Source organism: Serratia sp. OS31 (assembly GCF_014164835.1).
Taxonomy (GTDB): domain Bacteria; phylum Pseudomonadota; class Gammaproteobacteria; order Enterobacterales; family Enterobacteriaceae; genus Serratia; species Serratia liquefaciens_A.
On record NZ_JACJFQ010000037.1, the window covers coordinates 1 to 44,480 of the forward strand.

General features: G+C 57.5%; 44 protein-coding genes and 1 riboswitch. Of the genes, 19 read left to right on the plus strand and 25 right to left on the minus strand.

All coding sequences use genetic code 11. From position 1 onward, the window contains the following. Positions 1–146: 146 nt before the first annotated feature. Positions 147–1,508 carry an ATP-dependent RNA helicase RhlE gene (rhlE, locus tag H5P17_RS22695; RefSeq protein WP_020825734.1) on the minus strand — a complete coding sequence of 454 codons (1,362 nt, stop codon included), beginning with the start codon at positions 1,506–1,508 and terminating at the stop codon, positions 147–149. A gap of 302 nt (positions 1,509–1,810) precedes the next feature. Between rhlE and cecR the strand changes: the two genes are divergently transcribed. From cecR to H5P17_RS22720, 5 genes are read left to right on the plus strand one after another with little or no spacing between them, the layout of a single operon-like run. Continuing rightward, positions 1,811–2,500 (plus strand): transcriptional regulator CecR, encoded by a 690-nt coding sequence (gene cecR / locus H5P17_RS22700; RefSeq protein WP_182825357.1) that lies wholly within the window; start codon positions 1,811–1,813, stop codon positions 2,498–2,500. A gap of 18 nt (positions 2,501–2,518) precedes the next feature. Continuing rightward, a complete protein-coding gene (hlyD, locus tag H5P17_RS22705) occupies positions 2,519–3,505 on the plus strand; it encodes a secretion protein HlyD (RefSeq protein WP_044548984.1) in 987 nt (328 codons plus the stop codon). A gap of 10 nt (positions 3,506–3,515) precedes the next feature. Further along, positions 3,516–5,246 carry an ATP-binding cassette domain-containing protein gene (locus H5P17_RS22710; protein ID WP_182825359.1) on the plus strand — a complete coding sequence of 577 codons (1,731 nt, stop codon included), beginning with the start codon at positions 3,516–3,518 and terminating at the stop codon, positions 5,244–5,246. Then, positions 5,243–6,397: an ABC transporter permease gene (locus tag H5P17_RS22715; RefSeq protein ID WP_044548981.1), complete on the plus strand. Its 1,155-nt coding sequence runs from the start codon at positions 5,243–5,245 to the stop codon at positions 6,395–6,397. Before H5P17_RS22710 ends, H5P17_RS22715 begins: the two co-directional genes overlap by 4 nt. Positions 6,398–6,408: 11 nt before the next feature. Beyond that, positions 6,409–7,515, plus strand: a complete 1,107-nt coding sequence (locus H5P17_RS22720; RefSeq protein ID WP_182825361.1) for an ABC transporter permease — start codon at positions 6,409–6,411, stop codon at positions 7,513–7,515. A 43-nt stretch (positions 7,516–7,558) separates the two neighbouring features. Here H5P17_RS22720 and H5P17_RS22725 read toward each other — a convergent pair whose 3' ends face one another. From H5P17_RS22725 to moaA, 6 genes are all read right to left on the minus strand, one after another. Continuing rightward, positions 7,559–8,269: a Bax inhibitor-1/YccA family protein gene (locus H5P17_RS22725; protein ID WP_020825728.1), complete on the minus strand. Its 711-nt coding sequence runs from the start codon at positions 8,267–8,269 to the stop codon at positions 7,559–7,561. A 129-nt stretch (positions 8,270–8,398) separates the two neighbouring features. Next, positions 8,399–8,866 (minus strand): molybdopterin synthase catalytic subunit MoaE, encoded by a 468-nt coding sequence (gene moaE, locus H5P17_RS22730; RefSeq protein ID WP_020825727.1) that lies wholly within the window; start codon positions 8,864–8,866, stop codon positions 8,399–8,401. Positions 8,867–8,868: 2 nt separating this feature from the next. Beyond that, on the minus strand, positions 8,869–9,114 hold the full coding sequence (gene moaD, locus H5P17_RS22735; protein ID WP_012005757.1) for a molybdopterin synthase sulfur carrier subunit: 246 nt from the start codon (positions 9,112–9,114) through the stop codon (positions 8,869–8,871). After that, entirely contained in the window at positions 9,111–9,590 is a 480-nt protein-coding gene (gene moaC / locus H5P17_RS22740) for a cyclic pyranopterin monophosphate synthase MoaC (protein WP_122077649.1), read from the minus strand. Before moaC ends, moaD begins: the two co-directional genes overlap by 4 nt. Before the next feature lie 5 nt (positions 9,591–9,595). Beyond that, entirely contained in the window at positions 9,596–10,108 is a 513-nt protein-coding gene (gene moaB / locus H5P17_RS22745) for a molybdenum cofactor biosynthesis protein B (protein ID WP_182825363.1), read from the minus strand. A 26-nt stretch (positions 10,109–10,134) separates the two neighbouring features. Further along, positions 10,135–11,121: a GTP 3',8-cyclase MoaA gene (moaA, locus tag H5P17_RS22750; RefSeq protein ID WP_182825365.1), complete on the minus strand. Its 987-nt coding sequence runs from the start codon at positions 11,119–11,121 to the stop codon at positions 10,135–10,137. Beyond that, positions 11,108–11,250: riboswitch (molybdenum cofactor riboswitch) on the minus strand. It overlaps the preceding gene by 14 nt. 260 nt (positions 11,251–11,510) lie before the next feature. Here moaA and yvcK point away from each other — a divergent pair. Further along, positions 11,511–12,428: a uridine diphosphate-N-acetylglucosamine-binding protein YvcK gene (yvcK, locus tag H5P17_RS22755; RefSeq protein WP_020825723.1), complete on the plus strand. Its 918-nt coding sequence runs from the start codon at positions 11,511–11,513 to the stop codon at positions 12,426–12,428. A gap of 4 nt (positions 12,429–12,432) precedes the next feature. Here the strand turns inward: yvcK and H5P17_RS22760 are convergent, their stop codons facing one another. Beyond that, positions 12,433–12,690 carry a VF530 family DNA-binding protein gene (locus H5P17_RS22760; RefSeq protein WP_044548972.1) on the minus strand — a complete coding sequence of 86 codons (258 nt, stop codon included), beginning with the start codon at positions 12,688–12,690 and terminating at the stop codon, positions 12,433–12,435. Positions 12,691–12,798: 108 nt separating this feature from the next. Beyond that, positions 12,799–14,811, minus strand: a complete 2,013-nt coding sequence (gene uvrB, locus H5P17_RS22765) for an excinuclease ABC subunit UvrB (RefSeq protein WP_182825367.1) — start codon at positions 14,809–14,811, stop codon at positions 12,799–12,801. Between the two features lie 1,333 nt (positions 14,812–16,144). Between uvrB and H5P17_RS22770 the strand changes: the two genes are divergently transcribed. Next, positions 16,145–16,855 (plus strand): ATP-binding cassette domain-containing protein, encoded by a 711-nt coding sequence (locus tag H5P17_RS22770; RefSeq protein ID WP_044548969.1) that lies wholly within the window; start codon positions 16,145–16,147, stop codon positions 16,853–16,855. Positions 16,856–16,893: 38 nt separating this feature from the next. On the opposite strand, the gene bioD is transcribed toward H5P17_RS22770, so the two are convergent. From bioD to bioB, 4 genes are read right to left on the minus strand one after another with little or no spacing between them, the layout of a single operon-like run. Further along, a complete protein-coding gene (gene bioD / locus H5P17_RS22775) occupies positions 16,894–17,568 on the minus strand; it encodes a dethiobiotin synthase (RefSeq protein ID WP_182825369.1) in 675 nt (224 codons plus the stop codon). Beyond that, positions 17,561–18,328, minus strand: a complete 768-nt coding sequence (bioC, locus tag H5P17_RS22780) for a malonyl-ACP O-methyltransferase BioC (protein WP_182825371.1) — start codon at positions 18,326–18,328, stop codon at positions 17,561–17,563. The genes bioD and bioC overlap by 8 nt, the downstream gene beginning before the upstream one ends. Then, entirely contained in the window at positions 18,312–19,463 is a 1,152-nt protein-coding gene (bioF, locus tag H5P17_RS22785) for an 8-amino-7-oxononanoate synthase (protein ID WP_182825373.1), read from the minus strand. Before bioF ends, bioC begins: the two co-directional genes overlap by 17 nt. After that, a complete protein-coding gene (gene bioB / locus H5P17_RS22790; RefSeq protein WP_044548963.1) occupies positions 19,463–20,500 on the minus strand; it encodes a biotin synthase BioB in 1,038 nt (345 codons plus the stop codon). Before bioB ends, bioF begins: the two co-directional genes overlap by 1 nt. 90 nt (positions 20,501–20,590) lie before the next feature. Between bioB and bioA the strand changes: the two genes are divergently transcribed. Beyond that, the gene (bioA, locus tag H5P17_RS22795) at positions 20,591–21,865 is read left to right on the plus strand and encodes an adenosylmethionine--8-amino-7-oxononanoate transaminase (protein ID WP_182825375.1); all 1,275 of its coding nucleotides are present in this window, start codon (positions 20,591–20,593) and stop codon (positions 21,863–21,865) included. A gap of 4 nt (positions 21,866–21,869) precedes the next feature. Here the strand turns inward: bioA and H5P17_RS22800 are convergent, their stop codons facing one another. After that, on the minus strand, positions 21,870–22,271 hold the full coding sequence (locus H5P17_RS22800; protein WP_182825377.1) for a YkvA family protein: 402 nt from the start codon (positions 22,269–22,271) through the stop codon (positions 21,870–21,872). A 165-nt stretch (positions 22,272–22,436) separates the two neighbouring features. On the opposite strand from H5P17_RS22800, the gene H5P17_RS22805 reads away from it, so the two are divergent. Next, on the plus strand, positions 22,437–22,919 hold the full coding sequence (locus H5P17_RS22805) for a kinase inhibitor (protein ID WP_182825379.1): 483 nt from the start codon (positions 22,437–22,439) through the stop codon (positions 22,917–22,919). A gap of 100 nt (positions 22,920–23,019) precedes the next feature. Here H5P17_RS22805 and pgl read toward each other — a convergent pair whose 3' ends face one another. Next, a complete protein-coding gene (gene pgl, locus H5P17_RS22810) occupies positions 23,020–24,015 on the minus strand; it encodes a 6-phosphogluconolactonase (protein WP_182825381.1) in 996 nt (331 codons plus the stop codon). A 178-nt stretch (positions 24,016–24,193) separates the two neighbouring features. Here pgl and H5P17_RS22815 point away from each other — a divergent pair, with 178 nt between their 5' ends. Next, positions 24,194–25,018 (plus strand): pyridoxal phosphatase, encoded by an 825-nt coding sequence (locus tag H5P17_RS22815; protein ID WP_020825711.1) that lies wholly within the window; start codon positions 24,194–24,196, stop codon positions 25,016–25,018. A 34-nt stretch (positions 25,019–25,052) separates the two neighbouring features. Here H5P17_RS22815 and modC read toward each other — a convergent pair whose 3' ends face one another. The 9 genes from modC to H5P17_RS22860 form a co-directional block, all read right to left on the minus strand. Then, the gene (gene modC, locus H5P17_RS22820; RefSeq protein ID WP_182825383.1) at positions 25,053–26,120 is read right to left on the minus strand and encodes a molybdenum ABC transporter ATP-binding protein ModC; all 1,068 of its coding nucleotides are present in this window, start codon (positions 26,118–26,120) and stop codon (positions 25,053–25,055) included. Next, positions 26,120–26,809, minus strand: coding sequence for a molybdate ABC transporter permease subunit (modB, locus tag H5P17_RS22825; RefSeq protein WP_044548956.1), 690 nt, complete (start codon positions 26,807–26,809; stop codon positions 26,120–26,122). The genes modC and modB overlap by 1 nt, the downstream gene beginning before the upstream one ends. Continuing rightward, positions 26,806–27,579 (minus strand): molybdate ABC transporter substrate-binding protein, encoded by a 774-nt coding sequence (gene modA / locus H5P17_RS22830; protein WP_182825385.1) that lies wholly within the window; start codon positions 27,577–27,579, stop codon positions 26,806–26,808. Before modA ends, modB begins: the two co-directional genes overlap by 4 nt. 162 nt (positions 27,580–27,741) lie before the next feature. After that, on the minus strand, positions 27,742–27,891 hold the full coding sequence (locus H5P17_RS22835) for an AcrZ family multidrug efflux pump-associated protein (protein ID WP_020825707.1): 150 nt from the start codon (positions 27,889–27,891) through the stop codon (positions 27,742–27,744). A 169-nt stretch (positions 27,892–28,060) separates the two neighbouring features. Next, on the minus strand, positions 28,061–28,846 hold the full coding sequence (locus H5P17_RS22840) for an ABC transporter ATP-binding protein (RefSeq protein WP_182825387.1): 786 nt from the start codon (positions 28,844–28,846) through the stop codon (positions 28,061–28,063). Then, the gene (locus H5P17_RS22845) at positions 28,843–29,874 is read right to left on the minus strand and encodes an iron ABC transporter permease (protein ID WP_182825389.1); all 1,032 of its coding nucleotides are present in this window, start codon (positions 29,872–29,874) and stop codon (positions 28,843–28,845) included. The genes H5P17_RS22840 and H5P17_RS22845 overlap by 4 nt, the downstream gene beginning before the upstream one ends. Before the next feature lies 1 nt (position 29,875). Continuing rightward, positions 29,876–30,631, minus strand: coding sequence for a trans-aconitate 2-methyltransferase (locus H5P17_RS22850; protein WP_044548950.1), 756 nt, complete (start codon positions 30,629–30,631; stop codon positions 29,876–29,878). 1 nt (position 30,632) lies between these two features. Next, positions 30,633–31,628: an ABC transporter substrate-binding protein gene (locus H5P17_RS22855; protein WP_182825391.1), complete on the minus strand. Its 996-nt coding sequence runs from the start codon at positions 31,626–31,628 to the stop codon at positions 30,633–30,635. A 7-nt stretch (positions 31,629–31,635) separates the two neighbouring features. Then, positions 31,636–33,801 carry a TonB-dependent siderophore receptor gene (locus tag H5P17_RS22860; RefSeq protein ID WP_182825393.1) on the minus strand — a complete coding sequence of 722 codons (2,166 nt, stop codon included), beginning with the start codon at positions 33,799–33,801 and terminating at the stop codon, positions 31,636–31,638. Between the two features lie 195 nt (positions 33,802–33,996). Between H5P17_RS22860 and modE the strand changes: the two genes are divergently transcribed. The 9 genes from modE (at position 33,997) to gpmA (ending at position 43,054) form a co-directional block, all read left to right on the plus strand. After that, on the plus strand, positions 33,997–34,788 hold the full coding sequence (gene modE / locus H5P17_RS22865; RefSeq protein WP_182825395.1) for a molybdenum-dependent transcriptional regulator: 792 nt from the start codon (positions 33,997–33,999) through the stop codon (positions 34,786–34,788). Between the two features lie 90 nt (positions 34,789–34,878). Continuing rightward, positions 34,879–36,351: a molybdate ABC transporter ATP-binding protein ModF gene (gene modF / locus H5P17_RS22870; RefSeq protein WP_182825397.1), complete on the plus strand. Its 1,473-nt coding sequence runs from the start codon at positions 34,879–34,881 to the stop codon at positions 36,349–36,351. 131 nt (positions 36,352–36,482) lie between these two features. Beyond that, positions 36,483–37,055, plus strand: a complete 573-nt coding sequence (locus H5P17_RS22875) for a cysteine hydrolase family protein (RefSeq protein ID WP_044548942.1) — start codon at positions 36,483–36,485, stop codon at positions 37,053–37,055. 153 nt (positions 37,056–37,208) lie between these two features. Next, positions 37,209–38,030: a CPBP family intramembrane glutamic endopeptidase gene (locus H5P17_RS22880; protein ID WP_044548940.1), complete on the plus strand. Its 822-nt coding sequence runs from the start codon at positions 37,209–37,211 to the stop codon at positions 38,028–38,030. A 285-nt stretch (positions 38,031–38,315) separates the two neighbouring features. Beyond that, complete coding sequence (galT, locus tag H5P17_RS22885) at positions 38,316–39,368, plus strand: galactose-1-phosphate uridylyltransferase (protein ID WP_182825405.1); 1,053 nt, start codon at positions 38,316–38,318, stop codon at positions 39,366–39,368. Then, positions 39,365–40,516: a galactokinase gene (gene galK, locus H5P17_RS22890; protein WP_182825399.1), complete on the plus strand. Its 1,152-nt coding sequence runs from the start codon at positions 39,365–39,367 to the stop codon at positions 40,514–40,516. Before galT ends, galK begins: the two co-directional genes overlap by 4 nt. Next, on the plus strand, positions 40,510–41,553 hold the full coding sequence (gene galM, locus H5P17_RS22895; protein ID WP_182825401.1) for a galactose-1-epimerase: 1,044 nt from the start codon (positions 40,510–40,512) through the stop codon (positions 41,551–41,553). Before galK ends, galM begins: the two co-directional genes overlap by 7 nt. Before the next feature lie 196 nt (positions 41,554–41,749). Beyond that, positions 41,750–42,088, plus strand: a complete 339-nt coding sequence (locus tag H5P17_RS22900) for a PsiF family protein (RefSeq protein WP_020825694.1) — start codon at positions 41,750–41,752, stop codon at positions 42,086–42,088. Between the two features lie 213 nt (positions 42,089–42,301). After that, on the plus strand, positions 42,302–43,054 hold the full coding sequence (gene gpmA, locus H5P17_RS22905) for a 2,3-diphosphoglycerate-dependent phosphoglycerate mutase (protein WP_004941818.1): 753 nt from the start codon (positions 42,302–42,304) through the stop codon (positions 43,052–43,054). 73 nt (positions 43,055–43,127) lie between these two features. Here gpmA and H5P17_RS22910 read toward each other — a convergent pair whose 3' ends face one another. Next, complete coding sequence (locus H5P17_RS22910; protein ID WP_182825403.1) at positions 43,128–44,279, minus strand: YjgN family protein; 1,152 nt, start codon at positions 44,277–44,279, stop codon at positions 43,128–43,130. Positions 44,280–44,480: the final 201 nt, after the last annotated feature.

Consider the following 44,480-nt stretch of genomic DNA (forward strand, 5'->3'; position numbering starts at 1 on the left):
AATGCCAAGAGCCTGAGAAAGGTGCATAAAAAAGGGTTCCAGTCATGTCCTGGAACCCTTTTTACAGCAACCACCGGATCGTTCAACCGATCCTTAAACGATCGGCATTACCGTAAACGGTGGCTTTTTTATCATCAGGTATCAGCTTACTCGGCAGGACGGCTGCGCGGACGACGCGAAGGCGCGCCTGAACGCGGTTTGCCATCACCCTGCGGACGGGCACTGCCGCCACCGCGGTTTTCACGCTGGCCGCCGTTGCCACTGCGCTGGCCGCCACCGTTACCGGCGCGTTGACCACCGCCGTTGCCGCGCGGCGCACCACGTCCACCACCCTGACGGCCGTTAATGATCGGCTCCGCCTTGATGCTTGGATCCGGCTCGTAGCCTGGCAATGCGATACGTGGAATTTCACGCTTGAGCAGGCGTTCGATATCGCGCAGCAGCTTGTGTTCATCCACGCACACCAGCGAGATAGCCTCACCGGTACGTTCTGCACGACCGGTACGGCCGATACGGTGAACGTAGTCTTCCGGTACGTTAGGCAGCTCGTAGTTCACCACGTGTGGCAACTGGTCGATGTCCAGACCACGCGCCGCGATGTCGGTAGCAACCAATACGCGAATTTTACCGTCTTTAAAATCGGCCAACGCACGGGTACGAGCGCCCTGGCTTTTATTGCCGTGGATCGCAGCGGCCGTGATGCCGTCTTTGTTCAACTGTTCGGCCAGGTGGTTAGCACCGTGCTTGGTGCGGTTGAACACCAGCACCTGCTTCCAGTCACCTTCACCGATCATCTGGGACAGCAATTCCCGCTTACGCTTCTTGTCGACGAAGTGCACGCTTTGTTCGATCTGCTCGGACGCGGTATTGCGGCGCGCCACTTCAACCGATGCCGGGTTGTGCAACAGTTTGTTGGCCAGCCCTTTGATATCGTCGGAGAAGGTCGCAGAGAACAGCAGGTTCTGACGCTTGGCAGGCAGCTTGGCCAGCACGCGGCGGATATCATGGATAAAGCCCATATCCAGCATGCGGTCGGCTTCGTCCAGCACCAGAATTTCAACTTTGGACAGGTCTACGGCGCGTTGGTGTTCCAGATCCAGCAGGCGACCCGGTGTTGCCACCAGAATGTCGACGCCGCCGCGCAGTTTCATCATCTGCGGATTGATGCTCACACCGCCAAATACCACCAGCGAACGCAGGCGCAGGTATTTGCTGTAGGCTTCGACGTTTTCGCCGATCTGCGCTGCCAGCTCACGAGTTGGCGTCAGGATCAACGCGCGTACCGGGCGGCGGCCTTTGACCGGATGGTCATGCTTACTCAGCAGCTGCAACAGCGGCAGGGTAAAGCCAGCGGTTTTACCGGTACCGGTCTGGGCGCTGGCCATCAGGTCACGACCTTCCAATACGACAGGGATCGCCTGGCGTTGAATTGGCGTAGGTTCGCGATAGCCCTGTTCTTCAACAGCGCGCAGAATTTCAGCACTTAAGCCGAGGGTTTCAAATGACATAAAGAGAAAAACTCCAGATCCCCCCTAACCTAACAGTGTTCGGTGCAGTTTCCTGGGAGGATTATCAGACGGGACATTAAGCATGACCACGAGGGATTGGCACAAACTGCAGTGCACCAAGCGGGCGATTGTAGCAGAACTCGAACAAGAAAACGCAATTTTACTGGCTCAAAGCACAATATGCCGGGAATTCAGCCTGGTCCGAAAAAATAGCCTTAAATAAACGATGCCTACTGATTGCATTTTACCCAAGTTGGCATAAAGTTAATCATATGATTGATTAACTTTAGCGAGTGCCGTCAATGCCAAATAATCAGACCGCCAGCCGGGCACGGGGTGAGCAGGCGCGACAGCAGCTGATCGCCGCCGCCATCGAGATGTTCGGCGAATATGGCATTCAGGGTGCGACCACCCGCGATATCGCCCAGCGCGCCGGGCACAACATCGCCGCCATCACCTACTACTTCAATTCCAAAGAAGGCCTGTATCTGGCCGTTGCCCAGTGGATTGCCGATTTTATCCAGCAGGCGTTTCGCCCCCTGGCCGAAGAGATAGACCTTTTCTGGCAGTTGCCGGCCACCGAACGCCTGCCGGAGCACTACCTCGACCACCTGAAACGCGGCCTGCTGGCGTTCAGCGATCTGATGACGCAACCGCAGACGCTGAACCTGAGTAAAATCATGTCGCGCGAGCAGCTTTCCCCCACCGACGCCTACCCGCTGATCCACCAACAGGTGGTAGCGCCGCTGCATGACAAGCTTTGTCGCCTGCTGGCGGCCTACACCGGTCTGGATGCGCATTCGACCAAAATTGTGTTGCATACCCACGCGCTGATCGGCGAAGTGCTGTCGTTTCGCGTGGCGCGGGAAACCGTTCGCCGTCAGGCCGGGTGGCAGCAGATCGGCGCGACCGAGGCGGAACAAATCAGCGAGGTGCTGGCTGAACATATCGAGATTCTGGTTAATGGGCTGCGCCAACGCTATGGCGCGTAATTTCAGGCAGGGAGTGTTATGAACAAGAAACGCAGTGCCCTTATTGTGGCGGTTATTGTGCTGATCGCCGCGGCCGTTTACGGGGTTTGGTATTACCAGCAGCAGCAGGACAAACCGCTGACGCTGTACGGCAACGTGGATATCCGCACGGTGAATTTGGGCTTCCGCGTCGATGGGCGGCTGGCGTCGCTGACGGTGGATGAAGGCGATGCGCTTCAGCCGGGGCAATTGCTCGGGAAACTGGACGACGCGCCTTACATCAACGCCCTGCAGCAGGCACAGGCCAACGTCGGCAGCGCCAAAGCCAAACTGGCGCTGCTGCTGGCCGGTTACCGCACCGAGGAAATCGCCCAGGTACGTTCGGAAATGGCTCAGCGTCTGTCCGCGTTCAGCTACGCCGACAGCTACCTGAAACGTCAGCAAGGGCTGTGGGCGAAAAACGCCACTTCTGCCGATGCGCTGGAAGATGCCCGTACCGCACGCAATCAGGCGCAGGCCAACCTGCAGGCGTCAAAGGATAAGCTGGCGCAATACCTGAAAGGCAACCGCCCGCAGGAGATCGAAGAAGCCAAAGCCAATCTGGCGCAGAGCGAAGCCGCACTGGCTCAGGCACAGCTTAATTTACACGACACCACCCTGGTTTCGCCGTCGGCCGGCACCGTGCTGACGCGGGCCGTCGAGCCAGGCACCATGCTCAACGCCGGCGGCACGGTGTTTACCCTGTCGCTGACCCGTCCGGTCTGGGTACGCGCCTATGTGAATGAAGCCAACCTGGGTAAAGCAACGCCGGGCACCGAACTGGAAATTTATACCGACAGCCGGCCTGACAAGCCCTATCACGGCAAAATTGGCTTTGTGTCTCCGACCGCTGAATTCACGCCGAAAAGCGTCGAAACACCGGACCTGCGAACCGATCTGGTGTACCGCTTGCGGGTGATCGTCACCGATGCCGATGACGCGCTGCGCCAGGGGATGCCGGTTACCGTTCACTTTGCCAAACCTTGAGGGGACGGTGATGGAACAGGTGATTGAGCTGGAAGCGCTGGAGAAACGTTTTCCGTCGCTGCAAAAACCGGCGGTCGCCAGCCTGACGACCCGGCTGACCAGCGGCGCGGTTACCGGACTGGTTGGCCCGGACGGCGCCGGAAAAACCACCCTGCTGCGCATGCTGGCGGGTTTGCTCAAGCCCAGCAGCGGCAGGTTGCGCGTCGCCGGGCTGGATCCGATCGCTCAGGATCGCCAGTTGCACGCGATCCTCGGCTATATGCCGCAAAAGTTTGGCCTGTACGAAGATCTGACGGTGATGGAGAACCTGACGCTGTATGCCGATCTGCGCGGCGTCACCGGCGATCTGCGTAAACAGACTTTTGATCGGCTGCTGACATTTACCGATCTCACCCGCTTCACCACCCGACTGGCGGGCAAGCTGTCGGGCGGCATGAAACAGAAGCTCGGCTTGGCGTGCACGCTGGTCGGGCAGCCACAGGTGCTGCTGCTGGATGAACCCGGCGTCGGCGTCGATCCGATCTCGCGCCGCGAGCTGTGGCGTATGGTGCATGAGCTGGCCAACGACGGCATGCTGATCCTGTGGAGCACCTCCTATCTGGACGAAGCGGAACAGTGCCGCGAAGTGTTGCTGCTCAATGAAGGAGAACTGTTGTTCAGCGGCGCACCTAAAGATCTCACCCAGCGCATGGCCGGGCGCACGGTACTGATCGCGCCGCCTGCCGGCAGCCACCGTGCTCTGTTGCAACGGGCGATCTGCCTGCCTGTGGTCACCGACGGCGTGATCCAGGGCAAATACCTGCGCCTGATCCTGAAAGAAGGCGAAGATCACCGCCAGGTGTTGCAGGCGCTGGATCTGCCGGACGCCGAACTGAGCGAAGCGGAACCGCGCTTTGAAGATGCGTTTATCGATCTTCTCGGCGGCGGACCGAACAGCAAGTCGGCACTGGCGGAAATCATGCCAACCGTCGCAGGGGAAAGCACTGAAACCGTGATCGAAGCGCAGGGACTGACGAAAAAATTCGGCGACTTTGCCGCCACCGACCACGTGGATTTTAAAGTACAGCGCGGCGAGATTTTCGGCCTGCTGGGCCCCAACGGGGCCGGTAAGTCCACCACTTTTAAAATGATGTGCGGGCTGCTGGTGCCAACCGAAGGCAAGGCACTGGTGCTGGGGATGGATCTGAAAACCAGCTCCGGCAAGGCACGCCAGCATTTGGGCTATATGGCGCAGAAATTCTCGCTGTACGGCAACCTGACGGTGGCACAAAACCTGAAATTTTTCTCCGGCGTGTACGGCCTGAGCGGCAAAGCGCAGCGCGAAAAAATCAGTGAGATGTCCAGCGCCTTCAACTTCGACCCCATCATCAACCAGACGCCAGATTCGCTGCCGCTCGGCTTCAAACAGCGGCTGGCGCTGGCCTGCGCGCTGATGCACGAACCGGATATCCTGTTTCTCGATGAACCCACCTCCGGTGTCGATCCCCTCACCCGCCGTGAATTCTGGCTGCACATCAACGGCATGGTGGACAAGGGCGTTACCGTCATGGTTACCACCCACTTTATGGACGAGGCGGAATATTGCGATCGCATCGGGTTGGTGTATCGCGGCAAAATCATCGCCGCCGGGACCCCGGACGATCTCAAGCATCAGGTGGCCAGCAGCGAGAACCCCAATCCTTCGATGGAGCAGGCGTTTATCGAACTGGTGCAGGGTTATGATCAGGAGGAAAAAGCATGAATAGCGAAACGGCCAGCGCCAACGACAGCGGTTTCTCCTGGCGGCGGCTGCGCGCGCTGTGCCTGAAAGAGACGCGGCAAATTATGCGCGATCCGAGCAGCGGGCTGATCGCCTTCGTCATTCCGCTGATGCTGCTGTTTATTTTCGGCTACGGCATCAACCTGGATTCCAGCAAGCTGCGGCTGGGGATTTTGATGGAACAACAAAGCGAAGAGGCGCGCGATCTGGCTAACGCTTTTACCGGTTCGCCTTACATCGAGCCCACCATCAGCGACAATCGCCAGCAGCTGATCCAGCTGATGCAAGCCGGGCGCATTCGCGGGCTGGTGGTGATCCCCAATGATTTTGCCCAACGCATGGCACGGCCGCACGACAGCGCCCCCTTACAAATCATTACCGACGGCAGTGAGCCCAATACCGCCAACTTCGTTCAGGGCTATACCCAGGGCGTGTGGCAAATCTGGCAACAACAGCGCGCCACCGACAGCGGTCGCGAAGAAAAGCCCCTGATCGACGTGCAGATGCGCTACTGGTTCAACCCGGCGGCCATCAGCCGGCATTACATCATTCCCGGCGCCATCACCATTATCATGACGGTAATCGGCGCCATCCTCACCTCGTTGGTAATCGCCCGCGAATGGGAGCGCGGCACCATGGAAGCGCTGCTTTCCACGCAGGTGACCCGGGCCGAACTGCTGTTGTCCAAACTGGTGCCCTATTACTTCCTTGGCATGATCGCCATGCTGCTGTGCATGGTGGTTTCGGTGTGGGTGCTCGGGGTGCCCTATCGCGGTTCGCTGCTGATTTTGTTCGTCATCAGCAGTCTGTTCCTCGCCAGTACGCTCGGCATGGGGCTGCTGATTTCCACCATTACCCGCAACCAGTTCAACGCGGCGATGGTGGCGCTGAACGCCGCCTTTCTGCCGTCGATTATGCTGTCCGGCTTTATCTTTCAGATCGACAGCATGCCGGCCATAGTACGCGCCGTCACTTACATCATTCCGGCGCGTTACTTCGTCAGCACGCTTCAAACGCTGTTCCTGGCGGGCAACGTCGGCACGGTGTTGATGATTAACCTGCTGTTCCTGATCGCTTCTGCGGTGGTGTTCATCGGCCTGACGGCCTGGAAAACCCAGCGGCGGCTGGATTAAGGGGAAAGAAGATGTTTCACCGTCTCTGGACGTTAATCATTAAGGAAATGCAATCGCTGCTGCGCGACCCGCAGACCCGTGCCATTCTGATTTTGCCGGTTATTCTGCAGGTGCTGCTGTTTCCCTTCGCCGCCACGCTGGAGGTGACCAATGCCACCATTGCGGTGTACAGCGAAGACAGCGGCCATGCCTCAATCGAGCTGACCCAGCGCTTTGCCAAGGCCAAGGCCTTCTCCCACGTGCTGCTGTTGCGCAGCCCGCAAGAGATACAAAGCGTTATCGATAACCAAAAAGCGCTGCTGCTGATCCGTTTCCCGGCCCAGTTCTCACGGGATATTGCCAGCGGCAATACGGCCTCGCTGCAGTTGTTGCTCGATGGGCGCAACTCCAACAGCGCGCAGATCGCCGCCAACTACGTGCAGCAGATTGTGCAGGACTACCAAAATGAGCTGATCGGCAACCGCGCCAAGCCTAACAACAGCGAACTGGTGGTGCGCAACTGGTATAACCCGAATTTGGACTACAAGTGGTTTGTGGTGCCGTCGCTGATCGCCATGATCACCACCATTGGCGTGCTGATTGTCACATCGTTGTCGGTCGCGCGCGAGCGCGAACAGGGCACGCTGGAGCAGTTGCTGGTGTCGCCGTTGACCACCTGGCAGATTTTTATCGGCAAAGCGGTGCCGGCGCTGATCGTCGCCACCTTCCAGGCCAGCATAGTGTTGCTGATCGGCATCTTTATCTATCAGATCCCGTTCGCCGGTTCGCTGCTGTTGTTCTACGGCACCATGTTGATTTACGGGCTGTCGCTGGTGGGGTTCGGCCTGCTGATTTCGTCGCTGTGCGCCACCCAGCAACAGGCGTTTATCGGCGTCTTCGTGTTTATGATGCCGGCCATCCTGCTCTCCGGTTATGTTTCGCCGGTGGAGAATATGCCCGTGTGGCTGCAAAACCTTACCTGGGTAAACCCCATCCGCCACTTCACCGACATCACCAAGCAGATCTATTTGAAAGACGCCAGTTTCAGCATCATCTGGCACAGCCTGTGGCCGCTGTTGGCCATTACCGCCACCACCGGCAGCGCCGCTTACGCCATGTTCCGCCGCAAAATTGCATAAAAAAAGGGCTCAGCATGCTGAGCCCCTACAGTGTATATCGCGTTTAACGTCGGTTGCCGAAAATGCGCAGCAACATCAGGAACAGGTTGATGAAATCGAGATACAGCGTCAACGCGCCGACAATGGCGTATTTGCGGAAGCTGTCTTTATCATCGGCGTTCAGTTGCTCGCCCATGGCCTTCAGTTTCTGGGTGTCGTACGCCGTCAGGCCAACAAACACCACCACGCCGATGTAGGTAATCGCCCACATCAACGCCGTGCTTTTCAGCCAGATATTGACCAGCGAAGCCAGCACAATGCCGATCAGCGCCATAAACAGCATGCTGCCGAAGCCGCTCAGGTCGCGCTTGGTGGTGTAGCCATAAAGGCTCATCGCACCGAACATGCCGGCGGTCACCACGAAGGTGCTGGCGATCGAGCTGTAGGTGTAAGCGATGAAAATGCTGGAAAGCGTCAGCCCGGTCAGCGCCGAATAGAGCATAAACAGCGAGGTGGCGACCGTGCCACTGAGACGATTAACCATGCCGGAAATGACGAACACCAGCCCTAACTGCGCGATAATCAGGCCAAAGAAGGTGATCTGGCTGGAGAAGATAAAGTTAAGGATCGCAGGCGTGTTGGCCGCGTACCAGGAAACAAACGCCGTCAACAGCATACCGCAGGTCATCCAGCCATAAACCTGCGCCATATAAGCCTGAATGCCGCTGTTGGCACGTTCGACGATTGAACCATTAGAGCGTGGATATCGGTCCATGACGGTTACCTTTTGCGTATGAAACAAGATTTCGAGCCCCATTTATGGGGTTCGGCCTGCTATAAGCGTACCACATAAAACCTGATGGCAAAGCGGCAAAGGTATTGATTTGTTTCCGCTGTTTAACGGTTATTTATCTGCGTTATGCCAGCGTTCCGCGGCCTGCCGATCGCTGTCGCGCGCATCGACCCAACGGTCTCCCTGTCCGACGGCTTCGCGTTTCCAGAAGGGCGCCCGGGTTTTCAGGTAGTCCATGATGAACTCGGCGGCCTCGAACGCCATGCTGCGGTGCGCACTGGTCACGCCAACGAAGACAATCTCATCACCGGGAAACAGTTCGCCCACGCGGTGGATCACCGTCGCGCGCTGCAAGGGCCAACGGCTACGGGCTTCGTCCAGGATCTCGGCCAGCGCTTTTTCGGTCATGCCAGGGTAGTGCTCCAGCGTCAGCGCGCTGACGTCATCGCCCAGATTATGATTGCGTACCTTGCCGGTAAAGGTGACCACGGCGCCATCATCGTCGCACTGCGCCAACCACTGGTATTCGTCGCCGACGCTAAACGGCGCCTCACCCACGCGGATACGGGTATTTTCCACTCTTAACCTCCGGTTACCGGTGGAAAGAAAGCGACTTCATCGCCGGCGCGCAGCGGATGTTCGGCCGCCACCAGCGACTGGTTCACCGCGGTCAGCAGCTTGCCAGACTCCAGCGCCAATGCCCAACGGTCACCGCGTTCGCACAGCGCCTTACGCAGCGCCTCTACCGTCGGGTAATCTGCCGGCATCGATAAATCGCCGGTGCCAACCAGTTCGCGTACCTGAGCAAAAAAAAGAATATTAATCATAGTTCCACCTTAAAATCACCGGATTTGCCGCCGCTTTTCGCCAGCAGCCGCACCGGGCCGATCACCATGTCTTTCTGTACCGCCTTACACATGTCGTAAATGGTCAATGCGGCCACTGAAGCCGCGGTTAACGCTTCCATTTCAACACCGGTCTTGCCGGTCAGCCGGCAGCAGGTTTCAATCCGTACCCGGCTGTGTTCGGGCTGTGCCTCCAACTGCACTTCGACCTTGCTCAGCATCAGCGGATGGCACAGCGGGATCAGCTCCCAGGTGCGCTTCGCGGCCTGGATACCGGCAATGCGCGCCGTGGCGAACACGTCGCCCTTATGGTGGCTGCCATCGATAATCATCGCCAGCGTGGCCGGCAGCATCTCGACGAAGGCTTCGGCGCGCGCCTCGCGCACCGTTTCTGCTTTGGCTGAAACGTCGACCATATGAGCTTCGCCCGCGGCGTTAATGTGAGTTAGCTGCGTCATAATTTTTATTTCTTCAGATGTGGCAGAAAATTGCACGGGCGGTGACGCGCGTCCAACTGCTCTTCAATAATACGTTCCCAGGCGGTGCGGCAGGCGCGGGTCGATCCCGGCATGGCAAAAATCACCGTCTGGTTGGCCATACCGGCCAGCGCGCGCGACTGGACAGTGGCGGTGCCAATCTCTTCATAAGACACCATGCGGAACAGTTCGCCGAAGCCTTCCACTTCACGATCGAACAGCGGCAGCAGCGCTTCCGGGGTGTAGTCTCTGGCGGTAAAGCCGGTGCCCCCGGTGATCAGCACGGCCTGCACCCTTTCATCTGCGATCCACGCGGAAACGCGTGCGCGGATCAGATATTTGTCGTCTTTGACGATGGCGCGATCCACTACCCGGTGTCCGGCTTCAAGCGCCGCTTCTTGCAGGTACTGGCCCGAGGTGTCTTCCGCTTCGCCACGGCTGTCCGAAACGGTCAAAATAGCAATTTGTACCGGAATGAATTCACTGCTGGCATGACTCATTGCTTGCTCCCGTGCAATTGGAAAAGTTATCCGCCGATAAACGACAGGTTCTGCGTTATGCCACTGTTACCCTGATGCAGAAAGTGAGTCTGTTTCTTACTCAGCAGCCCGCCCTGGATGCGGTCCTTCAGTTCATCAAGCTGCTGATCATTCGTCAGCAGATCGCGCAGACCAATGCCCTGCTCGCCGAACAGACACAGGTGTAAATTGCCGATAGCGGAAACACGCAGCCGGTTGCAGCTGGCGCAGAAGTCTTTTTCATACGGCATGATCAAGCCCACTTCGCCCTGATAGTCCGGGTGGCTGAACACCTGCGCCGGGCCGTCGCTGCGGCCGCGCGGCTGACGCTGCCAGCCCTGCTGTTCCAGCTGCAAACGGATCACTTCACCGGAAACGTGGTGCTTGCGAAACAGATCGCCTCCCTCGCCGGTTTCCATCAGTTCGATAAAGCGCAGTTGAATCGGGCGGTCTTTGATCCAGTTAAGGAAGGCGCCGAGCTGTTGGTGGTTCACGTCACGCATCAGCACCGCGTTGACCTTCACCTTGCTGAAACCGGCGCTAAAGGCGGCGTCGATGCCGTCCATCACCTGGCGGAACTTGTCCTGCCCGGTAATGGCATGAAATTGGCGGGGATCCAGGCTGTCGACGCTGACGTTGACTGCCGTCAGGCCGGCATCACGCCAGCCGGCGACGTCGCGCGCCATACGGTAACCATTGGTGGTCACGGCGAGCTGGCGGATGGCCGGGTTTTCACGCACGGCGGCGATGATCTCGGTGAAATCGCGGCGCAGCGAAGGCTCTCCGCCGGTCAGGCGCACTTTTTCGGTGCCCAGTTCGGCGAATGCGCGACTGACGCGTCGGATCTCATCAAGCGACAAGAATGTTTTCGGACTGCCGTTCGGGCGGTAGCCGTCCGGCAAGCAGTAGGTGCAACGAAAGTTGCACACGTCGGTGATCGACAAACGCAAGTAATAGAACTTGCGCTCATAAGCATCAATGAGTTGCGGCACCATAACACCTTCCAAAGTCGGGAGATGCGAACGTTTCCGTTCTGCACCCTGGTGGCTGACTTCGCCACGGCCCAAGCGCCATATTGTTCGCCAGAACAACGTAGGCCCAGAGGCTAGGAGTTTTGGTCTCAGTTCCCGCAGTCGGAGTAGCCGGAACGAAACCGTGGTTTTCATCAGAATTCTAGCGCTAAACAAACGCGATAGCCAACGCGCAATTTCGCTATATAATTGTGTATACAGCGATTTTATGCGGTTCCTAATCTGGTAAACCATGATAAACGCCCTTTACGTAGACGAATTGACCGGAATCACGCAAATCACACTCTTTTTCGCGTTTTTACGCCAAATCCGCTACTTTATGCGGGCAGTTAAGCCCCCTTGTAAGGAAATTTATGCGTAATCGAACCCTGGCCGATCTCGATCGGGTGGTGGCATTAGGCGGCGGTCATGGTCTTGGTCGCGTGATGTCTTCCCTGTCGTCTTTAGGCTCCCGTTTAACCGGTATTGTCACCACCACCGATAACGGCGGTTCTACCGGCCGTATTCGCCGTTCGGAAGGGGGCATTGCCTGGGGCGATACCCGCAACTGCCTGAACCAGCTGATTACCGAACCGAGCGTGGCTTCCGCGATGTTCGAATACCGCTTCAGCGGCAACGGCGAGCTGTCTGGGCACAACCTCGGCAATCTGATGTTGAAAGCCCTGGATCACCTGAGCGTACGCCCATTGGAAGCGATCAACCTGGTGCGTAGCCTGCTGAAGGTGGACGCGGCGCTGATCCCGATGTCCGAACAGCCGGTGGATCTGATGGCGCACGATCATGAAGGCAACCACGTTTACGGTGAGGTGAATGTCGATCAACTTACCGACATGCCTCAAGAGTTGATGCTTTCGCCCCACGTCAACGCCACGCGCGAAGCGCTGGATGCCATCGCGCAGGCCGACGTGATCCTGATCGGACCGGGCAGCTTTCTGACCAGCCTGATGCCTCTGCTGTTGCTCGATGACCTTACGCAGGCTCTGCGTCGCAGCAGCGCCAATATGATTTATATCGACAACCTCGGACGCGAATTAAGCGTCGCGGCGGCGGCCTTGACGCTGAAGAACAAGCTGGAATTGATGGAGGCGAAAATTGGCCGCCAGATGATTGATGCCGTCATTGTCGGGCCAACGGCAGATACCCGTGAAGTGCAGGATCGGGTGGTGATCAAACAGCCGTTGGAAGCACAGGATATTCCTTACCGCCACGATCGTCAGCTGCTGCGCCAGGCGCTGGATCAGGCGTTGATCGAATTAGGTGCCCGCGCCTAAACGCTTACTTGCCGCCACGTAGCCACGGGTTATCGCTGGCGGCCTGCTCGACCATGTCGAGATAAAGATCTTCCACCTGTTTGCGCGCCCAGGGCGTGCGACGCAAAAATTTCAGGCTGGACTTGATGCTGGGATCGCTGCTGAAGCAGTTGATGCGAACTCGTTCAGCCAGCCCTGACCAACCGTAGTTTTCCACCAGTTTATTCAGAAGCTGCTCCAGAGTGATGCCGTGCATCGGGTCTTTGGACTGGTGTTGGGTCATGGTCAGTGGCTCGCAGTAGTCAAATGGCCGCACACCATAATCAGCTTTGGCGGAGGCGACAAGGATTTTATGTTTTGGCAGCGCCGCGCTCTGCAGCGCGCCAATGGGTTATGAAATGGCAATAAACTGCTCACGCAACTGGTGGATTTCATCACGCAAGCCCGCCGCCTGCTCGAACTCCAGGTTCTGGGCGTGGGTATACATCTGCGCTTCCAGCTCGCGGATTTTCTGATCCAGCGCTTTCGGCGTAAGATTTTGGTACTGAGCGGCACTCTCAGAAGCCTTGCCTTTCCCTTTGCCCTTGCTGCGGTTGCCCGGTTTGCCCAACTGCAAAATATCGGAAATTTTCTTGTTCAGGCCCTGCGGCACAATACCGTTTTCTTCGTTGAACGCCTGCTGTTTGGCGCGGCGACGCTCGGTCTCGCCGATCGCTCTGGCCATCGAGTCGGTAATTTTGTCACCGTAAAGGATCGCTTTACCGTTGAGGTTACGCGCCGCACGGCCAATGGTCTGAATCAATGAACGTTCGGAGCGCAGGAAGCCCTCTTTATCTGCGTCCAAAATCGCCACCAGCGACACCTCTGGCATGTCCAGCCCTTCACGCAACAGGTTGATACCCACCAGCACGTCAAACTCGCCCAGGCGCAGGTCACGAATGATTTCGACCCGTTCCACGGTATCGATGTCCGAGTGCAGGTAGCGCACCCGCTCGCCGTGCTCTTCCAGATATTCGGTCAGATCTTCCGCCATGCGTTTGGTCAGCGTGGTGACCAGCACACGTTCGTTGATCGCCACCCGCTTGCGGATTTCGGAAAGCAGATCGTCCACCTGGGTGGTCACCGGCCGCACTTCAATTTGCGGATCCAGCAGCCCGGTAGGGCGCACGACCTGATCGATAATGTCGCCACCGGATTTTTCCAGCTCGTATTTGCCCGGCGTGGCAGACACGTAGATGGTCTGCGGCGCCAGCGCTTCGAACTCTTCAAAGCGCAGCGGGCGGTTGTCCAGCGCCGACGGCAGGCGGAAACCGTATTCCACCAGCGTTTCCTTGCGTGAACGGTCGCCCTTGTACATGCCGCCGATTTGCGGAATGGTCACGTGGGACTCGTCGACCACCAGCAGGCCATCCGCCGGCAAATAGTCGAACAGCGTCGGCGGTGGCTCGCCTTCGCCGCGTCCGGACAGGTAGCGCGAATAGTTTTCAATGCCGGAGCAGTAACCCAGTTCGTTCATCATCTCCAGATCAAACTGGGTGCGCTGCGTCAGACGCTGTTCTTCCAGCAGCTTGTTGTTGGCCAGCAGCACCTTGCGCCGCTCGGCCAGATCCACCTTGATCTCTTCCATCGCCTGCAGGATCCGCTCGCGCGGCGTCACATAGTGCGATTTGGGGTAAATGGTAAAACGCTGCACTTCTTGTTCGATCTGGCCGGTCAGCGGATCAAACAGCGAAAGCCTTTCGACCTCTTCGTCAAACAGCTCTATGCGCAGCGCCAGTTCGTCTGATTCCGCAGGGTAGACGTCTATCACCTCACCGCGCACGCGGAATGTCGCGCGCTGGAAGGCCTGATCGTTGCGGCTATATTGCAGCTCCGCCAAACGGCGCAGGATCGCCCGCTGATCGATGATCATGCCTTTGGTCAGGTGCAACATCATCTTCAGGTACAGATCCGGATCGCCCAGGCCGTAAATCGCCGAGACCGAGGCCACCACGATCACGTCACGACGTTCCAGCAGTGCTTTGGTTGCGGAAAGGCGCATCTGCTCGATGTGTTCGTTCACCGAGGCGTCTTTTTCGATAAAGGTGTCGGAGCTGGGGACGTAGGCTTCCGGCTGGTAGTAGTCGTAGTAAGAAACGAAATACTCGACCGCATTATCGGGAAAGAACTCTTTCATCTCGCCATACAGCTGCGCCGCCAAGGTTTTGTTAGGCGCCAGCACCATGGTGGGCCGGTTGAGATCGGCAATCACATTGGCGACGGTAAATGTCTTGCCCGACCCGGTCACGCCGAGCAGCGTTTGGTGCGCCAGGCCATCCTCCAGGCCCTCTTCCAGCTTGCGGATGGCTTCCGGCTGATCGCCGGCCGGTTTGAATTCGGAATGCAGTTTGAAAACTTTACTCATAGACCCTTCGTCTTTCAAATTGCCGCGTTGCTACCGGCTGTCGTAGTGGGCGGGCGCAGCATGCAGCGCCCCTGCCTGGCGGAGAGGCGCGCGCTCGGGCGGCCATGGAGCTGTTGCTCGGTGAATGGCCTCTAATTATGGAAAGCCACGGCGATTTTCGCCAGTGCCTATGATACTGGATATAAAACCAGCTTCAAGCGGTTCGTCGCTTTAGCGTGCGCCAAATCAGGCCGAATGCACCGCCAGGGTTACAGCGGCGTGACATTTTTATTGTCAATAACAGATTTATCCCCAAAATCCGCCACGAATTAACTTATTGATAGCACTGTGGCGAAAAATCATACATAGGAACTTCATCAATACATCGGCCGCTTGATTTTAGTTAATTTATTGATTAATAATGATTTTATAAAAAAGACGAGATTGCGGACAAAGCGAACAGAACCCGCGTCCGCTCTCGCTTTAAACCGGTTTTCTAAATCTAATGCACAAGGTTATCCACAGGAATAGTGGATAACTCTCACCGCCCCGCCCCCGGCGGGAGTTGCAGAAAGAACGCTTTTTGCCGTTTCTGCCGGCCAAGATGGCTTTTTTAGTTATTTTTTCACAAAAATATCGCTTTGTTTATGCCGATTAATGCTAAAAAGCCCCATTGCCAAAAACAGATTTGTCCCATTGTTACCTTCCTTTGCTGCATCTTGCGGCGAGCGATGAAATAGCTTGCACCATAACTTTTCTGTTCAGCACCGGAAGAGTGCAAAAATCGTCCGTGTTAACTTTCCCGCTGTTTTTCCCCGGTTCCACCCAGCCCACGTCTGGCGCGCCAGACCGTTAACAAGGCAATAACAATCTCTGATTTACGCCGTTTAAAAAGTTGGCCCAAGGGTTGCATTACCCTTTCACGGCGAAAGTGGGCTCGGGGAAATCAACGCCCCGAAACGACAGAATGAGCTGCTCGGGGTTTAGCGTCACGCCAATGCGAATCAACTGACATTGACGACATAAACATGAGAGAGCGCTGACTAATGGCCTTTAGCTGCCATTTTCACCTATGTATTGCTTGCTTAAGTCAAAACTTAACTACCTCATTGAAGGTAGCAGATCAGCATTTTGTTCCAGACATTGAAACACTCGGGAAAGAAACCGCTAAGGCGGAAATCGCAGTAGGGAGTGGATGAAGCAAGGAAGAACGGGTTCGCCCCCCTTCCCTGCAACGGCCGCCCTGCGGTTCAGGCAGGTGAAATCGGCGCGGCCTGTTAAAGCTGCGTTACGCCGTCGCCCGCCATGAGCGTACAACCACGAGTGGCAGACAGGTCTTTGAGGAGAATGCCAGATGTTGAGTTTAAGGTCAGTGAATCAGTTTTATGGGCAAAACCATACCCTGTGGGATATCAATCTGGAACTGCCGCGTGGCCAATGCACGGTACTTATCGGCCGTAACGGCGTAGGCAAAACCACGTTGGTCAACTGCATTATGGGCCATTTGCCGGTGGTCAGCGGCAGCATGACCTGGCAGTTGGCAGACGAACCCCCGCAAAATCTGCTGCAGCAGCCCGTAGAAACCCGCACGGAGCTGGGGATCAGCTACGTTCCCCAGGGCCGACAGATCTTTTCGCAGCTCAGCGTAGAGGAAAACCTGCAGGTGGCGCTGATGGCCGGGCGAGATAAATCCCGACGCATTCCGCCGTTGATTTATAACCTGTTTCCCAATCTAAGGGAGATGCGTGGCCGTCGGGCCGGCGATTTGGGCGACGGTGAACAGCAACAGCTGGCAATTGGCCGTGCGCTGGTACTGGAACCGGAGCTGCTGATCCTCGACGAACCCACCAGCGGTGTTCAACCGTCCATCGCCGCCGATATCGGCAACGTGATCCGCAAGCTTAACCGGGAATTGGGCATGACTATCCTGCTGGTGGAGCACAAGCTGCCCTTTGTCCGCCGCGTGGCGGATCGCTTTTGCCTGATGGATCAGGGGCGCAGCGTGGCGAATGGTACGCTGGAACAGTTGGATGAGGATTTGATCAATGCCTATCTGGCGGTGTGACGAACAGGATCTGGGGGAAGAAATTTCCCCCAGTCTCCTTATAAAACGCTCAAATCCAGATGCTGCCCCAGCGCCTGCCGTTCAACTTCGGGCAGATGGGGGATCTCCCCCAGCAGCGGGGCCGGTAACATGCGGCGCAGCGTGGCCATATATTCCTGATGGCGGCGACCCGGTGCGCAAACGTCATTGGCGATCCAACCGACCAGCGGCAACCCCGCCTGCCGGATAGCCTGTGCGGTCAGCACGGCATGGTTAATGCAGCCCAGCCGTATTCCGACCACCAAAATAACTGGCAGTTGTTCCTGCTGCACCCAGTCGGCGAAGGTATGTTGCTCACTAAGCGGCGTAAACCAGCCCCCGGCACCCTCGACCAACAGCCAATCGGCCCGCTGCTCCAGGTGACGTAACCCGGCGGAAAGCTGAGCCAGTTCGATCGGTCGCCCTTCGTCGGCGCTGACAATGTGCGGTGAGGTCGGTTCTGCAAACACATAAGGGTTTACTTCGCCATAGCTTAGCGCCACCGAACTATTGGCCTGCAATGCCAACGCATCGCCGTTACGTAGTCCTTCCATGGTCATCTCGCTGCCTGAAGCTACCGGTTTGTAGCCGGCCGTGCGGTAACCCGCCAAATTGGCTGCCTGCAGCAAGGCGCTGCTGGCCACGGTTTTGCCCACTTCGGTGTCGGTGCCGGTGACAAACCAACGCTTAATCACGATAAATCACTCCATAAACCAGATGATAACTGAGCGGGAACTGCCCGCGGCGGCAGGGATAGGCTGCCTGCAAAGCAGCGAGGCGCTGTCGGGACAGCAGGCCGGCTTCGCGCCCCTGATGCAAATGGGTGGCACCGATCCCCTTGAGGGAGCGCATCAACGCCATTACGTCCGCGTAATTCAGGGTTTGCCATTCCGCCTGCAGGTGATGGCGATAACCCGCACAGGCCGCCTCAATCTGCGCCAGCGGCAGAAAATCATTAACATGGCGCTCACCGTCCACCTGCTGCCAGGCATCACCCAGTTCTTGCAGCGATCCTTGCGCCAGGGTGGAAAAAAGAATCACGCCGCCCGGGCGGGTAACGCGGTACAGCTCTGCCAACGCACGCGGCAGATCGCTGCACCATTGCACCACCAGGCTGCTGAAACTGATGTCCACGGCGGCGTCGGGTAGAGGCACATTTTCGATGTCGCCTAACAGATAATGATCCGCCGCCTGCTGCTGTCGGGCAAAGGCCAGCATGCCCGGCGCCAGATCGAGCGCCGTCACCTGCTTGCCCAGCTCTCGCCAGCGGCGGCTGAAATAACCGGTGCCACAGCCGGCATCGAGCAGTTGCTCGCCACGGTGTTCCTGCCCCATCCCCAGTAAGCGCTCACCCACATCACGCTGCAATACCGCCGCCGCGTCATAACTTACGGCCGCGCGGCTAAAGGCCGAAGCGACCGCTTGCTTGTTAACCTGTTCAAACGCTGACGTCATGCAATACCTCCAGCAGACGATCGATATCCTGCGGCTGATGCGCTGCCGTCAGGGTAATACGCAGACGCGCGCCGCCCGGCGGTACCGTCGGCGGGCGGATCGCACTCACCCACAGGCCTTGCCCACGCAGGTGCTGCGCCAAATCAAGCGCTCGCTGATTATCCCCCACCAGCAACGGCTGAATGGCGGTAAGCGACTCCGTCAGCGTCAGCGACAATTGGGCCGCCCCCTGGCGAAAACGATGAATATTGCTGTGTAACCGGGTGCGAAGTTCGTCGCCCTGCTGGATACAATGCAGAGCCGCTTGCAGCGCACAGGCCTGTGCCGGCGGCATCGCCGTGCTGTAAATCAGATGACGGGCAAACTGCAGCAGGTATTCTGCCGTAGCTTCATCGCACAGGACCGCAGCGCCACTGAGGCCAAAGGCTTTGCCGAAAGTGACCACCAACAACTCGGGCCGTACGCCCTGCTGCCAGCAACTGCCGCGCCCCTGTTCCCCCTGAACGCCAATGCCGTGTGCGTCGTCAACCATCAACCAGCCGCCCGCCTCGCGGGTCAAACGGTGCAGCGCTGCCAGAGGGGCACTGTCGCCGTCCATACTGAAAACTCCTTCGGTGACCGCCAGCGTCTGGCCGCCACAGGGTTTCGCCAGCAAATCGGCCAATGCCTGCGGTTGGTTATGCCGAAAACGCCGCAGTTGGGCCGGTGAGTGAGCCGCCGCCTCCAGCAGCGAAGCGTGGCTAAGCCGATCGGCCAGAATGCGATCCTCTTCCTGCATCAACGCCGCCAGCAGCGCCTGATTGGCGGCATAGCCGGAGATAAACAGCAGCGCACGTGGATAGCCCAGCCATTCCGCCAACTGCTGCTCCAGCGCCTGATGTGCGGTACAAAAACCGGTCACGTGGCCGGAACCACCGGACCCCACGCCATATTGCTGCGCACCCTGCTGCCAGGCAGCGATCACCTGCGCATTCTGGCTCAGCCCCAGATAGTCATTGCCGGAAAAATTCAGGTAGCGTTGGTCGTTAAGCTGAAGATGGCGACCATTGCCGCCCTGATTCACCAGACGGCGGCGGTAAGCGGCGCTCTGTTGCCGCTCCTCCAGCGCCTGTGCAATACGTTGTTGCCAGCTCATTACAGCGCCGCGTTGTAAAACTCGGCGGTATCGGCCTGCATCAGGCGCGCAGCCAGCACTTCTTGTTGCTGATTGTCGCCGTGCTCGGTTTCGGTCTGCTGCGGGTTGAGGCCCAGCTTGCGGAACAGCTGCAGATCCTTGTCCTCTTCCGGGTTTGGCGTGGTCAGCAGCTTGCAGCCATAGAAGATGGAGTTGGCGCCGGCCATAAAGCACATTGCCTGGGTTTGTTCGTTCATCTGTTCGCGACCGGCAGAAAGACGGACGTAAGAAGCCGGCATCATGATGCGTGCCACTGCGATAGTGCGAATGAAATCAAAAGGATCGACGTCTTCGTTATCCGCCAGCGGCGTCCCCTTGACCTTCACCAGCATGTTGATCGGCACGCTCTCCGGCGGAGTGGGCAGATTGGCCAACTGCACCAGCAGCCCGGCGCGGTCACGCACCGTTTCCCCCAACCCAACGATGCCGCCGGAACAGACCTTGATGCCCGCACCGCGCACCTTGCCCAGCGTATCCAGACGTTCCTGATAGCTGCGGGTGGTGATGATGCTGCCGTAGAATTCCGGCGAGGTATCCAGGTTGTGGTTGTAATAATCCAGTCCAGCCTCGGCCAAGCGTTCCGCCTGAGATCCCTCCAGCGTGCCCAGCGTCATGCAGGTTTCCATCCCCATGGCCTTCACGCCTTGCACCATTTGCTGCAGGTAAGGCATATCGCGCTCGTGCGGGTTTTTCCACGCCGCGCCCATGCAGAATCGGGTCGAACCGTTTGCCTTGGCCTTGCGCGCCGATTCCAGCACCTGCTCCACCTGCATCAGCCGCTCCGACTCCAGGCCGGTTTTGTAGCGGGAGCTTTGCGGACAGTACTTGCAGTCTTCCGGACAGGCGCCGGTTTTGATTGATAACAGCGTGCTCACCTGCACCTGACGCGGATCAAAATGCTGGCGGTGAACCGTCTGGGCTTCAAACAATAACTCAAGCAGGGGTTTATCAAACAGGGTCTGGGCAAGACCCACTGTCCAGTGAATGCGATCGGCCATCACGGCGTCTCCAAAAATGAAAAAAGTGTCGTCAGTTTAGATATTGTGGATATACTGTCAACCATTACACACATGATTTGGTTTACAAGTATGTCTGTCACTGCCTCCGACCTGGAATTCGATCAGCGCCATATCTGGCACCCTTACACCTCGATGAGCCACCCACTGCCCTGTTATCCGGTAGAGGCCGCCAGCGGCGTTGAACTGCAGCTGGCCGATGGCCGACGCCTGATTGACGGTATGTCGTCCTGGTGGGCGGCCATTCACGGTTATAACCACCCGCAGTTGAACCTGGCTGCGACACAGCAGTTGGAAAAGATGTCGCACGTGATGTTCGGCGGCATTACCCATCCCGCCGCGATCGAGCTGTGTCGCAAGCTGGTCGCCATGACGCCGGAAGCGCTACAGTGCGTGTTCCTGGCAGATTCCGGCTCGGTGGCGGTGGAAGTGTCGCTGAAGATGGCGTTGCAATACTGGCAAGCGCGCGGAGAACGGCGGCAGCGTATTCTGACTCTGCGCCACGGCTACCACGGGGATACCTTCGGCGCGATGTCAGTGTGCGATCCGGACAACTCGATGCACAGCCTGTATCAGGGATATCTCGCGCCACACCTGTTCGCCACTGCGCCACAGTGCGGTTTCGATCAGGCCTGGGATGAACATGATATTGCCCCGTTCGCCGCACTGCTGGAGCAGCATGCCGGTGAAGTGGCAGCGGTGATCCTGGAACCGGTGGTTCAGGGGGCGGGCGGCATGCGCATCTACCATCCGACTTACCTCAAACGAGTACGCGAACTCTGTGACCGTTATCAGGTACTGCTGATTGCCGATGAGATCGCCACCGGCTTCGGACGTACCGGCAAGCTGTTTGCCTGTGAACATGCCGACGTGGTGCCGGATATTCTGTGTCTGGGCAAGGCGTTGACCGGCGGCTACATGACGCTTTCCGCCACCCTGACCACGCGCCACGTGGCGGAAACCATCAGCAACGGCGCTGCGGGCTGCTTTATGCACGGCCCTACCTTTATGGGCAATCCTTTGGCCTGCGCGGTGGCGAATGCCAGCCTGTCGCTGCTGGCGGAAAACCGCTGGCAGCAGCAGGTGGCCGCTATCGAAACCCAGTTGAAACAGCAGCTATTGCCGCTGAAAATGCAGCCAAAAGTAGCGGACGTGCGAGTATTGGGAGCGATTGGCGTGGTGGAAATGCGCGAACCTGTGGATATGGCGCAGCTACAGCGCGGATTCGTCGAGCGCGGCGTGTGGATCCGCCCCTTCGGCAAACTGATTTACTTGATGCCACCTTACATCATCGATCCTGAACAGCTCAGCAAATTGACCGCCGCGGTCACCGCCGCGGTGCAGTAACAGGTTACCAATGCTGGTCCAGATAACGGGCCAGCAATACCAGGCACAACACCCACAGCAATATGATCATTACCGCCGCCATCCGGCCGGTAGGATTATCGATACGCCTTTGCGCCTTCTCGCGAAACTCCGCCATCAGCGGATTGGGGATCAACCGCACCGCCAGCATAATGCCCAGCGGCACTATAACCACGTCGTCCAGATAGCCCAGCACCGGAATAAAGTCCGGGATCAGATCGATAGGCGATACTGCATAACCCGCCACCAGCAGGGCGATCAATTTGGCATACCAGGGCGTGCGCCGGTCGCGGGCGGCCAGCCAAAGAGCATAAATGTCGCGCTTGATGCCCTTGGCCCAGCGGCGCAGCCAACCAAACCACGGCGTGCGTTTTTTTAATGAAATCATGATTGCTTGTATCGATCTGTGAATTATTGATGTCGCGTATGTAGCTTCGGCGTTAACGAGGATAACCCATAGAGCAGGCCGCTGGCGAGGTGCAATGAGGCTTGTGTTATGACGTCAAAAAGGTCTAGCTTAGGCATTCAGCTTTTACCGACCAATGGAGTCATTATGAGCTTTCGTTTGTACAGCAACGATCTGCAAGACGGCGCGAAAATGCCGGAGCGCCAGGTGTTTAACGGCATGGGTTATCAAGGCGATAATCTGTCGCCGCATCTGGCCTGGGACGGCGTGCCGGAAGGCACCAAGAGTTTCGTGATTTCGGTTTACGATCCCGATGCGCCGACCGGCTCCGGCTGGTGGCACTGGGTGGTGGCCAATATCCCGGCAACCACGCGTGAACTGCCGCAGGGCGCAGGTTCCGGCAAGGGCGGCTTACCGACCGGCGCGATCCAGACCCGCACCGATTTTGGTTCCGCCGGTTATGGCGGCGCAGCGCCACCGCAGGGAGAAAGCCACCGCTATCAGTTCACCGTCCACGCACTGGACGTAGAAAGCATTGAGGTGGATGAAGGTTCCAGCGGTGCCCTGGTCGGTTTCAACGTGCACTTCCATAGCCTTGGCAGCGCCACGCTGACGGTGAAATACAGCTGATTCTCGGGAAAAAGAACCCCATCCCGAGAGACTGTAGGGGCGCAGCATGCTGCGCCCTCATTATTCATTCGCCCTTAGGGCAACCGGGCATCATTTACTTCTACTTCGCTAATACGCTTACCCACATCGGGCCTCTACCCACCGGGTAACGTGCCAGAGTGGTCAGCTTGCCGCTGGTCTGATCGATTTCATACACCCCGATATGATCGGACTTCTGACCGGACGAGATCACAAAGCGGCCGCTGTGGTCGATGTTGAAGCCGCGCGGCTGCTCTTCGGTCGGGTGGTACCCGACAACCGACAGGGTGCTGCCGTCTTCGGAGACGCTGAAAATCGTCAGTATGCTGGCGGTGCGGTCGCTGGTGTAGAGGAAGCGGCCATTCGGCGTGAGGTGAATATCCGCCGCCCAACGGGTGCCGTTGAAATCGGCAGGCATGATATCCAGCGTTTGCGCCTGGGTGTATTTAGCGCCGTTTTCACTGATGGCCAGCACATCTACCGTACCGTCCAGCTCGTTGACGCAGTAGGCATATTTGTCGTTCGGGTGGAATGCCATGTGGCGCGGACCGGCACCGGCGGCAGTTGCTACCGCTTCCTGAGCATGCGGCGTCAGTTCGCCCTGTTGATCCAAATTGAACAGACGAATGCGATCTTCTTTCAGGCAAGGCACCAACAGCAGTTGGTTGGTCGGGTCGATATTGGCCGAGTGCGGCGCAGTTAAACCGTCAATCTGCTGAATAGGTGCACCCACTACGCCGTCATGGCCAATAGGACTGACGCTGGCGCAGTTGCCGCTGTAGGAGGCGGAGAACAGATAACGCCCCTGCAAATCGGTAGAGATATGGGTCGGGCTGCCCGGCAGCGGTGCCATGCCGGCCTGTTGCAGCGTACCGTCCGCCTCGATGCGGTAGCTGACAATGCCGAACGCCGGGCGCACGCCGACGTACAGGTGCGTTCGGTCCGGGTGGATCGCCATCGGTTGCACCTGGCCCGGGACTTCGACGGTTTGCAGCAGCGCCAGGGCCCCCGCATCGCCTAACTGCCAGACGTGAATTTGCTGGCTTTCCGGGCTGGCGACATAAACGATTTGCTTCATGTGTTCTCCTTGAATAGGGTAAGAGAGAAACCGGTTTCAGGTTTTTCGGTTTCCCCTAGCTTACCTCACATCCGTGACATAACAACCCTGTGTTGCTGAGGAAATCTGTGCTGTTTTATCCATCGCTTATCCGGTGTACCATCGGTTTAATTTTGTTGCTAACGATAATGAGATCCCTATGAGCTACCGCGTCATTGCCCTCGATCTGGATGGCACCCTGCTGGACAACCAAAAACGCATTTTACCGCAGTCGCTGGCAGCCCTGGCGCAAGCGCGCGCTGCCGGTATCAAAGTGATTGTCGTCACCGGCCGCCATCACGTGGCGATCCACCCGTTTTATCAGGCGTTGGAGATAGACACCCCGGCAATCTGCTGCAACGGCACCTATCTGTATGACTTCCAGCAGCAAAAAGTGCTGGCCGCCGATCCGCTGGCCAAAGATCAGGCCAAACTGGTGCTGCAAATGCTGAAACAAAGCGGTATTCACGGCCTGATGTACGTGGACGACGCCATGCTGTATCAGGAACCGAGCGGCCACGTCACCCGTTCACTGGCCTGGGCGGAAACCCTGCCGCCGGCACAGCGCCCAACGCTGTTGCAGGTCAACAGCCTGGTGCAGGCAGCCGATGAAGCGCAGTCAATCTGGAAGTTCGCCACTTCGCACGCCGATATTCCTGCGCTGCGCCAGTTTGCCGAAACGGTAGAAAAAGAGCTGGGACTGGCCTGCGAATGGTCGTGGCACGATCAGGTCGATATCGCCAAAGGCGGCAACAGCAAAGGCAAACGCCTGCAGCAGTGGGTCGAGTCGCAGGGCCTGAGCATGGATCAGGTGGTGGCTTTCGGGGATAACTACAATGACCTCAGCATGCTGGAAGCGGTAGGCCTGGGCGTGGCGATGGGCAATGCCGATGACGCTATCAAGCAACGCGCCGATTTGGTGATCGCCGATCACCTGCAGCCCGGCATCGCCGAGGTGATCCGCACGCGCGTACTGGGTCAATAATTCGTGATTGCCCTCCCCACAGGGAGGGCGCTATTTAACGCGCTTCGCGGCTGATCGACACGCTTTTCACCTGCGCATACAACCATTGACCAGGGCGGATCGCCAGCTCATCACGCGCCCACGGCGTAATACGTGCCCACAACACGCTCTCCCCCACCGCCAGTTTCACCTCCACCTGTCCATCCACGTCCAGGCATTCGGTGACTTTGGCCGGCAGTACGTTGCGGATACTGCTGTTGACCGGTGGTTGCAGCACCAATGAAACATCGGCGGCGTTGATTCGGATACGCAGTTGAGCACCCAAGGCGGCATCGACCCCGCTGACCCACAGGCGTTGGTCGCCCAGCGCCAGGGCCGTCATGGCGTAGCGCGCATGATGTTCAATCACGCTGACGCGCAGCACGCTGCTTTGATCTTCACGCTGCAACCATGGTCGCAATGCGCTGCTGGCCCATACTTCTTCCAGCCCGCCAAATGCCCTGACCTGACCGTTATCCAGCACCATCACCTGCTCTGCCAGTCGCAGAATTTCATCCATGCTGTGGCTGACGTAAAGGATCGGCGTATTGACGTCCTGCGCCAACCGCTCCAGATACGGCAGCAGTTCGCGTTTGCGCGGCAGGTCCAGCGACGCCAGTGGTTCATCCATTAACAGCAACTCCGGCGCGGTCAATAAAGCACGGCCAATCGCCACCCGCTGTTTTTCGCCGCCGGACAGCGTCAACGGCAGGCGGTTGAGCAAGGGCCCGATGCCCAGCAGTTCAACAATATTGTCGAACTGCGCACGCATGCTGGTCGCCATACCGTATTGCAGGTTGCCGCGTACCCGATAATGCGGGAACAGGCGCGCGTCCTGAAACACGTAGCCAATCCGCCGCTTCTCCGGTGGCAGGCACAGGCCGCTGGCGGTATCCACCAGCGTACGGTCATTCAGCACAATACGGCCTTGCTGCAGGCGCGTCAGGCCGCCAATGGCATTGATTAAGGACGTTTTACCCGCGCCGGACAGGCCAAAAATCGCGGTGATGCCCTGAGCGGGCAGATCGGCGCGCACGTTAAGGTTTAAATCCCCAAGGCGTTGCGAGAAATCCAGCTCCAGCATTATACGCCCATCCGTTTACGGCCCCAGCGGGCCAGCCACTCGGACACCATCAGTGAAACCAACGACAGCACTATGGCTATCACGCACAGGCGCGCGGCGGCGGCTTCAGCCCCCGGCGTTTCAATCAGGGTATACATCGCCAGCGGTATGGTGCGCGTCTCGCCGGGAATGTTGGAAACAAAGGTAATGGTGGCGCCGAACTCGCCCAGAGAACGGGCAAAGGCCAATACCACACCGACAATCACGCCGGGCAGCGACAGCGGCAGCGTGATGGTGAAAAACACCCGCCACGGGTTGGCGCCCAGGGTGCGGGCTGCCTGCTCGAGCCGGGTATCCACCGCCTCCAGCGCCAACCGGATGGCCCGCACCATCAGCGGAAACGCCACCACGGCGGAAGCCAGCGCCGCACCGCGCCAGCTAAAGCTGAAACTGAAGCCAAACCAGTCATACAGCCATTCGCCAATCACGCCACGCCGCCCCATGGCGATCAGCAATAAATAGCCGACCACCACCGGCGGCAGTACCAGCGGCAGGTGAATAATACTGTCCAGCAGCGATTTACCCGGGAAACGGCAGCGTACCAGCACCCAGGCCATCAGAATGCCAAAGGGTAAACTGCACACCACCGCCAGGGCGGACACTTTCAGGCTCAGTTCAACGGCCTGCCACTCGTACTCACTCAGGATCATTTACGCGGGGAGAATCCATAATGTTTGAAAATAGCAGCCGCTTCCGGGCTCTTCAGGTAACTGTAGAACGCGCTGACGGCCAGAGTTTGATGCCCTTTAACTATCGCCATCGGGTATTCCACCGGTTTGTGGCTGTCTTCCGGGAAGATGGCCACCACGCTGACTTTATCACTGGCTACCGCGTCTGAGCCATAAACAATGCCTAACGGCGCTTCGCCGCGTTCTACCAGTGCCATGGCGCTGCGTACGTTGTTGGCCCGTGCCAGCTTAGGCTCCAGCGCGGTCCAGGCACCGAGATTCTGCAGCGCTTCCTTGGCATAAATGCCGGCAGGCACGTGGTCCGGATCGCCCACCGACAGGCGGCCGCCATTGAGCAGTTTTGTCCAGTCGGTTTGCTTGTCGAGCGTGATTTTAGCCGGTTTGGCATCTTTTGCGGCGATCAGCACCAGTTCGTTCCCCAACAGGGTATATCGGGTGTCTTTGACCATTTGCTGCTTGTCGATGGCGTAATCCATCCACTGCTGATCGGCAGAGATAAACAGATCGGCCGGTGCGCCCTGCTCAATCTGGCGCGCCAACGTGGAAGAGGAGGCGAATGAGGAAACCACCTGCACATCCTTGCCCTTCTGGTATTGGGTCGCGATATCCTGCAGCGCGTTCGTCAGCGAGGCGGCCGCAAAAACGGTGACTTTATCCGCTGCCGATGCCTGCATGACCATACCGGATGCCAATACGATACCGCCGACCCACTTAGTCCATTGCTGTTTCATTGTTTTCTCCGCAAGTTAACGTGCATTATCACTCTTCGTTATATAAAAAATAATATAACGTCGCGCAGAAGCTTGTCATGCGGTTTATCGGCAGGGTGTGAGATATCTTGAGAAACACCTGCCGAACGACGCCGGCAGGCTTAAAAAGGGGACGGGTAACGATCAGTGCTGGGTGCGGTTTTCTTTCGAACGGCCCACTTTGGAGAAAATGTTGAACACTTCCGCCAAACCGTAGATCAGGCCGAGGATGATGGCCATCACCACCGGAACCATGACCACAGCGAACAGCAAACTTTTCAATAAATCCAACATGGTAGCCTCACTTAACTGCCCATTGAGCGGTAATGAACACCGCCACGTACATTCCAGTTTAAACCAAAAAACCGACTAAAACGGGGTTATTTTAAAGACTGTGCAGAATTTGTAACCGGCCAAACGTGCCATTTGTGCTCCGGTGCCGCCTTTCGACCTGCGGTGAACGCTATTGAACAGGGTAATAGATCAGCGGCGCGGCGTAATCGCTAATCGCAACCAGCCGAGCCTCTACGCCATAAACCTTGTCTATCGTCTCCGATGTCAGCACCTGCTGCGGGGGGCCGAAGGCGTGCAAACCTCCCTGCTTTAACAACATCAGCCGGTCACAGTAGCAGGCCGCCAAATTCAGGTCGTGCAGCGAAACCACTACGCTGATGCCCAGCCGCCGCAATAACGCCATAAACTGCTGCTGATGGGCAATATCCAGATGGTTGGCAGGCTCGTCCAATAATAGCCATGGCGTTTGTTGCGCCAGCGCGCGTGCCAGATGAACGCGTTGCTGTTCCCCGCCGGACAGCTGTTGCCATTCACGATCGGCCAGGTGCGAAATACCGACCTGCTCCATCGCCTGCCCGGCAATGCGATAATCTTCCGCGCTGAACCCTGCCCAGCGACTGGCGTAAACCAGACGCCCGAGCAACACCACGTCTTTCACCGGAATGGCAAACGCACCGGGCCCGGACTGTTCGAGGAAAGTCATGCGCCTGGCTCGTTCGCGCCCTTTCAGTGAGGCAATGTCGGTTTGCTGCAGATATACCCGGCCACGGCTGGGAGGGATCAATCCCGCCAGCAACTTGAGCAGCGTGGATTTTCCGCTGCCGTTGACGCCGAGCACGCCGGTAATTTCACCGGGCCGGGCGTGAAAACTGAGGTTATTCAGCACCACCCTTTCTGCCGTTGACCACCCCAACCCTTCGGCGCGCAGTCCCGATAACCCGATTTCAGCGATCATGCGTTTATTTTCCGATACAGCAAGGTGAGGAATACCGGGACACCCAACAACGCGGTCAAGACGCCCACCGGCAGTTCACGCGGTTCAAACAAAGTTCTGGCCAGGGTGTCCGCCGCGACGGCAAACAAAGCGCCGCACAGCGCGCTGGCCGGCAGCAGCACCCGGTGACGCGGCCCGACCAACAGTCTGGCGACGTGCGGCACCGTCAGCCCAATAAACCCCACCGCGCCGCTGAAGGCGACGATAACGGCCGTCAGCGCCATGGTAATGCCGTACAGCAGCAGTTTCAGCGGCGCCACCGCCACGCCCAACGACGCCGCGGTCAGGCCGCCGAACGCCAATGCGTCCAGCTCGCCCGCTTTCATCCAGCAAATCGCCAGTGCCGCCGCCAGCAGCAGAGCGCAAAGCCCCACCTGCGACCAGCGGGCGTCGCTGAAGGATCCCAGTAGCCAGAACATCACACCACGCGTGGCGTTAGCGTCCGCTTGCCACAGGGTAATCAGCGAGGTCAGTGCCGAAAGCAGTTGCGTGACCGCGACCCCCGCCAAAATAAACAGCGATGACTCGGCGTTCAGGGAACGCCCGGCGAGCAGTAAAACCAGGGCAAAGGCCCCGGCCGCACCGATAAATGCCCCGCCAGACACCGACAGCAGACCGCCGCCGAGCCCCAACACCAGCACCAGAACGGCGCCCACGCCCGCCCCGGAAGAGATCCCCAACACCCAGGGATCGGCCAATGGGTTGCGCGTCAGCGATTGCAGGACGGTGCCGGCCAACGCCAGACCGGCCCCCGCCACCGCGGCCAACAGCGCCCTGGGCAGTCTCAATGACCAGATTATCCGTTGATAAATCTCGCTACCGTCGTCGGCGTTAACGCCAGGGGCAGACAAAATACGCCACGCGTCATGCAGCGATATTGGCGCCGGTCCGTACAACGAGGCACCGAGCAAAAATAGCGGCAACGCCAGCGCCAGCATGCACAACCAGCCACCTGAACGCCTCGCCCCCCGGCGTACCGTTCCGTTCATACTATTTCCAGCCTGCAATCACGTAGTCATCCAGCAGTTGCCAGACCGGCCCGACCTCGGTAAACCCCGCCTGCGTCAGGCTGGCAAGTTGGAAGTCCAATGCCGTCGCCGGAGGGACAGGACGCCCGGCGAACAGGTTTTCCCGCTGTTGCCGATATTGCGCCAGCTCCGGCAGTTGCTGCACCTTGTCAAACCACCGATCCCAGTCTTCGACGCCGTTTCGCCAGGCCCGTTGTTGCGTCTGGTTATCGTGCAGTTCAGCCAACGTTTTAACGCGTGGCTGCCGATGGTCGTAACGCTGGTGGTCAGCATTCAGAAATACGCCCCCCGTGGGTAGCAGTTCGGCGATGTTTCGATACAGCACCGTCAGCTGTTCCGGCATTAACCAGTGCAGCGCCGTGCTGGAAACCGCCGCGTCAGGCGTTGCCCCTTCAAGCGATGAGAAACACTCAGGATCGGCGAGATCGGCCTGAATGATGCGGATCCTGTCGCCATAGTCCGCCAGGGCGCCGCGGGCGATGGCCAACAGTAACGGATCGAGATCCATCGCCGTCACTTTAGCCTGCGGGAAACGTTGAAGGATGCGCAGGCTTAGCGATCCCGGCCCACAGGCCAAATCGAGCACGTGAAAATCCTCGCCGACCGAAAGCGCTAACACGTCGAGTTGGGCATTGAAACGCGCTTCTCGTTCGGCGATGTAAGCGCCCTGCTGTTGATCCCACGAGGTCAGCAGTGAGGAGAATGAAAGAGAGGACATATCAGGGTTCCTTTTTGGGAATGGGTGATCCTAAGGCCTGTTGCTGCAGGCCCTGAATTAAACGTTGCAAAGCCGCCAGGGTACGTACCGAGGGATCCAGATCGTAGCCGGGCAAAATGACATAGCGTTTTTGGCGCACGGCGCGCAGGGTTGAGGTAAGAGGGTGATGCTCCAGAAAATGGATCTTGTCTTTGGCACTGTCGCCGAGGCCGCCACGGGGCAAATCGCCCAGCACAATCACGTCGGGATCGCGGGCAACAATGGTTTCCCAGGATACGGTGGGCCAAAGCTCGCGCAGGTCGCCAAACAGATTTTGACTGCCAATCTGACGGGTCAGCAGTGCCGGTGCCCCGCAGCATCCCGCCACATAAGGGGTTTGCGTACCGGCATACCACCAAAGTAGCCGCTGGCGAGGCAAGGTTCCCGCCTCTCGATCCAGCGTCCACAGTTGGGACCGAAGCGTCTCGATTAACCTGTCGGCATCGCCCGTGACGTTAAAAATCCGGGCAATATCACGCAGTTCGGCAAAAATACTTTCGAAGCTCGCCGAGCGGCTTACGGCGCTTTGTTGGCCACTGCAAACGTCAGGCGAGAGATAGGTGGCGATTCCCCACTCCGTCAGCCGATCGCGATTGGGCGTTTCCGGGCTGTTAAACCAGTAGTAACTGGCCGAATAGACAAAATCCGGATTGAGCAACAGCAAAGGTTCCGCCGCAGGCGGCGCGGCGGCTGACAGTTTGCTCAATGCCTTGCCCCATTTCGCCGCAGACGGGGCCGTATCCTGCGCGTAGTCATAACCGATGATGCCGACGATGCGTTGTGCCAACCCCAGCGCCAGCATGTTTTCCAACGCGGGATTGGCGTAAACCAGCACGCGCTCAGGCACCGCCGGGTAACGGTACGGCTGGCCGCAGTTGTTGAGGGTGACGGCGCCGGTCTGTGCCAGCGCGTTAAACGACAGGCCCAGCGCCACCAGCAGGCAGATTATCGGCTGCATGGCGGGATCAGAACCTCACCGAAATAAAGCTTTCGTAAGTGCGCGATGGCGCAATTAGCACCTGATCCGGGTATGTACGTTGATAGGCATACAACTGGTTGGTGACGTTTCTGATACGCACGCCCACACCCACGGACCGGGTGATCTGATAGTCGGTCGCCAGATCGAGCGTGGTATAGGACGGCATTTTACGCTGGTTGGCGTCGTCGTTATAACTGCTGCCCACGTAGCGTAGCGATGAGGTGAGCCCCCACTGCTCCGTCGGCATATAACGTGCCGTGAGGTTGGCGGTCCAGTCAGGGATGTAGGCCGGGCGATTGCCGTTATAGCTGCGCAACGGGCTGCCGCCACGGTATTCATCGTAACGGGCATGGGTGTAGGCCGCATTGGCAGCCAGCTCCAACCGATCGGTTGGACGCAGCATCAGGTTAACTTCCACACCGCGCGAAGTCTGCCGGCCGACGGCATTTAGCGTATCCGGCTGCTGCGCATTGGGCACGAACAGGTTGTCCTTGCGCAGCTCGTACAGTGCCAGCGTGGCTTCTCCCTTGTTATCCCAAAACTGTCCCTTGGCACCGACTTCCCATTGGCGTACCTGGGTCAGCGGCAGGCTGGTTTGCGCCGGGCTTAAAAAGAACAGATCGTTGCCAGGCTCCTGGCCGGTAGTGTAGTTGGCGTAAATATTGAGGTTATCGGTCAACGCATAGCTGGGGCCAAGGCTCCAGACGCTGAAGGCGTAGGTTTGCGAGGAGCGCTCTTCTTGCGGCCCCTGAAAATGCCAATCCATCTCCATATGGTTGTAGCGTAACTGACCCAGCAGGGTTAAACGCTCCGTCAGGTTGAAGCGGTCTTCCAAAAAGGCGGCGTACTGGTTTTGCGTAACGCGACGAACCGGAGAACGTTGGCTATCGGTGCCCTGAGAAAAACTTTCTCTGATCGGTGCCTGCAGGGGAACCTCTTCGGAACCGGGGAAGCCGTTGGAGTAATACTGAAAGCGGCGTTTACTCAGGTCAATGCCGACAATAAACCGGTTATCGAAGCCGCCCAGCGGCCGGTCGAACACCAGGGAACTGCGGTTGCCGATCAGGTCATCATCGTGGGCCAGCGCCCCGAACGAATCGCGATTGACATAGCCGGGCTGGGTGGCCGCCGAGACGCGAAAGCGTTCCACATTGCGCCATTCGCGAAAACCGCTGTAGTAGTAAAACTGATTATGCAGCTCAATTTCGGGTGTGGTGAACCAGTCCAGGCCGGCCTGAAACGACGTGGCGTTGCTCTGGATACGGCTGTCGGTCAGGTTGTTGTAGTTGATATCGCGCAGCTCGCGAGCCACCTTCCCTTCCACCAGCGGCGTGCCGTAGTAAGGGTTGTTGGTGCGATTGAGCATGCGATCCAGGCTTAACGTCAGCAGGGCATTATCAGACAGTTTAAACAGCAGCGCGCCGGATACCCGTTTCTGTTTGTCACGCTCATATTGCACATTGGTGCCGCTGTCGCTGCCGCTGACGTCCAAACGGTAAGCCGCCACATCGTCCAGTAACGTACCGCCCGCCCCCAGGTGCAGGCGCTGGCTGTTATAACTCGACAGGCCATAGTCGAGCTCGATGGGCTGGCGGCTGAAGGTAGGCTGGCGCGAAAGCAGATTGACGCTGCCGCCGGCGGCGCTCAGGCCATTGAGCACCGATCCGGGGCCGCGCAACACTTCTACACTGCCATAATGAGAAGGATCCGCTAGCTGAAGGGTGCTGCCCGGCGTTTCGACGCCGTTATACAGCCAGGACACCGGCCTGAAACCGCGTAACGAAAAATTGTTGCTGAGCGTGGGTGAAGCCACGCCTGACATGCCTGTCGCGTGCTCGACAACGTCGGCGAGCGTTTTGTCACCCCGCTGCCCAATAGCTTGTGCGCTGATAACCTCAATACTGCGCGGCGTTTCTTTGCTGGTCAGGCCCAGACGCGATGCCGAACGGGCGACCACATCCAGCGAGCCATAGGTGCTCTGGGGCTGGCTGGATGCCTGCACGGTTAAGCTGTCTTCGCAACCTGATGACTTTTCGGTTTTGTCGCAAGCGCCGACGGCCAGCGCGGCGTTCGGCAGGCTTAACAGCAAAGCGGTAATCAGGTAATAAGGTGGTTTTTTGGGCGTGACGAAACCCAGACGTGCAGCACTCATTTACAGCATCCCTTTGGTGAAATAAAAACCCGCCGTGGCCGGCATCAATCATTATATTTTTTGTTATGTTATAACATTTCAATTATTGAAGGCCAGTTTTTATTGTTACCGAGCCCTGACTGTAGCCGACGCATCCTTTGGCGCTTTGCGGTTAAATCGGCGACAATAAGGCTTTTGCAGCCGACAGGACGCGTTATGCAGGCCGAAATTCTTCTTACCCTAAAACTTCAGCAGAAGCTGTTCGCCGACCCGCGCCGCATCGCGCTGCTGAAACAGGTCCGGCACACCGGCTCCATCAGCCAGGGCGCCAAACTGGCGGGCATCAGCTACAAAAGTGCCTGGGACGCGATTAACGAAATGAACCAGCTGGCGGAACAGACGGTGGTGGAACGTGCGACCGGCGGCAAAGGCGGTGGCGGTGCGCAGGTGACTCGCTACGGTGAGCGGTTGATCCAGCTTTACGATCTGCTCGGGCAGATCCAACAAAAAGCCTTCGACGTGCTGCAACAGGACGAGTTGCCTCTCGATAGCCTGTTAGCGGCAATCTCGCGTTTCTCGCTGCAAACCAGTGCCCGCAACCAGTTCTTTGGCACCGTGATCGAACGCGATCACCAGCAGGTGCAGCAGCATCTGGATATTCTGCTTAACGACGGCAAAACCCGTCTCAGCGCGGCCATCACCCAACAGAGCGCCGATCGGCTGCAGCTATCCCCCGGAAAGGAAGTGCTGGCGCTGATTAAAGCCCCCTGGGTAAAACTGAATACCGATCCGGCCCTGGTCGGCGCTGCGGACAACGCATTGGCGGGCGTGGTCGCCAGCATTCAACCGGGCACCGATCACAGCGAAGTGCTGGTCACGCTGACGGGCGGTGAAACCCTGTGCGCCACCGTGAGCAACGCCGAACTGCAGCAGCTTAAACTGCGCCCCGGCAACCCGGTGCACGCCCTGTTTAACGCCGATCGGGTGATTGTCGCCACGTTGTGCTAAACGCAACGTGACGTTGCATTTTTGCCGATTGACATCGCTCCGCAATGCGCCTATTTCTAAACAAAATAATTGCATAAAAAGGAACAGGTGATGCCGTCGTTGCACATTTCGCAAGGTTCATTTCGCTTAAGCGATACCCGTACCCTGACGCTGGAGGCCCTGGACGTTCAGGCCGGCGACAGCTGGGCCTTTGTCGGCGCCAACGGCAGCGGCAAATCCGCGCTGGCACGCGCGCTGGCGGATGAACTGGTGCTGCTTAGCGGCGAGCGCCGCAGCGATTTCAGCCATGCGGTACGCATCTCTTTCGAACAATTGCAAAAGCTGGTCAGCGACGAATGGCAACGTAACAATACCGACCTGCTCAGCCCCGGCGAGGAAGATACCGGACGCACCGCGGAGGAAATTATTCAGGATGAGGTCAAAGATCCCGCACGCTGTGCGCAACTGGCCGAACAGTTCGGCATTACCCCGCTGTTGTCACGTCGCTTTAAATACCTTTCTACCGGCGAAACGCGCAAAACCCTGCTGTGCCGGGCGCTGATGCCGCAGCCCGATTTACTGATCCTGGATGAGCCTTTCGATGGGCTGGACGTGAATTCACGCGCTCAGTTGGCTGCGCTGTTGAATGACCTCTCCGCGCATGGCTATACCCTGGTGCTGGTGCTCAATCGCTTTGACGAAGTACCTGACTTTATCCGTAACGTAGGCGTGCTGGCCGATTGCACCCTGGCAAGCCAGGGGACGCGCCGACAGGTGATGGCGGAAGCATTGGTGGCGCAACTGGCGCACAGCGAAAATCTGGATGGCCTGGCGCTGCCGGAAACCGAAGATCCAGCGCAGAAAACCACGCTGCCGGCGGATCAACCGTTAATTATCCTGCGCGACGGGAGGGTCAGCTACAACGATCGAGCTATTCTCAATCACCTCGACTGGCAGGTTAATCCCGGCGAACACTGGCAGATCGTCGGCCCGAACGGGGCCGGTAAATCGACGCTGCTCAGCCTGATCACCGGCGATCATCCTCAGGGGTACAGCAACGATCTTACCCTGTTCGGCCGCCGCCGCGGCAGCGGGGAAACCATCTGGGATATCAAACGCCATATCGGCTACGTCAGCAGCAGCCTGCATCTGGATTACCGCGTCAGCAGCAGCGTGCGCAACGTGATCCTGTCCGGCTTCTTCGATTCGATCGGCATTTACCAGGCGGTATCCGATCGCCAACGGCAATTGGCCGACCAGTGGCTGGCGCTGCTGGGGCTGGGCGGTACAAACGGCGAAGCCCCCTTCCACAGCCTTTCCTGGGGCCAGCAACGGTTAGCGCTGATCGCCCGCGCGCTGGTCAAGCATCCGGCGCTGTTGATCCTCGACGAGCCGCTGCAGGGGCTGGATCCGCTCAATCGTCAGTTGGTCCGTCGCTTTGTCGACGTGTTGATCGGCCAAGGGGCAACCCAACTGCTGTTTGTCTCCCACCATGCGGAAGACGCGCCGCAAAGTATTACTCACCGCCTGAGCTTTGTCCCTGACAGCGACGGCTACCGTTATCAGTTGGATAGGCTGGTCTGAAATCCTCGAGACCCCGCACGGATGGGTAGCCCCACTACTCATCCGATGACATATCCGGCAACACTTCCTCTGTAACACATCACATTTGGCCTTTTATCATAAAGGGTAAAGGATCCGCTTCTGGAGACACCATGTCCGCCGCACTGATTATTATCGATCTTATCGACGATCTGATTGGCCCCAAAGGGCGTGCAAATCATTGCCGTGAACAGGTGTTGGCGCAAAACCTGATTGCCAACACCAACGCCGCCGCGGCTTACGCCCGGGTACGTAAAATTCCGGTGATTTGGGTGCGCGTCGGTTTTGCCGACGATTACCACGACATTCCCGCTCACTCTCCGCTGTTTAGCCACCTGAAACAGATTGGGGCACTGCGCCTGAGCAGCCCCGGTTGCCAATGGGATAAGGATTTGCAGGTGCTGCCAACGGATATTCAGTTCGAAAAGAACGGCGTTGGCGCCTTTGCCGGTAACAATTTGTTAGCCTGGCTGCAGCAGCATCGCTGCCACCATTTGTTGCTGGGCGGGGTCAGTACCCCGCTGGCGATCGAAAGCACCGCAAGACAGGCGCACGACGCCGGTTTTCAGGTGACCGTCTTGCAGGACTTATGCGCTGCTCCGACGCAGGAAATCCACCAGCAGAGTCTGGATATCCTGCAGAACCTGGCAGAAATCACCCGTTCGCAGGCCTGGATGAAGGGTTAACCGCACGATTTTACCCACTGCACCGACCTTTACCGTCATTTCGCTGTGCTACTATCCGGGATAGTGCCCAACTCACCGATCATTCGCACACCGATAAAGCAATGATTGCCTTCGGTAATGGGTACCGTGTGCATATTTTAAAGGGACATTGTTATGTGGGGCGTACTGGCTTCTTCGTTATTCTTTTTGCCATTTAACCGGCTTATTGCCTGGTTGATTTTGGCCGCATCGGCGGGGATGGGCATGTACCACGCGGTACTCACCCCGCTCAGCCTGACGTGCTTACTAGGTATTGCCGCTCTCGCGGGGCTGCGACACCATTTTCGGGCACAGCGTAATCTGGCTGTGCCACTTGAAGCGTTGGTGGTTTTAAGCTGTGTGGCGCTATTCCTGCACCTGGTGCCGGGGATCAATAACCAATTGATGATCGACGGCGATAAAGCAGGCCCGTTAAGTGCCCCTTTCACCATGTATTACAACTTTGACAAGGCTATAGTGCCCTTCCTGTTGTTTGCCTGTTTGCCGACGTTATTTAAACTCGACAAGCCGGATAAAAGCGTAGGCACCTCTGCCTGGACGGCGCTGATTATCAGCGTTCCGGCCTTGCTGTTGCTGGCGGTGGCGCTCGGCGGCCTTAAAATAGAGCTGCATACCCCAGCCTGGATCCTGCCGTTTATCATGGCCAACCTGTTCTTTGTCTGCATGGCTGAAGAAGCGCTGTTCCGTGGTTATCTGCAGCAACGGCTTAGCCAATGGTTGGGAGCCTGGCCGGCACTGATTATTGCCGCGCTGATTTTTGGCGCCGCGCATCTGGCCGGTGGCATGCTGATGGTCATTTTCGCCACGCTTGCCGGGTTGATTTACGGCCTGGCGTGGATGTGGAGTGGCCGCTTGTGGGTGCCGATATTATTCCACTTCGGGCTGAATCTGACCCATCTGCTGCTATTCACTTACCCGCTGTACCAGCATTCCTGATCGCCATGACCGGCAGGTGAACGCCTGCCGGTCATGGGTGTGAAAACGCTATCACTCGCTGCCTGACACCCACTTTCCCAGCTTTAGCCGTTCGACACTGCCAGCGGTTTCTCACTTGTATCACGTAGTGTAAACGATTCCATTTTTCGCTCTGGATCACCTTTTTCCCCTGTGGGACGTGCTATCTTTTTGCTCATAGTTATCCATTTGTATGAGTCAAGGGCAGGTTAGCGGCAGATGAAAGCGATTACACCGCGCCGCATCGCCCGAGAAAAAGGAACCGCCATGACGGATTTTAACCCCGTAGATCATCCCCATCGCCGCTACAACCCGCTGACCGGCCAATGGGTATTGGTCTCGCCGCACCGTGCCAAACGGCCGTGGCAAGGCCAGCAGGAGTCCACACAGCAAGAAACGTTGCCACAGCACGATCCCGACTGCTTCCTCTGCCCAGGCAACACCCGTGTTACCGGCGATAAAAACCCGAACTATCAGGACACCTACGTGTTCACCAACGACTTTGCCGCGCTGATGACGGACACCCCGCAGGCACCGGAAAGTCAGGATCCGTTGATGCGCTGCCAGAGTGCCCGTGGCACCAGCCGGGTGATTTGTTTCTCGCCCGATCACAGCAAAACCCTGCCGGAATTGCCGCTGCCAGCGTTGGAACGGGTGATTGCCGCCTGGCAGGAACAGACCGCCGATCTGGGGCGCAGCTATCCGTGGGTGCAGGTTTTTGAAAACAAGGGCGCCGCGATGGGGTGCTCTAATCCGCATCCGCATGGGCAGGTTTGGGCCAACAGCTTCTTACCGAACGAAGTCGAGCATGAGGATCGTCTGCAGCGCGAGTATTTCCAACGGCACCACTCCGCGATGCTGTCGGATTACACCCAGCGCGAACAGGCTGACGGCAGCCGTACGGTAGTGGAAACCGAGCACTGGCTGGCCGTGGTGCCCTATTGGGCGGCCTGGCCGTTTGAAACGCTGTTGTTGCCAAAGAGTTCGGTACAGCGCATTACCGATCTCAGCGCCGAACAGAGCCGCGACCTGGCCGTGGCGCTGAAAAAACTGACCAGCCGTTACGACAACCTGTTCCAGTGCTCCTTCCCCTATTCCATGGGCTGGCACGGAGCCCCGTTTAACGACGCGGATAACCGCCACTGGCAACTACACGCCCACTTCTATCCACCGCTGCTGCGTTCCGCCACGGTGCGTAAATTTATGGTGGGTTACGAGATGCTGGCAGAAACCCAGCGCGATTTGACTGCAGAACAGGCCGCAGAGCGCCTGCGCGCCGTCAGCGATGTTCATTACCGTGAAGCCGGAGCCCAACAATGAGTTTAAAGAACCTTACCCACACCCTTTTTACCGAACGTTTTGGCTACGCGCCCGCACTGACTATCCAGGCCCCGGGCCGGGTGAACCTGATCGGCGAGCATACCGACTATAACGACGGTTTTGTGCTGCCGTGCGCCATCGATTACCAGACGGTGATCGCCTGCGCCAAACGCGACGATCGTCAGATCCGGGTGATCGCCGCCGATTACGATGCCCAGCAGGATCTCTTTTCGCTCGACGATCCGATCGTCAGCCATCCGAGCCAACGCTGGTCAGACTATGTACGCGGCGTGATTAAGCACCTGCAGCAGCGCAACAGCGATTTTGGCGGTGCGGATCTGGTGATTGCCGGCAACGTGCCGCAGGGGGCCGGCCTCAGTTCTTCCGCCTCTTTGGAGGTCGCCGTTGGCCAGGCCATGCAGTCGCTGTATGCCCTGCCGCTGGATGGCGTAGCGCTGGCCCTCAATGGTCAAGAAGCGGAGAACCAGTTTGTCGGCTGTAACTGCGGGATTATGGATCAACTGATTTCCGCGCTCGGCGAACGGGATCATGCTTTGCTGATCGACTGCCGAACGCTGGAAATCCGCGCGGTATCGGTGCCGGAAGATGTCGCGGTGGTGATCATCAATTCCAATGTGAAACGCGGTTTGGTAGACAGCGAATACAACACCCGCCGCAAGCAGTGTGAGGAAGCCGCGCGCTTCTTCGGTGTCAAAGCGCTGCGCGATGTCAGCCCGGATCTGTTTTTCCCGATCCAGAATGAGCTGGATCCGATCGTCGCCAAACGAGCGCGTCATGTGATCAGCGAAAACGATCGTACACTTGCTGCTGCCGATGCGCTGGCCGCCGGTGATATGAAGCTGATGGGCAAACTGATGGCGGAGTCGCACGCCTCGATGCGCGATGATTTTGAAATTACCGTGCCGCCGATCGACCGGCTGGTGGAGATCGTCAAAGCCGTTATCGGCGACCGCGGCGGCGTACGCATGACCGGCGGCGGTTTTGGCGGCTGTATCGTGGCGCTGATGCCACAGGCGCTGGTCGAGCCGGTTCGTGAGGCAGTAGCACGCGAATACCCGCTGCAAACCCAGGGGCTGAAAGAAACCTTTTACGTCTGTAAGGCGTCAGAGGGGGCCGGCAGATGCTGAGCGACAGCCAAACGTTGGCCCCTGACGGCCAGCCCTACCAATTGACGCAGCTGAAAAACGCCGGCGGAATGACGGTAACGCTGATGGATTGGGGCGCTACCTGGCTCTCAGCGGTATTGCCGCTGAAATCGGGCAAAACGCGCGAGTTGCTGCTGGGCTGTCGCACCCCAGCAGACTACCTGAATCAGGCTGCCTACCTTGGCGCTACCGTCGGGCGCTATGCCAACCGCATCGCGCACGCCAGCCTGCAGATTGATGGCAAACCGCATCCGCTGGTCGCCAATCAGGGGGAACACCAACTGCACGGTGGGCCGGAGGGCTTTAATGCCCGCCGCTGGCGCATTACCCAGCAGGATCAGCAGCAGGTGAGCTACGCCTTGCATTCGCCAGAAGGTGACCAGGGTTTTCCCGGCAATCTTGACGTTCAGGTCAACTATCGACTTACCGCCGACAATCGACTGGAAATCAGCTATCAGGCGCGGGCCGACCGCGCCTGCCCGGTCAATTTAACCAACCACGCCTACTTCAACCTCGACGGCGCCGGAACCGACGCCCGCCATCAGCGGCTACAGCTGTTTGCCGACCGCTATCTGCCGGTCGACAGCGAAGGGATCCCCTGTGCCGATCTTACCCCGGTGGCAGACAGCGGCATGGACTTCCGCCAGCCAAAAACGCTGCTGCAGGATTTTTTGAGCGATCGCTGTCAACAGCGGGTAAAAGGCTACGATCATGCCTTTTTGCTGCATCGCACCTGTGGCGCATTGGACTGCCCGGCGGCCCATCTTTGGTCAGCTGATGGCCAGGTTCAAATGAGCGTCTTCACCAGTGCACCGGCTTTGCAGCTCTACAGCGGCAACTATCTGAGCGGAACCCCGGCGCGCGAAGGCGGCAGCTACGCCAATTACGCCGGCGTAGCGCTGGAAAGCGAGTTTTTGCCGGACAGTCCGAACCACCCGGAATGGCCGCAGCCCGACTGTTGGCTACAGCCGGGGCAGCAATACCTGAGCGCCACCCATTATCAGTTTTATCCTATCTGACCCGCTACGCCCCTTGCCACGCGGCGAGGGGCCGTTTGTTATAAATGCTTACCTTTTTACCCCACTGCCGCGCCGGGGGCTGCCTTTCCTTATTCCAAAGCGCGCACTAGAATCAGGCTACGGTGATAAGCACAACACCTTGTGCAACGTCACAATTTTCGGCCACCCCGGCCGGCCAATAGCTGAAGGAACACCTATGCGTCTGATTACTGCACTTCCATTACTGGCGGGTTTACTGCTGAGCACCAATCTGATGGCTGCCGAGACCGCAGCAAAAACGCCATCACCGGCACAGGCCGCGCAGCAGAAACGCATGACCGATTGTAATCAACAGGCCACCAGCAAAACGCTGAAAGGCGCGGATCGCTCTACCTTTATGAGCACCTGCCTGAAATCCGAAGGCACCGCTGCGACCAAAACGCTGACTCCGCAGCAGCAGAAAATGAAAACCTGTAACGCCGACGCCAAAACCAAAAGCCTGAAGGGCGACGAGCGCAAAACCTTTATGAGCAATTGCCTGAAAAAAGCGGCCTGATTACCCTTCCCCACGGCACGGCCGAATCTCCCTTCGCCGTGCCACACTCCCTGTACGCACCAGCCTGATCGATTCAGCTTTTCCTCAGAACAGCACTTACTTTGCGGCAAGAAATTGGCTATGGTTAAACACTATCGATTGCCGAGGCCCCGGCCGCGGCAATATAATGATTTTCGTTATCATTGAAATGTCAGATTATTAAGGAGTTAAGCTATGGCTGTAACTAAGCTGGTTCTGGTGCGTCACGGCGAAAGCCAGTGGAACAACGAAAACCGCTTCACCGGTTGGTATGATGTTGATTTGTCCGACAAAGGCCGCACCGAAGCGAAAGCAGCAGGCAAACTGTTGAAAGACGAAGGTTTTTCTTTTGACTTTGCTTACACCTCCGTACTGAAGCGCGCTATCCACACCCTGTGGAACATTCTGGACGAACTGGATCAGGCCTGGCTGCCGACTGAGAAATCCTGGAAACTGAACGAACGCCACTACGGCGCGCTGCAGGGTCTGAACAAGGCTGAAACCGCAGAAAAATACGGTGACGAGCAGGTTAAGCAATGGCGTCGCGGCTTCGCCGTTACTCCACCAGAGCTGACCAAAGATGACGAACGTTACCCAGGCCACGATCCACGTTATTCCGCGCTGACCGAGAAAGAGCTGCCGCTGACCGAGAGCCTGGCGCTGACCATCGATCGCGTGATCCCTTACTGGGACGAAGAAATTCTACCACGCATCAAAAGCGGCGAGCGCGTTATCGTTGCTGCACACGGCAACTCCCTGCGTGCACTGGTGAAATACCTGGATAACCTGAGCGAAGACGAGATCCTCGAGCTGAACATCCCAACCGGCGTGCCGTTGGTGTATGAATTTGACGAGAACTTCAAGCCAATCAAACGTTACTACCTGGGCAATGCCGACGAGATCGCTGCCAAAGCGGCCGCCGTGGCAAACCAGGGTAAAGCGAAGTAATTTTCGCTGGTTGATCCAAAAAGCCCCCGGTTTTGGCCGGGGGCTTTTTTCATTCAGCATAACGATTTACCTGTTATGCCATGGTTACTATTTCAACCTTTGCGCTGTTGGCCGTCATCTGATGAGTTTCAATATCCAGCTTTGATAGGTCGCCTTCTACCGCTATGCGGTCTGCTAAATATCGAACCAATCTGACTTTCGCTACCGGTAAAGCAAACCCCAGGGAGAACAAGACCATGAAACCATTGCTGAGCAGCAACCACATATACGGCAACGTCTTGACCGAAGAGTGGAACCTGATATTCATATCCAACGTTGTTTGGTTACAAAGGTAATTGCGGCTGGCCACGGTAAAATAACTACCGGCAATCAGAAAGCCGAAAAATAATACCAACAGACTCAAAAACAGAGTACCGACGCTACCCCGAACCAGCAGCAATATTTCCGATATGTTCCCTGCTGCCACGGCATGATAGAGTGAAATAAAAAATGTTCTGGCAAATAGCAGTGAGAAAATCAGGAACACTATGCTAATAAACCCGCTAATCAGAGAAAATTTGATAAACGAAAATTTTTTCAACTTGGCGATGAACGGCCTATGGCCAAAATACATATTATTGACACACAGTTCATATTGTAATGTACTAATAATACCGTTGATCAGTGCGAATGAAGGCGCTAGCAATATGACTAAGGTTAATGACATAACGCTATCGCCAAAAATACTACTGATACCGACTAATACCGCTAACGCGATATAAACTCCAGCGCTCAACAGAACTGGGCACAGCATTAAAACCCAATAAGCACGCCTTATCTGGCAAATATAATTAAAACGGATACCACGATAACTTGACATGGCGGCATTATAGCGCCAGCCAAGAACGATCCCCCAAGGGATCAGGGCCATCAACAACAGCAATGCTACGAACCCAAATTTTGGTGCCGTTTTCAATAACAAATAGAAAACAACGATGCCACTAATCACCAACAACCTTCCGATAAGAATTTGCAGTGGCTTCGCATGGTAATCAAATCTCTTGCCGTCCAATTCTGTATTGGTATAAAAGTATCGCCGCTCGCGCACCGTTGCCCAAGCGGAATAGATCCCCAATGTTATCGTTATTAAAAATACGTTAGTCAACCAAAGGGAAAAGTACTCGCCACTCTTGCCATGGAAATTTATGCGATGCAGCCCTTGTGACTGCGAGTTGTTGTCAGCCATAACCCTTTCATCCTGAAAGTAATAAAAAACGTTCCATGTCCCCTAATAAATAAAGGGAACAGCTTAGTAGAATAGAGAAAGCGAGCTATATAATCATAACTTTCAGATAGCATCAAATGATTTTTGATAAATTCAAGAAGATAAAAAGTGAAAGAAACACACGGACAAACAATAAAAATTACCGATGGTTTATTTTTAAAT

What these genes read in the sequence shown, in the direction of transcription:
- rhlE (WP_020825734.1), bottom strand. Translation starts at nt 1,508, where the DNA reads ATGTCATTTGAAACCCTCGGCTTAAGTGCTGAAATTCTGCGCGCTGTT.
- cecR (WP_182825357.1), top strand. Translation starts at nt 1,811, where the DNA reads ATGCCAAATAATCAGACCGCCAGCCGGGCACGGGGTGAGCAGGCGCGA.
- hlyD (WP_044548984.1), top strand. Translation starts at nt 2,519, where the DNA reads ATGAACAAGAAACGCAGTGCCCTTATTGTGGCGGTTATTGTGCTGATC.
- H5P17_RS22710 (WP_182825359.1), top strand. Translation starts at nt 3,516, where the DNA reads ATGGAACAGGTGATTGAGCTGGAAGCGCTGGAGAAACGTTTTCCGTCG.
- H5P17_RS22715 (WP_044548981.1), top strand. Translation starts at nt 5,243, where the DNA reads ATGAATAGCGAAACGGCCAGCGCCAACGACAGCGGTTTCTCCTGGCGG.
- H5P17_RS22720 (WP_182825361.1), top strand. Translation starts at nt 6,409, where the DNA reads ATGTTTCACCGTCTCTGGACGTTAATCATTAAGGAAATGCAATCGCTG.
- H5P17_RS22725 (WP_020825728.1), bottom strand. Translation starts at nt 8,269, where the DNA reads ATGGACCGATATCCACGCTCTAATGGTTCAATCGTCGAACGTGCCAAC.
- moaD (WP_012005757.1), bottom strand. Translation starts at nt 9,114, where the DNA reads ATGATTAATATTCTTTTTTTTGCTCAGGTACGCGAACTGGTTGGCACC.
- moaC (WP_122077649.1), bottom strand. Translation starts at nt 9,590, where the DNA reads ATGACGCAGCTAACTCACATTAACGCCGCGGGCGAAGCTCATATGGTC.
- moaB (WP_182825363.1), bottom strand. Translation starts at nt 10,108, where the DNA reads ATGAGTCATGCCAGCAGTGAATTCATTCCGGTACAAATTGCTATTTTG.
- moaA (WP_182825365.1), bottom strand. Translation starts at nt 11,121, where the DNA reads ATGGTGCCGCAACTCATTGATGCTTATGAGCGCAAGTTCTATTACTTG.
- yvcK (WP_020825723.1), top strand. Translation starts at nt 11,511, where the DNA reads ATGCGTAATCGAACCCTGGCCGATCTCGATCGGGTGGTGGCATTAGGC.
- H5P17_RS22760 (WP_044548972.1), bottom strand. Translation starts at nt 12,690, where the DNA reads ATGACCCAACACCAGTCCAAAGACCCGATGCACGGCATCACTCTGGAG.
- uvrB (WP_182825367.1), bottom strand. Translation starts at nt 14,811, where the DNA reads ATGAGTAAAGTTTTCAAACTGCATTCCGAATTCAAACCGGCCGGCGAT.
- H5P17_RS22770 (WP_044548969.1), top strand. Translation starts at nt 16,145, where the DNA reads ATGTTGAGTTTAAGGTCAGTGAATCAGTTTTATGGGCAAAACCATACC.
- bioC (WP_182825371.1), bottom strand. Translation starts at nt 18,328, where the DNA reads ATGACGTCAGCGTTTGAACAGGTTAACAAGCAAGCGGTCGCTTCGGCC.
- bioF (WP_182825373.1), bottom strand. Translation starts at nt 19,463, where the DNA reads ATGAGCTGGCAACAACGTATTGCACAGGCGCTGGAGGAGCGGCAACAG.
- bioB (WP_044548963.1), bottom strand. Translation starts at nt 20,500, where the DNA reads ATGGCCGATCGCATTCACTGGACAGTGGGTCTTGCCCAGACCCTGTTT.
- bioA (WP_182825375.1), top strand. Translation starts at nt 20,591, where the DNA reads ATGTCTGTCACTGCCTCCGACCTGGAATTCGATCAGCGCCATATCTGG.
- H5P17_RS22800 (WP_182825377.1), bottom strand. Translation starts at nt 22,271, where the DNA reads ATGATTTCATTAAAAAAACGCACGCCGTGGTTTGGTTGGCTGCGCCGC.
- H5P17_RS22805 (WP_182825379.1), top strand. Translation starts at nt 22,437, where the DNA reads ATGAGCTTTCGTTTGTACAGCAACGATCTGCAAGACGGCGCGAAAATG.
- pgl (WP_182825381.1), bottom strand. Translation starts at nt 24,015, where the DNA reads ATGAAGCAAATCGTTTATGTCGCCAGCCCGGAAAGCCAGCAAATTCAC.
- H5P17_RS22815 (WP_020825711.1), top strand. Translation starts at nt 24,194, where the DNA reads ATGAGCTACCGCGTCATTGCCCTCGATCTGGATGGCACCCTGCTGGAC.
- modC (WP_182825383.1), bottom strand. Translation starts at nt 26,120, where the DNA reads ATGCTGGAGCTGGATTTCTCGCAACGCCTTGGGGATTTAAACCTTAAC.
- modB (WP_044548956.1), bottom strand. Translation starts at nt 26,809, where the DNA reads ATGATCCTGAGTGAGTACGAGTGGCAGGCCGTTGAACTGAGCCTGAAA.
- modA (WP_182825385.1), bottom strand. Translation starts at nt 27,579, where the DNA reads ATGAAACAGCAATGGACTAAGTGGGTCGGCGGTATCGTATTGGCATCC.
- H5P17_RS22835 (WP_020825707.1), bottom strand. Translation starts at nt 27,891, where the DNA reads ATGTTGGATTTATTGAAAAGTTTGCTGTTCGCTGTGGTCATGGTTCCG.
- H5P17_RS22840 (WP_182825387.1), bottom strand. Translation starts at nt 28,846, where the DNA reads ATGATCGCTGAAATCGGGTTATCGGGACTGCGCGCCGAAGGGTTGGGG.
- H5P17_RS22845 (WP_182825389.1), bottom strand. Translation starts at nt 29,874, where the DNA reads ATGAACGGAACGGTACGCCGGGGGGCGAGGCGTTCAGGTGGCTGGTTG.
- H5P17_RS22850 (WP_044548950.1), bottom strand. Translation starts at nt 30,631, where the DNA reads ATGTCCTCTCTTTCATTCTCCTCACTGCTGACCTCGTGGGATCAACAG.
- H5P17_RS22855 (WP_182825391.1), bottom strand. Translation starts at nt 31,628, where the DNA reads ATGCAGCCGATAATCTGCCTGCTGGTGGCGCTGGGCCTGTCGTTTAAC.
- H5P17_RS22860 (WP_182825393.1), bottom strand. Translation starts at nt 33,801, where the DNA reads ATGAGTGCTGCACGTCTGGGTTTCGTCACGCCCAAAAAACCACCTTAT.
- modE (WP_182825395.1), top strand. Translation starts at nt 33,997, where the DNA reads ATGCAGGCCGAAATTCTTCTTACCCTAAAACTTCAGCAGAAGCTGTTC.
- modF (WP_182825397.1), top strand. Translation starts at nt 34,879, where the DNA reads ATGCCGTCGTTGCACATTTCGCAAGGTTCATTTCGCTTAAGCGATACC.
- H5P17_RS22875 (WP_044548942.1), top strand. Translation starts at nt 36,483, where the DNA reads ATGTCCGCCGCACTGATTATTATCGATCTTATCGACGATCTGATTGGC.
- H5P17_RS22880 (WP_044548940.1), top strand. Translation starts at nt 37,209, where the DNA reads ATGTGGGGCGTACTGGCTTCTTCGTTATTCTTTTTGCCATTTAACCGG.
- galT (WP_182825405.1), top strand. Translation starts at nt 38,316, where the DNA reads ATGACGGATTTTAACCCCGTAGATCATCCCCATCGCCGCTACAACCCG.
- galK (WP_182825399.1), top strand. Translation starts at nt 39,365, where the DNA reads ATGAGTTTAAAGAACCTTACCCACACCCTTTTTACCGAACGTTTTGGC.
- galM (WP_182825401.1), top strand. Translation starts at nt 40,510, where the DNA reads ATGCTGAGCGACAGCCAAACGTTGGCCCCTGACGGCCAGCCCTACCAA.
- H5P17_RS22900 (WP_020825694.1), top strand. Translation starts at nt 41,750, where the DNA reads ATGCGTCTGATTACTGCACTTCCATTACTGGCGGGTTTACTGCTGAGC.
- gpmA (WP_004941818.1), top strand. Translation starts at nt 42,302, where the DNA reads ATGGCTGTAACTAAGCTGGTTCTGGTGCGTCACGGCGAAAGCCAGTGG.
- H5P17_RS22910 (WP_182825403.1), bottom strand. Translation starts at nt 44,279, where the DNA reads ATGGCTGACAACAACTCGCAGTCACAAGGGCTGCATCGCATAAATTTC.